We start from the raw sequence: 41,538 nt of genomic DNA on the forward strand, positions 1-41,538 counted from the left end.
TGCCCCACCAGCTCCCGCCCCTCAACGCCTTGCGCATCTTCGAAGTGACGGCACGCGCCGGCAGCTACACCGAGGCCGCGAAAGAACTGAACCTCACCCACGGCGCGGTGAGCCGGCAGATCCAGCTGCTGGAGCACTCGCTGGGCCAGCCCCTGTTCCGCAAGGAAGGCCAGCGCATGGTGGCGACGGGACATGCCAAAGCCTTCGCGCGCGAGATCAGCGCCGCGTTCGACCACATCAGCGACGCGTCCCGGCGCTATGGCAAGAACGCCGCGAGCAAGGTGATCCGCGTCAACGCCCCGGCCACGCTGGCGATGCGCTGGCTGATCCCGCAGCTGGCGGAGTTCCGCGCGCGCCATCCCGCCACCGAAGTGCGCATTTCCACGGCCTTCAGCCACGACCCGGTGCTCAAGGGCAGCTTCGATGTGGCCATTCGCCGGGCGCCCGGCGACCAGACGCAGTTCGAGGTGGCGCCGCTGTTCACCGAAAACACGACCGTCATTGCCAGCGCAACGCTGCTCCGGGGGCGCGCGCTGAAAACGCCGCGGCAGCTGGAGAAGGCGGTGCTGCTGTCCACCGAGTCCCGGCCTGGCGACTGGGAGAACTGGCTCGGCGCGGCGGGCTGCGCGGACCTGCGCCCGATGCAGACGCTGCGCTTCGACCACTTCTTCGTCACGCTGCAGGCCGTGGTCGACGGCATGGGGTTCGGCATCGGCACCTTCCCCACACTGGCGGCCGACGTGGAGCTCGGCCGGCTGGTCACGCCGTTCCCGCGGTGGCAGGTGCCGGGCAGCGCCTACTTCGTGCTGGTGCCACTGGACTCCGACAAACCCAAGCACCTGCGCGAGTTCCTCGCATGGCTGCACGCCGCCAGCGAGCGTGCCGCGCAGTAGCCGCGGCCTAGTGGCTGGCCACGGCGCTCCAGAGCATGGTGCCGCCCGCCACCAGCAACAGGCCATCCATGAGCAGCCGGAATCTCTCCGCGTCGAGCTGGCGCACGTAGCGCTTCGCGATGAACGCGCCGGCCATCAACGACGATCCGATCACCAGGCCCTTCACCACCGACGCCAGGGGCAGCCCGCCCAGCGTGCCAAAGGCCAGCGTCTTGGCGGCATAGACACCCAGTGAGCTCATCGCCTCCGTGCCCAGGTACGCCCCTTTGACCAGTCCGTGCGCGAGAAAGAAGGGCGCGTTGATGGGGCCGGTGCTGACGACGATGCCTGTCAGGAAGCCGATGCCCAGGCCGACCAGGGCCAGATGCCAGAGCCGGAGCACCAGGGCCTGGCGCGCCATCCAGCGGCGCAAGGGGATCATGGCGAGGAAAAACAGGCCCATCACCGCCTCCACGATCCGGCCTGGCAGGACCAGCAGCGTCGCCGCGCCGAGTGCCGCGGCGGGCATGCCGGTCGCGCTGTAGACGCCGACCACGCGCCAGTCCACCTCCCGCCACCAGGCGGCGACCCGCGAGGCATTCGCCATCATCGAAGCGATTGCCATGATGGGCACGGCCTCGCGCGGTCCGAACACCAGCACCAGGGCCGGCATCAACATGATGGAGGTGCCGAAGCCGACGACGCCGCCCACCGTGCCGGCCACCAACCCGAGCACGAGCACCAGCGTGAAGTCCATGGACATGGGATCTGAATGAATGAGGGTTGTCGGGCTGGGCAGAACTGTAACCAGCTTCCGCGCGCCGCATGGTGGCCCGACCCCGGCGAGCCCTGGAAGCATCGGCGGGCGCTGCTCAGGTTCGCGCCACGCGTTCCAGTGGCGCGGGCCCGAAGCTCACGCGCTGCGGCCGCTTGTAGCGCGCCAGCCGCTGTTCCACGAAACCGATCAGCTCGGCTTCGGTGGCTGCCGCGCCGGGCTTGAGCGCGCAGGCCGCGTGCACGGCCTCGCCCCATTTCTCATCCGCCCGGCCGAACACGAAGGCCTCGGCCACGGCCGGGTGTTCGAGCAGCACCTGTTCCACCTCGGCCGGGTAGACGTTTTCACCGCCGCTCTTGATGAGTTGCTTGTGCGCCGCGCGGCCGGTGAACCACAGCCAGCCGTCCCCATCGAGGCGGCCCAGGTCGCCGGTGCGGTGCCAGGGGTCGGCGGGCTTGAAGGGGCGTTGCTGCGCCACGTCCCAGTAGCCCAGGAACACCGTGGGGCCGCGCACCGCGATCTCGCCTTCCACGCCGGCGGCGACGGGCTGGCCGGCCGCGTCCTGGATGCGGATCTGCGAAGGCGGCACGGCGCGGCCGGCGGCGCCGGGGCGCTCGCTCTGCAGACCCAGGCACACCATGCTCGACACCTCGGCCTGGCCATAGGCCGACCAGAAGCCGGCGCCCGGGCACAGCGCGGCCAGGCGCTCCAGCGTGGCCGGGGGTTCCAGGCCCATGCCGATGCGCAGGCTGGCCAGCGAAGCGCCGCTGGCCTGGGCCGCGTCGAGCATGGCGCCGAGCATGGGCGCGAAGGTGGCACTCACGGTGACCTGGTGTTGTTCCACCGCCGCCACGGCGGCGGTCGGGTCGAAGCGCGGCAGCAGCACGCAGGTGCCACCCGCGGCCAGCAACGCAAGCGAGAGGCCGATGCCGGCCGCGTGGAACAGCGGCAGCACACCGAGCCAGCGGTCGTTCACGCCGAGTGACCACACCTCGCCGATCTGCCGGGCCGAGGCGGTGAGCTGCGACTGCGCCAGCACCGCGCCGCGCGCGTGGCCTTCCACGGCGGCGGTGAACAGCATGACCGCGCCGAGTTCCGGCGCGTCCCGCCGTGCCACCGGGGGCGCGGTGGGCGGGCCGGCGACGGCGAGCGAAGGCCAGTTGGCCGCGCCGAGCACCACCGTGGGCACGCCGGGCATGCCCTCGGGCCAGGCCGCCTGCCACAGGGGCGCGCAGGCGGCGTCCACCACGGCCAGCACCGGCGCGGCGTCGCGCGCCTGCTGGGCCATTTCGGCCGGCGAGAGCCGCAGGTTCAGCGGCACCAGCATCGCGCCCAGCCAGGCCAGCGCGCCCAGCATCACCAGCACCTCGGCGCGGTTGCCGGCGATCAGCACCACGCGGTCGCCCTGGCCGACTCCCAGGGCCGACAGCGCGGCGGCCTGCCGCTGCACGGCCTCGTAGAGCATGGTGTGGGACTGCGGCGCGCCGTCGTCGATCACGGCGGGGCGGTCGGCGTGGGCCACGGCGTTGTGCGCGAGCAGGTCGATCAGCGTGGGCAGGGCGGAGGTCATGGGGTCATCCTAATCACGGGAGGGGCCGGCGGGCGCGAAGCCCAGGCCGCGCTGGCGCGCGGCATCGTATTGGCCGGCGAGTTCGTCCACCAGCGCGGCGACGGGCAACACGCCGTGCACGCCGGCCACCGAGTGGCCGGCGCTGAAGAGTTCGGTCCAGCGCCGGGGGCGTTGCTGGGTGTCGCGGGTGCCGTACAGCTCGGCGGCGTCGGCTTTCAAGGCGCTGGCATCGAGCGCATCGGGGTCGAGGCCCGCATCGACGAGGGAGGCGCGCAGCCAGTTCACCGGCAGCCCGGTGAACGCGCTGGACGGCACGATGTCGTCCCAGCCCGCGTCCACCAGCATGCGCCGGTGGGCCTCGCTGGCCAGGCTCTCGGGCGTGGCGATGAAGCGCGTGCCCATGTAGCCGAGGTCGGCGCCCAGGGCCTGCGCGGCCCACAGCGCGTGGCCGTCGGACAGGCCGCCGGCGATCACCAGCGGGCCGTCGAACAGCGCGCGCAGCGAGCGCACGCCGGCGAAGGGGCTGACCCAGCCGGTCTGCCCGCCCGCGCCCGCGCACAGCAGCACCAGGCCGTCCACGCCGGCGGCCAGCGCCTTCTCGGCGTGCGCCAGCGTGGCCACGTCGGCGAACACGCGGCAGCCCGCACCGTGCAGCGGCTCCACCAGCGCGGCCGGCGAGCCCACGCTGGTGATCACGAGTTCCACCTTCTCGCGCAGCACGCAGGCCAGGTCGTCGGCGAGCGTGGCGCTGCGCACGATGAGGTTGACGGCGAAGGGCGCGGCCTTCGCGGTGTCGCCGATGGCCTCGCGGATGCTGGCGATCCACGCCGCCAGTTCACCGTGCCGGCGGCAGTTGGCGGCCGGGAAGGCGCCGATCACGCCCGCGCGGCAGGCGGCCGCCACCAGCGCCGGCCCGGACACGTGCAGCATGGGCGCCGCGATCAACGGCAGCCGCAGGCGCGTGCGCCATTCGGCGGGCAGGGCCATGGCGACTCAGCGGCCGGTGAACGTGGGCGCGCGCTTGGCCACGAAGGCCGAGGTGCCTTCGCGCGCGTCGGCGGTGCGGGCACAGGCCTTGAGCAGTTGCTGCTCCAGCGAGAGGTAGGCCTGCAGCGAGAGCGCGGGGCCTTCGAGCGAGAGCCGCTTCATGGCCGCGAGCGAGGCCGGCGCCGAGGCGCACAGGCGCTGCACCAAAGCCTGCGCGGCGGCCTCCAGTTCGGCGGCGGGAAACACCTGGTCCACCGCCCCGGCGGCCAGGCATTGCGCGGCGTCGATGGGGTCGCTGAGCATCAGCCATTGCTGCGCGCGCACCGGGCCCACGCGTCGCGCCAGGAAGTAGGAGGCGCCCACGTCGGGTGAGAGACCGATCGCCGCGTACCCCGTGCGCAGCTTCATGGTGTCGCTGGCGAGCACGAAGTCGCCGCACAGCGCCAGGCCCACGCCCGCGCCGCCCACCGGGCCGCCCACCACCGTGACGATGGGGCAGGTGGCCTGCGCGAGCTTGAGGTAACCCGGCAGCAGCTCGTCGAGGATCTCGTCCACCAGCTCATCGAGCCGGTCGCCCGCCTTCACGAATTCGCGGATGTCGCCACCCGCGCAGAAGATCGGCCCGCGCGCCTCGATCACCACGGCGCGCGGTTGCCCCGCGAGCACCTCGTCGATGGCGCGCACCAGCGCGGGCGCGTTCGACGGGCCCAGCGCGTTGTTGTGTTCGGGCCGGTTGAGCACGATGCGCCCCACGCCCTGGCCGTCCACGTTCCACTCGATGCCATTCATTTCATTCATGATTTTTTCTCGGTTGCGCAGCGCATGCAGTGATCCCATCCCGGATGCCGCCGATCTGGCTCCGCCAGTCGGCCAGCATCGCCCCCTGGGGGGTGACGCCGCAGGCGGCGCGGGGGGTGTCTACCCCAGCCATCTCTTTCTCCGGCGGTAGTGTTTGACTTCGCGGTAATTGCGCCGCTCGCCGCTGGCCTGGTGGCCCAGGTAGAACTCCTGGATGTCCTCGTTGGCGCGCAGCTCGGCGGCCGTGCCTTCGAGCACCACGCGGCCGTTTTCCAGGATGTAGCCGTGGTCGGCCAGCGCCAGCGCGGCCTGGGCGTGCTGCTCCACGATCAGCAGCGACACGCCTTCGCCGCGCAGCTTGGCGAGCAGGTCGAAGATCTCTTTCACCATCAGCGGTGCCAGGCCCAGCGACGGCTCGTCGATCATCAGCAGCCGGGGCCTGGCCATCATGGCGCGGCCGATCAGCAGCAGCTGCTGTTCGCCGCCCGAGAGGTAACCGGCGGTGCGCGTGCGCAGCTCGGCCAGGCGCGGGATCAGGCCGTAGACCCGCTCCAGCCCTTGCTTCACATCGGCCATGCGCGTGAGCCGGTGCCCGCCCACCACCAGGTTCTGCTCGGCGGTCATGTGGCGCAGCACCTTGCGGCCTTCGACCACGTGCACCACGCCGTCGGCCACCATCCGCTCGGCGGACGCGCCGGTGATGTCCTGGCCCAGCATGCGCACGTTGCCCGAGGCGACGCGGCCTTCCTCCACGTCCAGCATGCCGGAGATGGTCTTGAGGGTGGTGCTCTTGCCGGCTCCGTTGGGGCCGAGCAGCACGGTGCAACCCCCGGCGGCCACTTCCAGCGTGATGCCTTTCAGCGAAAGGATCACGTCGGCGTAGAGCACCTCGACGTTGTTCAGGGCGATCAGCGGTTCCGACACGGCGCTGCTCTCGCTCACCACTTCGCCAGCTTGGGCACCGGCACGCCCCGGGCCACGGTGGTCAGCTTGCCACCCACCACCTGGCCGATGTTGACGCGCGGGTCCTTGATGGGGAAGGGGGCTTCGACGGAGAAGTCGATGTCGCCGCCGCCGGTGAAGCCGAAGAAGTCCTTGGCCGGGAAGTGGGTCTCGATCAGCGTGTTGTAGAGCAACTCGCCGGTGAGCTTGTCGCCGCCGTGCTTCTTCGCCGCCGCCTCCACCGCGCGCACCAGCACCAGGGTCTGGTTGATGCCGATGGTGGTGATCGAGTGCCAGGGCGCCTTCACGCCGTACTTGGCCACCAGCATGTCGTAGAACTTCTTCGCCTCGGTGTCCTCATCGGTGGCGATCACGCCGGCATGCACCTCGTAGTCCCCGTCCATGGCCGACAAGCTGCCCAGCAGCTTCTGCAGCATGGCGGGCGAGTTCTGCAGGCTGTAGACGATGGGCACGTTCTTGCCCAGGGTCTGCATGGCGCGCTTCACCGCCACCGCCTGCTGGATGTTGGAGGGCACCAGCACCACCTCGGCACCGGCGTTGAGCACGCGGCGCAGTTGCAGCGTCACGTCGGCCGGCTGGGGCTCCACGTACACCATCTCGACCAGGGTCACGACGTTGGGGTTGGCCTTGGCGTAGGCGATGATGCCCTTGCCCATGTCGGCGAAGGTGGGCGAGGCCTCGGTGGTGAACATCGCCACCTTCACCGGGCGGCCCGGGGTCTTGGTTTTCTGGAACCAGTCGATGAAGCCGGAGACCTCGTGCACGAAGGTCGGCCGCGTGGCCAGCACCCACTGGTTGGGGCGCCAGCCGAAGCCGTTGGCCGCCGAGCCCAGGATCATGGGCACCTTGTCGGTGGGCAGGCGCTGCTGCAGGGCCGAGGTGTCGGGGCCGCCGAGCGACAGGCCGATCACCGGCTTGGTGGCCAGCACGCCGGGCCACAGGCTGGCGGTCTGCGCGGTGTCGTAGCGCGTGTCGTAGGTCTTGAGCTCGAGCTTCACGCCCAGCTTGTTGCCCACCTCCGCGTTCCACCAGTTCACCACCCCTTCGCGGCCCGGGCCCACCATGGGCATGATGGCCGCGAACGGGCCCGAGTAGTCGGACAGCGCGGGGATCTGGTACACGGTCTGCGCGCTCGCGGGCGCGATGGCCGAGGCGGTGATGCCCGCCAGCAGGGCGGCTTGCGCGGCCCAGTGTTTCAGTGCTTTCATGACGTCTCCTGGTTGGAATGAAGGTTGGCGGAAAAGGGGCTCACCACTTGCCCAGCCTGGGCACGGGCACGCCCTTGGCCACGGTGGTCAACTTGCCACCCACCACCTGGCCGATGTTGATGCGCGGGTCCTTGGTGGGGAAGGGCGCCTCCACCGAGAAGTCGAGGTCGCCGCCGGTGAGGCCGAAGAAGTCCTTGGCAGGGAAGGTGGTCTCGAGCAGCGTGGTGTAGATCAGTTCACCGCTGAGCTTGTCGGGGCCGTGTTTCTTCGCGGCCACCTCGATGGCGCGCACGGCCAGCAGCGTCTGCGTCATGCCGAGCGAGGTGATGGCGTGCCACGGCACCTTCATGCCGTGCCTGGCCACCAGCAGGTCGTAGAAGCGCTTGGCTTCGGTGTCCTCCTCGCTGGTGATCACGCCGCCGTGCACCTCGTAGTCGCCTTCCATGGCGGCCATGCTGCCCACCAGCTTCTGCAGCATGCCGGGTGAGTTCTGCAGGCCGTGCACGATGGGCACGTTCTTGCCCAGGGCCTGCATGGCGCGCTTCACCGCCACCGCCTGCTGGATGTTGGTCGGCACCAGGATCACCTCGGCGCCGGCGTTGAGCACGCGGCGCAGCTGCAGCGTCACGTCGGTGGGCTGCACGTCCACGAAGACCATCTCCACCAGGTTCACCACGTTGGGGCTGGCCTTGGCGTAGGCCGACACGCCCTTGGCCATGTCGGCGAAGCTGGGCGAGGCCTCGGTGGTGAACATCGCCACCTTCACCGGGCGGCCCGGGGTCTTGGTCTTCTGGTACCACTCGATGAAGCCGGTGATCTCGTGCACGAAGGTGGGCCGGGGCGTGAGCACCCACTGGTTGGGGCGCCAGCCCGAGCCGTTGGCCGCCGAGCCCGAGATCATCACCACCTTGTCGGTGGGCAGGCGCTGCTGCAGCGCGGCGGTGTCGGGCCCGCCGGCCGAGAGGCCCACCAGCGGTTTGGTGGCCAGCACGCCGGGCCACAGGCTGGCGGTCTGCGCCGCGTCGTAGCGCGTGTCGTAGCTCTTCACCTCGATCTTCACGCCCATCTTCGCGCCCACCTCGGCGTTCCACCAGGTCGCCACCGCCTCGCGGCCGCCGGCCATCATCGGCATGATGGACGAGAACGGCCCGGAGAAATCGGACATCGCGGGCACCTGGTACACGGTCTGCGCCGTGGCCGGCAGGGCCGCCGACAGACACAGCCCGGCCACGGTGGCGGTGCGGGCCGCCCAGCTCTTGAGTGTTTGCATGTTGTCTCCTGTTGTCGTGATGGGTGCCGCCCCCCGGCGGTCAGTACGGGAACGGCCAGAGTCGGTACGCCTGCTTGGTGATCTGCACGCGGTGCATCACGCCCTTGGGCTCGAAGAGCAGGAACAGAATGATCACGGTGCCCAGCAGCACGTTCATGGCGGCGAAGACGAAGTCCTGCCCCACGGCGGGCACCCACTGGATGACGCTCGGGCCCAGGCTGGTCACGCCCTCGCGCGCCAGCTGGATCAGCACGGTGCCGATCAGCGCGCCGACGATGGAGCCCAGGCCGCCGACGATCATCATGGCGATCATCCAGATGGCGTTGAACAGCGTGAACTGCTCCACCGACACGTGGCGCAGCGCCACCACCCACAGGCCGCCGGCCACGCCGGCGTAGAAGGCGCTGACCAGGAAGGCGCGCGCCTTGGTGGCGGCCACGGGGATGCCCATCATGCCGGCGGCCACGTCGTCGTCGCGCACCGCCTCGAAGCTGCGGCCGTGGCGCGAGCGCACGATGCCGAAGGCCCCGATGGTCATGACCACCAGCACGATGAACGAGAAGCCGTAGATCGCGCGGTCGTTGTTCAGCGAGATGCCCAGGGCGGTGGCCGACTCCACGTGCAGGCCACCCGCGCCACCCAGCCAGGCCTGCGGCAGGTTGAGCACCAGGAAGTGGAACAGCGCCTGCGCCGCGATGGTGGTGAGCGCGAGGTAGAAGCCCTTGATGCGCGCCGCCGTCAGGCCGAACATCACGCCGAAGAGGGCCGCGCCCGCGCCGCCGATGAGCAGCGCCGCGAGCGCGTCCCAACCGGCCGACATGGCCAGCGCCGCGCCGTAGGCGCCCACGCCCATGAAGGCCGACTGCCCCAGGTTGATCTGCCCCGCGTAGCCGGTGCAGATCTGCAGGCCGATCACGGCCACGGCGGTGATGAAGGTGGTGTAGCCGATGCTGACCCAGCGGTCCGAGGCCCACCAGGGCAGCGTGGCCAGCACGAGCAGCAGGGCCAGCAGGCAGGCCCACTGCGCGCGCGTGCGGATCAGGGAGCGGTCGCCCGCGTGGCTGGTAAAGAAAATGCCGGACGGGTCCATCACACACGCTCCACATGGCGCCAGCCGAACAGGCCGGTGGGACGCACCAGCAGGATCAGCAGCATGAAAACAAAGGGCACGATGGACGAGGCCGAGCCGCCGATCGCAGGGTCCACATAGGCCGCCACCAGGGCCTGCACGATGCCGACGATGGCACCGGCCAGGATCAGCCCACCGATGGATTCCAGGCCGGCCAGCAGCGCCACCGGCAGCGCGGCCAGGGCCACGTCGGCCGTGCCCACCGTGAGCGAGCGGCCGCTGAGCAGCACGATGGCGCCGGCCGTGGCGATCACCGAGCCCATCATCCAGGCCAGGGTGACGGCGCGCTTGACCGAGATGCCGAGCGAGATGGCCGTGGTCGGCTCTTCCGCCACGGCGGTCAGCGTGAGGCCGGCGCGGGTGCGGTTGAAGAACCACGACATGCCCACCGTGACCACCAGCGTGAGCACCGCGCCGATCACCAGCGACGACGGGAAGATCATGTCGCCGACGATGAAGGGCGTGGGCGGCAGCAGCACGGGGAACTGGCGGTCCGCCGCGCCCCACACCACCAGCACGATGCCGCGGATCAGGATCACCAGGCCGATGGTCACCATCACCATGGAGAACACCGACTCGCCCACCAGCCGCTCGAAGAACAGCCGCTCGATCAGCCAGCCGTAGACCAGCGCGCAGACGAAGGCCAGCGGAATCGCCAGCCAGGGCGGGAGGTTGGCGCCCAGCGTGAGCGTCCACACCGCGTAGGCACCGAGCATCATCAGCTCGCCCTGCGCGAAGTTGAACACCTTGCTGGCGCGGTAGATCACCATGAAGCCCAGCGCCAGCAGGGCGTAGATCTGGCCTTGCAGGAAGCCGTTGAAGAGGTAGTTGAAGAAGTCGATCATGGGGTCAGGTCTCCTGGGCGCGCGAGGCCGGCACATGGCCGGTGGTCACGTCGGCGCGCAGCACGCCGGCGCGGCCGTCCTGGTAGCGCACGGGGATTTCGATGGTCGTGCCGGGCCGGTTGTCGTACATCGCGTCGATCAGCGCGCCGTAGCGCTGCTCGATGAAGTCGCGCTTGAGCTTGCGGGTGCGGGTGAGCTCGCCCTCGTCGGCGTCCAGCTCCTTGGGCAGGTTCACGAAGTGCTTCAGGCGTGCGGCCTCCGGCAGGGCCTGGTTCACGCCCGCGATCTCCTTCGCCACCTGCGCCAGCACCTCGGGGCGCTGCGACAGGTCGGTGAAGGTGGTGAACGACACGCCGTTGCGCTCGGCCCAGCGGCCGAACACGTCGCCGTCGATGTTCACCAGCGCGGTCACGTGCGAGCGCGTCGGGTCGCCCACCACCATCACCTCGCGGATGTAGGGTGAGAAGCGCAGCCGCACCTCGATGAACTGCTTGGAGAACAGGTGGCCGCCCTGCAGGCGGTTCATGTGCTCCACGCGGTCGTAGTAGATGAGCTCGGTGCCGCTGGGGCCCTGGCCCACCGCGTCGCCGGTCTGGAACCAGCCTTCGTTCATCTTCTCGGCGCTCTTCTCGGGCTTGCCCCAGTAGCCCGAGAAGCCCGCGCCGCCGCGCACTTCGAGCCCGCCGCCGTCGGTCACGCGCCACTCCATGGGCACGCCCCAGGGGCTGGCCATGGCCACGGTCTCGCCGATGGTCTCGGCGTTGACGCGCTCGCCCTGGTGCACCGTGATCAGGCCGAACTCGCTGCAGCCGTACACGTTGCGCAGCATCACGCCCATGGCCGCGAACAGGCGGAAGATGTCGGGCGCCACCGCCGCGCCGCCGGTGAAGGCGATGCGCGCGCGTTTCAGGCCCAGCTGCTCGCGCAGCGGGCGCAGCACCAGCGCGTCGGCCAGCGGCAGCTGGGCGCGCACCCACCACGAGCGCGCGCGGGTGTCCATCTGGTCCGCGCGCGCCAGCTTGCCGATGCGCAGGCCCCAGTCCACCACCTTCTGGCGCCAAGGCGCGGCGTCGAGCATGCGGGCGTGCACGCGCGCGGCCAGGCTTTCCCACTGGCGCGGGCCGAAGAACACCATCTCGCAGGCCAGCTCGCGGATCGCTTCCTGGATCTGGTCCGGCCGCTCGGCGAAGTTCACGCGCAGCGGGCGCATCAGGCCCATGGTCACGCCCACCCACTGCTCGGTGGCCCACGAGAGCGGGATGTACGACAGGTACTCGCCGCCTTCGGGCACCTGCATGGTCTGGCCGATCAGCTCGGCGTTGTGCATCAGCGAGGCGTGCGTGGTGATCACACCCTTGGGCGCGCCGGTGGTGCCCGAGGTGTAGGACAACACGGCGATATCGCTGGCCTGGCCCTGCATCACCGACTGCTCGAACCAGGCCGCGTCCTCGGCCGGCGCGCGGAACGCGTCCCAGCCCAGCAGGCCTTCGTGCCGGTACGACCACAGGCCGCCCGACTCCCACCACACCACGGTGTGCAGGCCGCCGTGGCGCGCCATCACGGGCAGCACCTTGTCCACCTGCTCCTGGTCTTCGGCGAACACGCAGACCGCCTGCGCGTCGGCCACGATGTAGTCCACCTCGGCTTCCGCCGCGTCGGGGTACAGCGCCACCACCTTGGCGCCCACCGCCATCGCGGCCCACTCGGCCCAGTACAGCTCGGGCCGGTTCTCGCTCAGCAGCACCACGGTCTGGCCGCGCTGAACACCACGGGCGCGAAGGCCCAGGGCCAGGGCGCGCACTTCGTCGCGCACGTCGGCCCAGCTGAATTCGTGCCACACGCCGTCGTGCTTGTGGCGTTGAGCCACCTCGCTGCCGCGCGTGGCGGCGTTGTGCAGCAGCCATTGCGGCAGGGTCTGCGGGGTCTTGTTGGGGGTGGTGCTCATGCGTGGGCCCCCAGGTAGGCCGAGATCACGTTTTCGTCCTTTTGCACGGCGGCGGGCGAGGCGTCGGCGATCTTGCGGCCGAAGTTCAGCACGATCACGCGGTCGGCGATGTCCATCACCACACCCATGTCGTGCTCCACCAGCACCACCGGGATCTGCCGCGATTCGCGGATGTCCAGGATGAAGCGCGCCAGGTCTTCCTTCTCTTCGCTGTTCATGCCGGCCATGGGCTCGTCCAGCAGCAGCATGCGCGGCTCCATGGCCAGCGCGCGGCCCAGGTCCACGCGCTTGCGCATGCCGTAGCCCAGCGTGCCCACCGTGTGGTGGCGCAGGTGCTCAAGTTCGAGAAAGCCCAGGATCTCCTCGGCCACGGCGCGGTGCGCCACCTCTTCGCGGTGCGCGAAGGGGTAGTAGAGGAAGGCCGTGGTCAGCGTGCTCTTCATGTGCATGTAGCGGCCGACCAGGATGTTGTCGAGCACGCTCATGTGCGGCAGCAGGTGCGTGCCCTGGAAGGTGCGCGCCAGGCCGGCCTGGGCCACGCGGTGCACCGGCCAGCGGCCGATGTCCTGGCCCTCGAACCGCACCGTGCCCGTGCTCGGGCGGTAAAAGCCCGAGAGCACGTTGAGCAGCGAACTCTTGCCCGCGCCGTTGGGGCCGATGAGGGCCACCAGCTCCTGGTGGCCGATGTCCACCGAAATCTCGGACAGCGCGGTGACGCCGCCGAATTTCAGCGTGAGGTCGCGCGCCTCCAGCATGGCGGCGTGGGAACGCCGGGCTTCAGTCATGGGTAGGGACCTCTTGCAAGGGGGTGAAGCGGGGAGCGGCGCCGGTGCGGCGTTCGCCCGAAGGCGTCTGCGCGTACAGGCCGCGCACCACGTTGTGCGGGTGGCGGGCGGCCTCGTCCAGCGTGAGCACCGGGGCGAAGCAGGCGTCCGTGCCTTCGAGCAGCTCGCACCAGTGCTGGCGCGGTTGCGTGAGGAAGAGGGCGCGCACGCGCTCTTTCAGGGCCGGCCAGGCGGCGGTGTCGAACTGGGCGGCCGGGTCCACGTCGGCGAGGCCGAGCTTGTGCACGAGCAGCGCGTAGAACTGCGGCTCGATCGCGCCCAGCGTGACGAAGCCGCCGTCCGCGCAGCGGTAGACGTCGTAGAACGGCGAGTCGTGGAACACGCTGGGCCGGTCGTTGCCTTGGCCGCCCAGGCCGCCGGTGCCGGCGATCCATTGCGCCAGGCCGCCCAGCATGGCGACCACGTCCACGATGGCGGCGTCCACCACGCAGCCCTGGCCGCTCTGGCGCGCCTGCAGCACGCCGCTGACGATGCCCAGCGCCAGGCCGAGTGCGCCGCCGGCATCGCCCAGCACCGTGGGCGGCGACACGGGCAGCTGGCCGTGCACCGCCGAGAGCGAGAGCATGCCGCTGAGCGCGACGTAGTTGATGTCGTGCCCGGCCGCCTGGGCCAGCGGGCCCTGCTGGCCCCAGCCCGTCATGCGGCCGTAGACCAGCCTGGGGTTCACCGCCGCGCAGGCCGCGGGGCCCAGGCCCAGGCGCTCCATCACGCCCGGGCGGTTGCCTTCGATCAGCGCGTCGGCGCTGGCCACCAGGCCCAAGGCCTGGGCCACGTCGTTGGCGTGCTTGAGGTTGAGTTCGACCACGGTCTTGCCTTCGCGCAGCGGCGGTTGCCCGCCGCCCGAGAGCTTGTCGACCACGGACGAGGTGCCGGGCCGCGCGATCACCGTGACGCGCGCGCCCAGGTCGGCCAGCACCCGGCCGCACAGCGGGCCGGGGCCGATGCCCTCGAACTCGATCACATGGAGGTGGTTCAGCGGTTTCATCGGCCGAGCACCTTGCGCGCGATCAGGTCTTTCATGATCTCGTTGGCGCCGCCGTAGATGCGCTGCACGCGCGAGTCGGCGTAGAGGCGCGCGATCGGGTACTCGGCCATGTAGCCGTAGCCGCCGAAGAGCTGCAGGCATTCGTCCGTCACCTTGCCTTGCTGCTCCGAGCACCACCACTTGGCCATGTAGGCGGCCTCGTTGTCCAGCGTGCCGTCCAGCTGGCGCTGGATGCAGTCGTTCACGAAGGTGCGCACCACGTGCGCCATCGTGGCGCACTCCGCCAGCTTGAAGCGGGTGTTCTGGAAGTCGGCCAGCGCCTGGCCGAAGGCCTTGCGCTGTTGGGTGTAGTCCACCGTGAGTTCCACCGCGCGCTCGATCACCGCCGCCGCGTTCACCGCGAGCAGCAGGCGCTCGTAGGTGAGCTGGCTCATCAGCTGCTTGAAGCCTTCGCCTTCCTGGCCGCCGAGCAGTTGCGAAGCCGGCACGCGCACGCCGTCGAACGAGAGTTCGGCGGTGTCCGAGGCGTGCTGGCCCAGCTTCTCCAGCCGCCGGCCCACGCTGAAGCCGGGCAGGTTCTCGGTTTCCATCACGATCAGGGACACACCCTTGGCACCGGCCTCACCCGTGCGCACCACCACCACCAGCAGGTTGGCGGTGAAGCCGTTGGTGATGAAGGTCTTGGCGCCGTCCACCACGTAGTGGTCGCCATCGAGCCGGGCCTTGGTGCGGATGGCCTTCAGGTCCGAGCCCGCGCCGGGCTCGGTCATGGCGATGCCGGCCAGCATCTCGCCGCTGACGAGCCTGGGCAGCCAGCGCTGCTTCTGTGCTTCGGTGCCGTAGTCCAGGATGTAGTGCGAAGCGATGGAGTGCACGCCGGTGTTGGCCGGGATCTCCTGCTTGGAGAGCTCGTCCTGCACCACCAGCTGGTAGGCGATGCTCGCGCCCGGGCCGCCATAGGCCTCGGGCATTTCGGGCAACAGGAAGCCCAGCTCGCCCAGGGCGCGCCAGGACTCGCGGGGGATGAAGCCCTGGCGGCGCCAGGCATCGAGCTTGGGTGCGAGCTTGTCCGCCACGCAGCGGCGGACTTGCTCACGGAACGCTTCGATGTCGGCGTCCATCCAGGCGTGCTGGTGCAGGCGCGGCAGCATGCTCACATGCCCGTGAGGCCGCCGGAGCAGATCAGCGTCTGGCCGCTGACGTAGTCCGACTCGGGGATGCAGAACAGGTACACCGAGCCCGCGGCCTCTTCCGGTGTGCCGCCCCGGCCCAGGGGAATGGTCTGTTCCATCATCGACAGCAGGCCGGGGTTCACGCCCACCTTGATGTCGCGCCCGTCGATGTTCGTGGTGGCGCCGTCGGCGGTGCTGCCGGTCAGCCGCGTCTTGATGAGGCCGAAGGCCACGCAGTTCACCGTCACGTTCATGCGGCCCCATTCCTTGGCCAGCGCCTGCGTCACGCCCATGATGCCGGCCTTGGCCGCCGAGTAGTTGGTCTGGCCCACGTTGCCGAACACACCGGCCATGGACGAGATGTTCACCACCTTGCGCACCTTGCGCACGCCGCTGTCCGTCTCGGCCTTGGAGAGGGCGCGGATCACCGGCTGCGCCGCGCGCAGGATGCGGAAGGGCGCGGTGAGGTGGCAGTCCATGATGGCGTACCACTGCTCGTCGGTCATCTTCTGGATCACGTTGTCCCAGGTGTAGCCGGCGTTGTTGACGATGATGTCCAGGCCCTTGAAGTTCTCCACGGCGGTGCCGATGAAGCGCTCCGAAAAATCGGGCGCGGTCACGCTGCCCACGCAGGCCACGGCCTCGCCGCCCAGGGCCTTGATGGCCTCCACGGTCTCCTGCGCCGGATCGGCGTCGAGGTCGTTGATCACCAGGCGCGCGCCGTCCTGGGCGAGCTTGAGGGCGATTTCACGGCCGATGCCGCGCCCCGAGCCCGTGATCAGGGCCACCTTGCCGTCGAGTTTCTTCGTCATTGCGTTGTTTCCTCTTGCTGTCTTGAATGCGTTGTTCAGGCGAGCGCGACGATGGCCTCGCCGACGATCTTGTTCTGGCCGTATTGGTTGGAAGAGCTCACGGCCACGCGCGCGCAGGCCTCGCCGTCGAGGTCCATCAGCTCCACCACCTCGCCGCTGCAGGTGATGGCGTTGCCCAGGTGGGTGATGCCGGCGAAGCGCGCGTCGTACCGGCGCAGGCGCGACTGCGGCGCCCATTGCGTGATGAGCCGGCCCACCCAGGCCATGCCCAACATGCCCTGCGCGAACACGTCGGGCATGCCCGAGCGGCGCGCGAAGTCCAGGTCGATGTGGATGGGGTTGTGGTCGCCCGAGGCGCCGCCGAAGAGCGCGAGCGTGGCGCGGTCCACCGGCGGGAGTTGCAGGGCGGGCAGGCGGTCGCCGACCTTGATCGATGCGGTCATGGTGTTCTCTTCCCTTTCAGTGGCGGACCACGAGCACGGTGCGCAGCTCGGCGACGAGTTCCTCGCGCTGGTTGGTCACCCTGGAGTCCTTGACGGCGAATTCCAGCTTGCCGCCCTTCTTGTCGTAGATGTCGGTGATGGTCGATTGCACGGTCACCGTGTCGCCCGCGCACACCGGCCGGAGGTAGCGGAACGACTGCTCGCCGTGCAGCAGCTTGGCCAGCGGAATGTCCAGGTCGGCCAGCAGCTGGTCGTTGGCCCCGCTGTCCAGCTCGGCCGCGAACAGGAAGGTGGGCGGTGCCGGCACGTCGGCGTAGCCGGCGGCCTTCGCGGCGGCCGGGTCCACGTAGACCGGGTTCTTCTCGCCAATCGCCTTGGCGAAGAACTGCAGGCGCGTGCGGTCCACCGTGAGCACCGAAGGCTTGAGCTGATAGCCGATGAATTTCTTGTCGATCATGCGGCCACCTTTTCGTACATCGTCACCACGCAGGCGCCACCCAGGCCCAGGTTGTGCTGCAGCGCGATGCGCGCGCCTTCCACCTGGCGCTTCTCGGCCTGGCCGCGCAGCTGCTGCACGAGCTCGGTGCACTGCGCCAGACCGGTCGCACCCAGTGGATGGCCCTTGGAGAGCAGACCGCCCGAGGGGTTGGTGACCACCTGGCCGCTGTAGGTGTTGTCGCCGTCTTCCACGAACTTCTGCGCGCCGCCGCGTTCGCACAGGCCCAGGGCCTCGTAGCTCAGCAGCTCGTTGTGCGCGAAGCAGTCGTGCAGTTCCACCACCTGCACGTCGCGCGGGCCCAGGCCGGCTTCGGCGTACACCTGCTCGGCGCAGGCCTTGGCCATGCTGAAGCCCACCACTTCGCGCATGTCCTTCGCGCCGAAAGTGGCGGGGCCGTCCGTCGTCATGGCCTGAGCGCGGATGCGCACGGCCGTGTTCAGGCCATGCTTCTTTGCGAAGGCCTCCGAGCAGACGATGGCCGCCGCCGAACCGCAGGTGGGCGGGCAGGCCATCAGGCGCGTCATCACACCCGGCCACATCACCGGCGCGTTCATCACCTCTTCTTCCGTCACCACGGTGCGGAACAGCGCCAGCGGGTTGTTCGACGCGTGGCGGCTCGCCTTGGCGCGGATCTTGGCGAAGGTGTTCAGCGGCGTGCCGAACTCCTGCATGTGGGCCAGGCCCGCGCCGCCGAAGTAGCGCAGCGCCAGCGGAATCTCGCCATGGCCCACCAGTTCTTCCGTGGCGTCGTCGAAACGCTCGAAGGCGCTCGCGCGGTCCTTGAACACCGAGCCGAGGGCGCCTGGGTTCATCTGCTCGAAGCCCAGCGCCAGCACGCAGTCGGCCGCGCCGCTCATCACCGCCTGGCGCGCGAGAAAGAGCGCGGTGGAACCGGTGGAGCAGTTGTTGTTCACGTTCACGACGGGAATGCCCGTCATGCCCACCTCGTACAGCGCGCGCTGGCCGGCGGTGGAGTCGCCGTACACATAGCCCACATAGGCCTGCTGCACCTTGGCGTAGTCCAGGCCCGCGTCGCGCAGCGCCGCGTTCACCGCCTTGGCCGCCATCTGCGGATAGGGCTCGCTCGCCCCGGGTTTGGTGAACGGCACCATGCCGACCCCCACGACATACACGTCTTGCTTCATGAACGGTCCTTTGTGCGGCGGGGCGGCGGCCCCGAAAAATTGGTTGGAAGACGGGGCGGATGCTAGGCTTCGACCCATTTCCTAGCGATAGCCGAACACCCTGAAACCATGGCAAAAGACCTCAAACAGCGAAAACCTCGGGAAAACCCGGGGGCCTTCATTGCCCCTGTTTTCGTGTTCGGCATGCTCTCCGGGCCGGAAAGCCGGGGCATGAACATGGATGGCTATCTACGTCAAGTCGGGGTGGACCCGCATGCCCTGCGCCAACCCGGCCACCAAGGCGTCACGCCCATGCAGTACGTCGCGCTTTTTTATGCGCTGCTCAACGACATGAAGGACGAATGCATGGGCCTGTTCTCGCGCCCGTTCAAGCCTGGCAGCTTCGCGCTGACGGCGCGCGAAGGCCTGTCCGCGCACGACCTGCGGCGCGCGCTCAAGCGCATGAGCGCGGCGCTCAACCTGCTGCAGGACGACATCTTTTTCTCGCTGCAGGTCAACGGCGACGAAGCCGGCCTGCACATGCAGACCATCGCCCCCGACCACCCCACGCCCGTGTTCGCGCAGGAGACCATGGTGCGCGTGCTCTGGCGCCTGGCCGCCTGGCTGCTGAACGCGCCGCTGCCCATCACGCACTTCGACTTCAGCTACCCCGAGCCCGACGGCCAGGAGGGCTACAACCTCGTGTTCCCCGCGCCCCGGCGCTACGGGCAGGCGGCTTTCGGTTTCTGGTTCAAGGCCAAGGAACTGGACACCCCGGTGAGCCGCGACGAGCCGGCCCTGCGCGTGTTCCTCACCGACGCGTACACGCAAGTCATCTCGCCGCCGCGCGACTTCGGCGCCGTGGCGCAGCGGGTGCGCAACCACCTCATGCGCAGCTACCCGCAATGGCCCTCGCTGGAGGCCGTGGCCGAACACCTGCACACCTCACCATCGAGCCTGCAGCGGCACCTCTCGGCCGAACACACCTCGCTGCAATGGCTCAAGGACGACCTGCGGCGCGACCTCGCGATCTCGCGCCTGTCGTCATCGCGCGTGTCGCTGGTGCAGCTGGCGAGCGAGCTCGGCTTCAGCGACAGCCCGACCTTTCAGCGCGCGTTCAAGAAGTGGACGGGGAAACACTGCGGGGCGTATCGGCGGCGCTGAACGCCGAAGCTATACTTCTTTCGTCGTACAAAAGTGCGATCAGGATTGGCGTCCTGCTGACAGCTTGCGTTTTGAGATGGCTGCAATGTTTCGGCGTTGCGGCCATCATCTTCTTCGTCTGTGCTTTCCTGTTTATGGTGGCCCGGATGGGGAGACGCAAGTCTCGCCGATGGTGCAAGCTGTCTCGGTACGCCAACCTGTTCGGGCCACCGCCACCTCAAAAGGGTGGTGGTGGAACTCATCGCAACAGGAAGGCCCATGAAGCAAGCACCGTTCTTTTTCCCCCGACCGCTCCGACTCGCGTTGCTGATCGACGCCGAGAACATGAGCTGGACATGCTGCGAACCCGTGATGAAGCTGGCGGCCGAACGCGGCCACCTGCTCATCCGCCGCGCGTACGCCGACTGGACCAACCCGCACGTCGCTTCCTGGCGCAAGGTGCTGGAGGCCAACGTGATCCGGCCGGTGCAACAGTTCCACTACCGCCACGGCAAGAACGCCAGCGACTCCGCGTTGATCATGGACATGATGGAAATGCTGCTCGCCCCACAACGCAAGGTGGATGGTTTCTGCATCGTGTCATCGGACAGCGACTACACGGGCGTGGTCACCCGCGCCCGTGAAGCCGATGTGCCGGTCTATGGCTTTGGCCGGCAAGATGCCGCGAAGAGTTTTGTGGCGGCTTGCAATGGGTTTGCGTTTCTGGATCACGGGGCCGATGACAGACACGATGCCGCTCGCTCGCCCAGTGCGAGCTACAGCGACCCGCCCGCCCAGTTCTCCTGAAGAAATTCCAGCAGCGCCTTCACCCGCGCCGTGCCCATCTTGCGGCGCGGCACATAGGCCTTGAACCAGTTTTCCTGCGGCTCGTGTTTGGGCAACAAGGGCACCAGCGTGCCTTTGGCCAGCTCGGCCCCCGCGATGTAGCGCGGCAGCAGCGCCACGCCCAGGCCTTGCAGCGTGGCGCGCAGCACGGTGCGGTTGTCGTCGGCGAGCAGGCGCGGGTGCACGTCGACCGTCACCACGCCGCGCGCGCTCTGAAAGGCCCAGCTGGTGCCGGTAGGCGCGAAGGCGATGCAGGCATGGTCTGCGAGGTCGCGCGGGTGCGTGGGGGTGCCGCGTTCTTTCAGGTACGCCGGCGCCGCGCACAGCACTGGTTGCACGGGGCACAGCGGCACGTCCACCACGCCTTCGTAGCTGGCGGCGCGCCCGCTGATGGCGAGGTCGAAGCCGGCTTCGGCCGGGTTGGTGGAGCGGTCGACCAGCGACAGCTCCAGCGTGATGCGCGGGTGCGTGGCGAGGAAGGCGCAGAACACGTCGCCGAGCTGCTCCATGGTGAGTGTGGTGGGGGCCATCACGCGCAGGTGGCCTTCGGGTTTGCCTTCGTCGCGCCGCACGGCGTGCAGCAGGTCCTCGAACTCGGCCACCACGCCGGCCGCGCGCAGGTGCAGCCTTTCGCCGGCTTCGGTCAGCGTCACCTTGCGCGTGGTGCGCTCGAACAGCCGGGCCTGCAGTTCGGCCTCCAGCTGGGCGATGCGTTTGGCCACCACCGAGGGCACCACACCGAGCTGCCGCGCGGCTTCGGAGAAGCCGCCGCAGCGCACGACCTCGACGAAGGTGCGGATGTGGGTGGTGGTGTCCATTTGTTCTTAAAACAGTCAAGTGATAACCAATATTGAGTTCAATTATCTTTGATTCAGATCAATAAAATTCGCCTGCCCCATTCGAATCCCTGGAGACCAACATGAAGAGACACCAGTTCCTCGGCGCCTTGCTGGCGGGCGCTGCCGTCCACCTGCTGCCCGGTGCCGCGCTGGCACAGAGCAGCTACCCGGCCCGGCCGATCCGGATCGTCACGCCGTTCCCGGCGGGCCAGGGGCCGGACGTGCTCTTGCGCAACCTGGCCGAGAAGCTGGGCCCGGCGCTGGGCCAGCCCGTGCTGATCGAGAACAAGCCGGGGGCAAGCGGTTTCGTGGCCTTCCAGGCGGCGCGCCTGGCGCCGGCCGACGGCTACACGCTGGTGCACATGGACAGCTTTCACATCGGCACGCAGCCGCACCTGTTCAGCAAGCTGCCCTACAGCGCCACGCAAGACTTCGATCCCGTCACGCCGCTGGTGCGCAACTACTTCTTCGTGGTGGTGCCCACCGCGTCCAAATGGCAGACCATGGGCGACCTGATCGCCAGCGCCAAGGCCAAGCCCGATGGGGTGACATATGGCTCCTGGGGCGTGGCCAGCCCGGCGCACCTGGGCGGCCTGATGCTGGAGTCGGCCACGGGCACGCGCATGACGCACGTGCCGTACAAGGAGTCTTCGCAGCTCTACACCGGCGTGGCCAATGGCGAGCTGGACTGGGCGATCGGCTCGGCCGCCTCGGCCGGCGCGATGCTGCAGGCGGGCAAGGTGCGGCTCCTGGCCGCCGCCGCGCCCACGCGCATCCCGGGTTATGACAAGGTGCCGACCGCCGCCGAGACCGGCGCGCCCGCGCCATGGGCGGTGGGCGGCTGGAACGGCCTGCTCGCGCCCAAGGGCACGCCCCGGGAGATCGTGGTCAAGCTCAACGAGGCCATCGCCAAGGTGATGCAGTCACCCGACATGCGCAGCAAGCTGACGCTGTTCACCTACGAGCCTTACACCATGTCGCCCGCCGAGATGGGCAAGCTGATGGAGCAGGAGGTGGCGGCCTGGGGCCCGTTGATCCAGAAGTCCGGCATCAAGCTCGACTGAGGTTCTGACCATGGCACGGCCCAACTTCGACGTGCAGGTCAGCGCCGTGCGGCAGCTGACCGACCGGGTGCGCGAGTTCCAGTTGACCCGGGTGGACGGCAGCCCGCTGCCGTCGTATGCCGCCGGGTCGCACATCGCGCTGCACACGGTCTCGCCCGAGCGCGGGCTGATCGTGCGCCACTACTCGCTGGTGGGCGGCGCGACGCTGGACGACGATGCGCGCCACACCTACCGCATCGCGGTGCAGCGCGAGGACCATGCCCGGGGCTCGGCGCACATCCATGCCACGTTCGAGGTGGGCACGCGCCTGCGGGTCGGGCCGCCGGTGAACAACTTCCCGCTCGACCGGCGCGACCAGAACGTGTTGCTGATCGCGGGCGGCATCGGCATCACGCCCATCTTCTCGATGGTGCGCAGCCTGGCCCGCCGCCGCTGCGACTACCGCGTGTTCTACGCCGGCCGCGAGGCCGCCGGCATGGCCTACCGCGGCGAACTGGCGCAACTCGCGGGCGAGCGCGTGCGCTTCCACCACAGCGACGCGCAGGGCACGCCAGACCTGCAGGCGCTGCTGCGGGCCCAGCCGGCGGGCACCGCCGTGTACGTGTGCGGCCCCAAGCCGATGATCGATGCCACACATGAAGCGGCTGCCGCGCTCGGCTGGGCACCGGAGCGGGTGCGCAGCGAGCGCTTCACCGCCGCGATCTCGGGCGACGCCCGGCCCTTCAGCGTGCACCTGCAGCGCACGGGCAAGACCGTGCAGGTGGGCAGCGACGTGAGCATCCTCGATGCCCTGCTGGCCGAGGGCGTGCCCGTGTTGTGGGACTGCCGGCGCGGCGAATGTGGCCTGTGCCCCTTGCCGGTGCTGAAGGCCGAGGGCGGCATCGAACACCACGACCACTACCTCACCCCCGAAGAGAAGGCCGCCGACGAATCGCTGTGCATCTGCGTGTCGCGCGCGCGCGGCCCGTCGCTCGTGCTGGACGCCTGAACGCTGGAAAGACATCCCATGGACATGATCGTTGAACGCCCCGCCGAGTTCGAAGTGGAACCCTCGCGCGAGTTCGTGCCGGGCGGCTTCGCCGACCACACCACGCCGCTGGTGCGCAACTGCTGGTACGTGGCCGCGCTGGCCAGCGAGGTGACGCGCGAGATCATCAGCCGCCGCCTGCTGGGGGTGGACGTGGCGCTGTACCGCACGCTGGCCGGTGAGCCGGTGGCGGTGCGCAACCGCTGCCCGCACCGCTCGTTTCCGCTGGCCAAGGGCCAGCTGGTGGGCGACGTGCTCATGTGCGGCTACCACGGCATGCGGTTCGACCCCTCGGGCCGCTGCGTGCACATGCCGGCCATGCCCATCGTGCCGACGAACGCCAACGTGCGCAGTTTTCCCACGGTGGAGCGCGGCACGCTGATCTGGATCTGGATGGGCGACGCCGACCACGCGGACGAGTCCCTGGTGCCCGACACCGGCTGGCTGGGCAGTCCCGAGTGGAAGACGGTCAGCGGCGGTTTCCATCTGAAATCCGACTACGTGGCCATGCACGAGAACCTGCTGGACCAGACGCATTTCCCGTTCCTGCACCCGGGCGCCATCGGCACGCCGGAGTACGCGCGCTCGCGGCTGAAGGTGCGCGAGGAGGGCGGCATGGTGATCATCGACCGCGAGCTGCGCGACTCACCGCCGCCCGGCGTGTACGCGATGCCCACGGGCCTGACGGGCCAGCCGGTGGACCGGTTCTCGGACGCGCGCTTCGTCTCGCCCGCGCTGCACACGGCGTACGCGCGCATCGTGGACAACCGCGACCCGAGCGGGCAGCCGCGCACCTACCGCTTCAACATCAGCCACATCTTCACGCCCGAGACGAACCACTCGATCCACTACTGGTGGTTCTGCAGCCGCAACTTCCAGCTGGACGACACCGCCATCGACGAACACCTGCACAGCGCGTCGACCAAGGCCTACCAGGAAGACGTGGACGCGCTGGAGTGGATCATGGATGTGGTGCGCAACGACAGCGAGCCGCAGTTCGACCTGAACTTCGCGCCGGACAAACCGGGGCTGATGATGCGGCAGATCCTGTACCGCCTGGCCGCGGCCGAAGCGGGCGCGAAGGCGTGAGGGACGCGTTTCAGAGGTCGGTGCGCAAACGCCATATTTCCGGGAACAGCACCACGTCGAGCATCTTGCGCAGGTAGCTCACGCCGCCGGTGCCACCGGTGCCGCGCTTGAAACCGATCACGCGTTCCACCGTGGTCACGTGCCGGAAGCGCCAGAGGCGGAAGGCGTCTTCCAGGTCGGTGAGTTTTTCGCCGAGCTGGTACAGGTCCCAATGGTCCTTGGGGTTGCGGTACACCTGCAACCAGGCCTGCTCGACGGCGTCGCTGGCTTCGTAGGGCTGGGTCCAGTCGCGCTGCGTGTGGCTGGCGGGCACGGCCAGGCCGCGCCGCGCGAGCAGGCGCAGGGCTTCGTCGTAGAGCGATGGCGCTTCGTAGGCGGCCTGCACGACGGCCATGCGCTCGGGGCTGTGGGCGTGCGGCTTGAGCATGGCCGCGTTCTTGTTGCCCATGGCGAATTCGATGCAGCGGTACTGGTGGCTCTGGAAGCCGCTGGACTGCGCGAGGTAGGGCCGCAGCGCGCTGTATTCGGGCGGGGTCATGGTGGCGAGCACGTCCCAGGCGTGCACCAGCTGTTCCATGATCTTCGAGGTGCGCGCGAGCATCTTGAAAGCAGGTTGCAGCTCGTCTTTCGCGATGCTGTGAATGGCGGCGCGCAGCTCGTGCAGCATGAGCTTCATCCAGAGTTCGCTGGTCTGGTGCTGCACGATGAAGAGCATTTCGTCGTGCGCGGGCGAGAGCGGTTTCTGCGCGTTGAGGATGGCGTCGAGCTGCAGGTAGTCGCCGTAGCTCATGTCGCGGCTGAAGTCGAGTTGCGCGCCTTCCTCGTGCACGATGTCTTCGGGCTTCGAGGCCGGATCGGTGTGGTGCGGGCACATGCTCAGGTCACCGCGTGTTTGGTGTTGAATTCGGCGCGCCGCCACTCGCCGGTCTCCAGCACCTGGCGCAGCTCGTCGGCGGCGTTCCACACGTCTTCGAAGCCGATGTAGAGGGGCGTGAAGCCGAAGCGCAGGATGTCTTTGTGGCGCTGGCCATCGCCCGCGCGGAAGTCGCCCACCACGCCGCGCGCGATGAGGGCCTGCACGATGGCGTAGGCGCCTTCGTCCTTCGTGAGGCAGACCTGCGAGCCGCGCTCGGCCGGGTCGAGCGGCGTGGCCAGGCCGATGCCGTGGCCCTGGCAGCGTTCGTCCACGAGTTCGATGAAGAGGTCGGTGAGCGCGAGCGACTTGGTGCGCAGCGCGGCCATGCCGCCATGGGCTTCGGCGGCGAGCAGGGTGTCCACGCCGCATTCGAGCGCGGCCAGGCTGATCATGGGCTGGGTGCCGCACTGGTAGCGCGTGATGCCGGGCGCGGGCCGGTAGTCGGGCGTGAACTCGAAGGGCGTGGCGTGGCCCCACCAGCCGGCCAGGGGCTGCCAGAAGCGGTCGGCGTGGCGCGGGTTGACCCACACGAAGGCCGGCGCGCCCGGGCCGCCGTTGAGGTACTTGTAGCCGCAACCCACGGCGTAGTCGGCGCCCGCGCCGGTCAGGTCCACTGGCACGGCGCCCGCGCTGTGCGCGAGGTCCCACAGCATGAGCGCGCCGGTGGCGTGCGCGGCGGCGGTGATGGCGGGCATGTCGTGCATGACGCCGGTGCGGTAGTTCACGTGGGTGAGCATGAGCACGGCCACCTCGGGCGTGAGGGCGGCGGGGATTTCTTCGGGCTCCACCAGCATCAGCTCGAAACCGTGCTGCTGGCACAGGGCTTCGGCGATGTAGAGGTCGGTGGGGAAGTTGCTGCGCTCGCTCACGATGCGCCGGCGCTTGGGGTGGTCGACGCTGGCGAGGTCCATCGCGGCCGAGAGCACCTTGAAGAGGTTGACCGAGGTGCTGTCGGTGGCGACCACGGTGCCGGGCTCGGCGCCGATGAGGCGCGCGATCTTGTCGCCCACCTTCTTCGGCTGGGCGAACCAGCCGTGCTTGTTCCAGCTCTGGATGAGGTCGGTGCCCCATTCCTGCGTCACCACCTCGGCCACGCGCGCGGGGGCGCTGCGCGGCATCACGCCGAGCGAGTTGCCGTCGAGGTAGATGGTGCCCTCGGGAATGAAGAAGAGGTCGCGCAGGGCGCGCAGCGGGTCTTGCGCGTCGAGCGCGCGGCAGTCGGCGAGGGTGGGGGCGTTGTTCATGGCAGTTGGCGCAGCACGGCGCGCACGGGGCTGGCGTCGGCGGTGGTGAGTTTGAGGGGCAGGGCGATGAGTTCGTAGTCGCCTTCGGGCACGCCGTCGAGCAGCAGGTTTTCCAGCACGCGCAGGCCGCGCCGGCGGATGGTCTGGTGGCTGTCGAGCGTCTTGCTGCTGGCGGGGTCGATGCTGGCGCTGTCGATGCCGATGAGCAGCACGCCGAGGTCGGCGAGTTGTTCCACGGTGTCGGGCGCGAAGGCGGGCAGGGCGTCGTCGAAGCGGTCCTGCGGCTGGTGTTCGTACACGCGCACGAGCACGCGCTGGGGAAGGTCGGTGAGCGCGTGCGCGATGTGTTCGGGCCTGACCAGCGGGCCGCAGCCGATGGCATGGATCACGCGGCAAGGGCCGAGGAAGGCGTCGAGCGGCACATGGCCGATGGCGGCGCCGTCGGCGTCGTAGTGCAGCGGCGCGTCGGCGTGCGCGCCCACGTGGGGCGAGAGCGTGATGGCGCTGACGTTGACCGGGCAGCCCGGGCCGATGGTGGCGGCCCACTCCTGGGTGTAGGCGGTGTCACCCGGAAAAACCGGGGCGCCGGCGTGCACCGGCGGAGAGATGTCCCAGAGCTGTTTCATGGTGCATGGAAGGTAGCACCCTGAAAAATTCCGTGGTGTCGGTTATTGCCAACAGACCCGGAAAATAGTTGAGGCTTGAATCAAATAAGCGCCGGCAGGCCGTGGCGCTGGCGGGCGCGCGCGCAGGCGTCGCTGCCTTCCTCGAACTCGCGGCAAGGCGAAGGCCGCCATTCGTAGATGCCGCAGACCGCCTTCTGGCCCACCTTGCCGGTGAGGGCGGCGCAGCGGGGCGGCGAATGGTCGGTGCCGCGCAGGCGGGCGGTGTGCTCGGTGACCTCGACCGCCAGCCCGCCAGGCACGCAGCCGCCCATCTCGTCCAGCTCGTGAACGGAGAAATCGACCCGGAAACAGGCGCAGCAGGCGCCGCAACTGGTGCAGGCGCTCATGGAACCCGAGGCGCGAGCGCCGGCGCGCGGTAGACCAGCACCTTGAGCGCGCGCTCGGGCGAGGCGTCGGCAAAGGCCTCGGGGTTGGGCAGGCGCTGTTCGAACACCAGCTCGGGCGCGGCTTCCTGCATCTGCTGCCGCAGGAAGGCGGTGTCGAGCTCGGGCGCGTTGAGGCAGAGCAGCACCCGGCCGCCGGGCAGCAGCAGGTCGGGCAGGCGGCGCATCAGGCGCTGGTAGTCCTTGGTGGCGACGAAGCTGCCCTTCTGGAAGCTCGGCGGGTCGACGATGACCAGGCCGTAGGGGCCGCCGCGGGTGATCTTGCCCCAGGTCTTGAAGATGTCGTGCGCGAGGAAGCTGGCGCCGCCCGCGAGGCCGTTGAGCGGGTGGTTCTGCTGGCCGATGGCCATGGCGCCGCCGCTCATGTCCACGTTGACCACCTGTTTCGCGCCGCCCTGCAGCGCCACCACCGAGAAGGCGCAGGTGTAGGCGAACAGGTTCAGCACCTTTTGTTTGTCGGCATGCTCGCGCACCCATTGGCGGCCTTCGGCCATGTCCAGGAACAGGCCGTGGTTCTGGCCCTTGAGCACGTGCACCAGGAAGCGCGCGCCGCGCTCGCTCACCACGTGGGGTTCGGGCACGGCGCCGGCCATCAGGCGGGTTTCGGTCTGGCTGTCGTGCCGGCACTGGAAGACCCAGTTCAGCGGTTCGCCGGGCGCCACCTGGGTCCAACGTTCGGTCAGCGCGGTGTGCAACACGGCCAGCGTGGCCTCGTTCACGGGTTGGAAGCTGGTCAGCACCCAGACCGGGGGAAAGGCGTCCAGCGCCCACTGCTCGCAGCCCGGGTGCAGGCCGCCCCGGCCGTGGAAGACCCGCCGCGCCTCGGCGGCGGGTTCGAGGCGCGCGATGGCGTCGAGCAGGGCTTGCATCAGGCCAGGCGGCCGAGCAGCAGGTACTCCATCAGGGCCTTCTGGACGTGCATGCGGTTCTCGGCCTCGTCCCAGACGACGGACTGCGGGCCGTCGATCACCTCGGCGCTGACCTCTTCGCCCCGGTGCGCGGGCAGGCAGTGCATGAAGAGGGCGTCGGGCTGGGCGGTGCGCATCATGGCTTCGTCCACGCACCAGCGCTTGAAGGCGGCGCGCCGCACCTCGTTTTCGGCCTCGAAGCCCATGCTGGTCCACACGTCGGTGGTGACGAGGTGGGCGCCCGCGCAGGCTTCGAGCGGGTCCTTGAAAACCTTGTAGCAGTCCGGGTTGCGGATGCCGGCGAGCACCGGGTCCACCTCGTAGCCGCTGGGGGTGCTCACGTGCACCGTGAAGCCCAGCAATTCGGCGGCCTGCAGCCAGGTGTTGGCCATGTTGTTGCCGTCACCGACCCAGGCCACGACCTTGCCCTGGATGGAGCCGCGCCGCTCGATGAACGTGAAGATGTCGGCCAGGATCTGGCAGGGGTGGAACTCGTTGGTCAGGCCGTTGATGACCGGCACGCGCGAGTGCGCCGCGAAGGCTTCGATCTTGCTCTGCTCGAAGGTGCGGATCATCACGATGTCGACCATGCGGCTGATCACGCGCGCGCTGTCCTCGATGGGCTCGGCGCGGCCGAGCTGGCTGTCGCCGGTGGTCAGGTGCACCACCGAGCCGCCCATCTGGTACATGCCGGCCTCGAAGCTCACGCGGGTGCGCGTGCTGGCCTTCTCGAAGATCATGGCCAGGGTGCGGTCGGGGTCGGCGAAGGGCTGGTACTTCTCGACCGCCTTGAACTTGCGCTTGATGAAGGCCGCGCGCTCGAACAGGTAGGCGTAGGTGGCGGCGTCGAGGTCCTTGAACTGCAGGTAGTGCGGGATCGTCATGGCGGGGGCGGCGCTCATTCGGCCAGGAAGGCGTGGATCAGCGGCAGCAGGATGGCGGCCACCTCGTCGGCCTCGGCCGTGGTCATGATCAGCGGGGGCACCATGCGGATCACGCTGTCGGCCGTGACCGAGAGCAGCAGGCCGGCGTCGGCGGCGCGCTGGGTGATCACGCCGCAGGGCTTGGTGAGCTCGATGCCGATCATCAGGCCCTGGCCGCGGATCTCCTTCACGCCGGCCTTGCCGATCAGGTCCTTTTCCAGCACGGTGCGCAGGTGCTGGCCCACGCGGGCGGCGTTCTCCAGCAGGCCTTCCTCTTCCATGATGCGGATGGTCTCGACCCCGGCGCGCATGGCCAGCGGGTTGCCACCGAAGGTGGTGCCGTGGTTGCCGGGCTGGAAGATGTTGGCGGCCTTGGGGCCGGCCACGACCGCGCCGATCGGCACGCCCGAGCCCAGGCCCTTGGCCAGCGGCATCACGTCGGGCACGATGCCGGCCCACTGGTGGGCGAACCACTTGCCGGTGCGGCCCATGCCGCACTGCACTTCGTCGATCATCAGCAGCCAGTCGTTGGCGTCGCACAGGGCGCGCACGTCCTTCAGGTACTGCGAGCGCATCGGGTTCACGCCGCCTTCGCCCTGGATGGTCTCGAAGAACACGGCGACCACGTTGGGGTTGCCGGCGGTGGCCTTCTTCAGCGACTCGATGTCGTTGAGCGGCACGCGGATGAAGCCTTCGACCAGCGGGCCGAAGCCGGCCTGCACCTTGGGGTTGCCGGTGGCCGAGAGGGTGGCGATGGAACGGCCGTGGAAGGCTTTCTCGTAGACCACGATCTCGGGGCGCTCGATGCCCTTGTCGTGGCCGTACTTGCGCGCCAGCTTGAGCGCGGCCTCGTTGGCTTCCAGGCCGGTGCTGCAGAAGAACACGTTGGTCATGCCCGAGCGCTCCACCAGCATCTGCGCGAGCCGTTCCTGGTCGGGCACGTGGTAGTAGTTGCTGGAGTGGATCAGCTTGGCGATCTGGTCCTGCAGAGCGGGCACCAGTTTGGGGTGGCCGTGGCCCAGGGTGTTGACGGCGATGCCGCCCAGCGCGTCCAGGTACTCCTTGCCGTTGGTGTCCCACAGGCGCACGCCTCGGCCGTGTGACATCGCGATCGGCAGGCGGCCGTAGGTGTTCATCACGTGGGGCGAGGCGACGGGCTTGAGGGCGGCGTTCATGCAGGGACTCCGGTGGGAAGGGCCAAAAAGAAAGCGGCTCAACGAAGGTTGAGCCGTTGAAGCGCGATTTTAGGGGCAGCGGGCGGGCATCATCATTGCTTGTTGGGCATCGCTGAAATGCGCCCGGTGTACGCTAGCGGGTCCGGGTTATCCCTCGTTCCAAGTCTTATATAAGATAGAATACCTGCCTCCTGCCCCGGCGAGCGATCCTCGGTCCGGCGGCGGCATTCTTCCAGTCGAGCCCTCCATCCGAAGGCCTCTCCCCCCGATGGTTTCACCGACAGCCAAACAAGTTTTCATCCAGGGTGTCACGAAGGACGGCCGCACGTTCCGACCCAGTGACTGGGCCGAGCGCCTGGCCGGGGTGATGAGCTCGTTCCGCCCCGGGGGCGCCACCCCCGGCAGCCACCTGAGCTACTCCCCCTGGTGCGTGCCCAACAACATCAACGGCATCAAGTGCGTGGTGGTGCATGCGGACCTGCGCGAGGCCGAGCCCATGGCCTGGGACTTCTGCATGAACTTCGCGCGCGACAACGGCCTGCAGGTGGTCGAGGCCTGCCTCCTCCCCGATCCCCCGTCCAAGACCTGATCCCCCCGCTTTTGGCGCGGGCAACAAAAAAGCCGTCTTGCGACGGCTTTTTTGCTTTTGCTGGCAGCGCACCCGTTTCAAACGGCAGGCCTTGGGGGCCCGGGCTGGTGGTCTGGCGGGGCCTGACCGGGGCGGGTTCAGGCAGCGGCTGCTGCGAGACCCTTGACTTTGGCCGACAGGCGGCTCTTGTCGCGCGCGGCCTTGTTCTTGTGGAAGATGCCCTTGTCGGCGACGATGTCGACGACTTTCTGCATCTTGGCGAACAGTTCGGTCGCCTTGGCTTTGTCACCGGTCAGAACGGCTTTTTCAACGTTCTTGACGGCGGTGCGGTATTTGGAGCGCAGCGAGGTGTTGGCTGCATTGATCTTGACGTCCTGGCGCACGCGTTTGCGGCCAGACGCCAGGCGGGGGTTCTTTTTCTTCGGCTTGGTTGCCATGGTGAGTTCCTTCGGTGTTTGGGGATGATGCCAGCAAAGCCCGCGATTTTAGCACGGCCCGCCGGGCTGGCAAGGGTGGCCGGCCGGGCGGGGCGAGGGGGCGATCCCGGTCGTTACACTCGCCGCGTGACCCTTTTCAAGTCCGCCTCCCTCGTTTCGCTGCTCACGTTGGCGTCCCGCATCACCGGCCTGGTGCGCGAACTGCTGATGGCGGCGACCTTCGGCGCCAGCGCGCTGACCGACGCCTTCAACGTCGCTTTCCGCATCCCCAACCTGCTGCGCCGGCTGTTCGCCGAGGGCGCGTTCAGCCAGGCGTTCGTGCCGGTGCTGGCCGGCGTGCGGGAAAAAGAGGGCGACGACGCCACCCGGGTGCTGGTGAACCAGATCGCCACCGTGCTGGCCTGGGCGCTCACCGCCACCTGCGTGCTGGGCGTGGTGGGCGCGCCGGTGCTGGTCTGGGCCATGGCCAGCGGCCTGGACGACCCCGGCTTCGACGCCGCCGTGTTCATGACGCGCTGGATGTTCCCCTACATCGCCTTCATGTCCTTCGTGGCGCTGTCGGCCGGCATTCTGAACACCTGGAAACGTTTCGCGGTGCCGGCGGCCACGCCGGTGCTGCTCAACGTGGCCATGATCGCCGCCGCCGGCTGGGGCGCGCCCTGGTTCGCTTCGCTGGGCATCGAGCCCATCTACGCCATGGCCGGGGGCGTGCTGCTGGGCGGCACCCTGCAGCTGGGCGCGCAGATCCCCGCGTTGCGCCGGCTGGGCCTGCTGCCGCGCGTGAGCCTGCGCTGGTCGGCGCTGAAAACCGCCTGGCACCACCCCGGCACCCGCCGGGTGACCACCCTCATGCTGCCGGCGCTGCTGGGCGTGAGCGTGGCGCAGATCTCCCTGCTGATCAACACCCAGATCGCCTCGCACCTGGGCGCCGGCAGCGTGAGCTGGCTGACCTATGCCGACCGCCTGATGGAATTCCCCACCGCCATGCTGGGCGTGGCGCTGGGCGTGGTGCTGCTGCCGCAGCTGGCGGCGGCCAAGGCGTCCGACGACGCGGACCGCTACAGCGGCCTGCTCGACTGGGGCCTGCGCCTGGTGGTGCTGCTGGCCGTGCCCTGCGCGGTGGCGCTGCTCACCTTCGCCCACCCCCTGGTGGCCGTGCTGTACCACTACGGGGCGTTCACCGACGCCGACGTGCAGCGCACCGCCACCGCCCTGATGGGCTACGGCGCCGGCCTGATCGGCCTGGTCGCGATCAAGGTGCTGGCGCCGGGCTTCTACGCGCGGCAGGACATCCGCACGCCGGTGAAGATCGCCATTGGCGTGCTGGTGCTCACCCAGGTGCTCAACGTCCTGCTGGTGCCCCGGCTGGCCCACGCCGGGCTGGCGCTGGCGATCGGCATCGGCGCCATGGTCAATGCCCTGTTCCTGCTGGTGGGGCTGATCCGCCGGGGCGCTTACAAACCGTCACCGGGCTGGGCCCGCTTCGGCATGCAGGTGCTGGCGGCCAGCGCCTTGCTGGCGGTGTTCCTGATGTGGGTGGCGGCGCGCTTCAACTGGCTGGGCTTCGAAGGCCAGGCCCTGCAGCGCGTGGGCCTGCTCACGCTGTGCGTGCTGGGCGGGATGTTGGTCTATTTCCTCACGCTGCTGCTGGCGGGGTTGAACCTGAGGCAGTTCGTCAGAAAATGACGTAATCTGCGGAAACCGGATTCCCCACCATGCCGACCGCGTACGAATACCCCGCGCCGACCCCCCTGGGCTACTTTGCCGCCCTGGTGGGCGACGACGAGGCTTTGCCCCTGTTCGAGGCGGCCACGGCCGTGGCCCAGGACGAATACCCCGACCTCGACGTGCAGCAGGTGCTGGGCGATGTGGATCAGATGCTCGCGCGCGTGCGCCGGCGCTGCGCCGCCGACGCCGGGCCGCTGCAGCGGCTGCGCACGCTCAACCAGTTCTTCTTCCGCGACATGGGGTTCGGCGGTAACGTCAACAACTACTACGACCCCGACAACAGCTTTCTCAACGCCGTGCTGCGCACGCGCCGGGGCATTCCCATCACGCTGGCCGTGCTCTGGCTGGAGCTGGCCCAGGGCCTGGGCCTGAAGGCGCGTGGCGTCAACTTTCCCGGCCACTTCATGGTCAAGGTCAACCTGCCCAATGGCCAGGTGGTGATCGACCCCTTCACCGGCCAGTCGCTCAGCCGCGAGGACCTCTCGGAACGGCTGGAGCCCTACAAGCGCCGCAACGGCCTGGTGGACGACTTCGACGTGCCGGTGGGCCTGTACCTGCAGGCCGCCACGCCGCGCGAGATCCTGGCGCGCCTGCTGCGCAACCTCAAGGAAATCCACCGCACGCAGGAAGACTGGCTGCGCCTGATCGCCGTGCTGGACCGCCTGCTCATCCTGCTGCCCGACGCCTGGATCGAGTACCGCGACCGGGGCCTGGCCTGGGCCGAGATGGGCGACGTGCGCCTGGCCGTGGGCGACCTGGAAACCTACGTGGAACACGCCGACGACACGCTGGACCGCGACGCCATCGCCCAGCGCCTGCAGGAACTGCGCCGCGCGCTCAACTGAGCCGCCGCCCGCCCGCGGGGGCGGGGATGTGTCGCCATGTAATTCCGTTTGACGCGAGCCGGCCGCGCAGGGACCATGCGCGCCAACCCCCGCCAATCCGGCGACAAGAAAAACGACGGTATGAAACAACTGATGCTGGTGGGCGCCACCGGTCTGGTGGGCAGCCATGTGCTGCGACAGGCCCTGGCCGACCCCGCCGTGGAACGCGTGGTCGCGCCGACCCGCCAGCCGCTGGCCCCACACCCCAAACTGCTCAACCCCGTGGTGGACTTCGAGCGCCTGCCCGAAGACGCCGATTGGTGGCGGGTGGATGCGGTGATCTGCACCCTGGGCACCACCATCCGCGCGGCGGGCTCGCAGGCCGCTTTCTACAAGGTGGACCACGACCACCCGCTGGAGGTGGCCTACCTCGCGCGCCGCCATGGCGCGCGGGCCTTCGCCCTGAACTCCGCGCTGGGGGCCGATGCGCGTTCGCGCGTGTTCTATTCGCGCACCAAGGGCGAGGTCGAGCGCGACCTGCAGGCCGTGGGCTACCCCTCGCTCACGCTGGTGCGCCCGGGCCTGATCGACGGCCTGCGGCCGCAGAGCCGGCCCCTGGAACGGCTGGCGGTGCTGGTCTCGCGAGGCGTGCAGCCCCTGCTGCCGCGGCGCTACCGCGTGGTGCCGGCCGAGCGCATCGCGCACCACCTGCTGCAGGCCGCGCTGGCGGCGGCGCCGGGCGTGCACGTGCTGCCGTCCGAAGCGCTGATCTGAGCGGCGGCCGCGGCGCGGCTGCTTTTTTTCGCATATGGAAACTCGGAATCGATCGTTGTTGATGCGCTGACCCGTTCCTAGACTGCCTCCTCTGAACACATTTGTTGGAGAGCAGACGATGGCGCAACGTGGCCTTTCTTCCCCGCTGTTGAGCGATGCCGCCGGGCAGCAGCAGATCGAGACCGATGTCCTGGTGATCGGGGGCGGGCCGGCGGGCGCCTGGGCGGCCATCGCGGCCGCCGCGCGCGGCGCCAGCGTGACCCTGGTGGAGAAGGGCTTCTGCGGCACCTCCGGCGCCACCGCGCCCTCGGGCACCGGCCTGTGGCACGTGCCGCGCGACGCGGCCGCGCGCGAGAAGGCCAAGGCCAGCCGCTACGCCATGGGCGGTGAACTGGCCGAGCACGCGTGGATGGACCGCGTGCTCGAACAGACCTGGCTCAACACCGAGACACTCACGGAATGGGGCTACCCCTTCCCGATCGACACCGAAGGCCAGCTGCAGCGCACCTCGCTGCAGGGGCCGGAGTACATGCGCCTGATGCGCAAGAAGGTGAAGGAGTCGGGTGCCCGCATCCTCGACCACAGCCCGGCGCTGGAGCTGCTGACCGACGAGAACGGCGATGTGGCCGGCGCCACCGGCCTCACGCGCACCACCGGCGAGACCTGGGTGGCGCGGGCCGGCGCGGTGGTGATCACCACCGGCGGCTGCGCCTTCCTGAGCCGGGCGCTGGGCTGCAACGTGCTCACCGGCGACGGTTACCTGATGGGCGCCGAAGTCGGCGCCGAGCTCTCGGGCATGGAGTTCTCCAACGCCTACGGCCTGGGGCCTTCGTTCTCGTCCGTCACCAAGTCCCTGTTCTACAACTGGGCCACCTTCTACGACCGCGACGGCGTGGCCATCGAGGGCGCGGGCTCGTCTCGCGGCCGCAGCGTGATCGCGCGCACGCTGCAGACGCAGCCGGTGTTCGCCTGCCTGGACCGGGCCGACGCCGAGATCCGCGCCTGGATGCGCCACGCGCAGCCCAATTTCTTCGTGTCCTTCGACCGCCAGGGCATCGACCCCTTCAAGGACCACTTCCCGGTGGCCCTGCGGCTGGAAGGCACGGTGCGCGGCACCGGCGGCCTGCACGTGATCGGCGACGACTGCGCGACCTCGGTGCCCGGTCTGTACGCGGCCGGCGACGCGGCCACGCGCGAGCTGATCTGCGGCGCCTTCACCGGCGGCGGCAGCCACAACGCGGCCTGGGCCATGTCGTCCGGTTTCTGGGCCGGCGCGGGCGCGGCCGACTTCAGCCATGGCGCGCGCAGCCTGGCCAGGCGCCGCCTGCACCGCGCGGGCACCGCCGGCATCCAGGAAGGCGGGGCCCCGGCCTGGGACCCGGAAGAACTGGTGCGCGCGGTGCAGGCCGAGGTGTTCCCCTACGAACGCAACTGGACGCGCCGTGCCGACCTGCTGGAGGACTCGCTGCAGCGGCTCGACGCGCAGTGGGCGCGTGTGCGCCACGCCAGCGCGCCCAGCCTGCAGCAGGCGGTGCGCGCGCGCGAGGCCGTGGCCATGCTGGCCACCTCGCGCTGGATGTACCGCAGCGCCCTGCAGCGCACCGAGACGCGCGGCATGGCCCGCCGGCAGGACCACGCCGGCCTGGACCTGGGCCAGCGGCACCGCCTCGTCAGCGGCGGCCTGGACGAGGTCTGGGTGCGCTCGCAAACCGTTCGCCAACCGGTCAACCTGGACCTTGAAAGGCTCGCCGCATGATCGAAATCGTCAGCCCCGAACGCTGCACCGGCTGCAACATCTGCGTGAGCGCCTGCCCCACGCAGGTGTTCGAGGCGGTGCCCGGCGGCATCCCGCGGATCGCGCGCCAGTCGGATTGCCAGACCTGCTTCATGTGCGAGCTGTATTGCCCGACCGATGCGCTGTACGTCGCGCCGGTGGCGGACCACGCCGTCACCGTGGCCGAGGAGGGCACCGAGGTGCGGCAATGGATCGGCAGCTACCGCCGCGCCGTCGGCTGGGGCAAGGACCGCCAGCCCACCGCCGCGCTCGATGCGAGTTTTGAACTGCTGCGGCGCGCGCACTAGATGGCCCACCCCCGCCGCGCTTCGCGCGACCCCCTCACGGGGGCAACACCTGCGGCCCCGGCAAAGCCGGTTCCGCGGTGTTCTGGACTGAAACCCTTCAATCTCCACGGAAACTTCCCATGACCGCTTCTTTCTGGAAACACCTGACGGCCTTCGCGCTCGCCGCCACCGCCGCTTTCGGCGCCCACGCGCAGGCCCAGCCCGAGACCATCCGCTTCGGCGGTTTCGGCCAGGGCTTCGGCCAGCCCCACGGCGTGGCCTTGCTCGCCATCGCGCAGGGCAAGGGCTTCATCGCCGACGAGTTCAAGGGCACGCCCGTGAAGCTCAGCTTCGAGTATTTCACCGGCACCGGTCCTGCGATCAACGAGGCCATCGCCAACAACCGGCTCGACGTGGCGCAGTACGGCTCGCTGCCCAACATCATCGGCAAGGCCGGCGGCCTGCCCACGCGCATCCTCGCGTCCTACGGCTACACCACCGTCTTCGGGCTGGCCCGCAAGGACCTGGAGGTGAACTCGTTCAAGGACCTCAAGGGCCGCAAGGTGGCGGTGGCCAAGGGCACGGTGCTGCACTGGGCGCTGCTCAAGGCGCTGCAGGACAACGGCCTCACGCTGCGCGACATCCAGCTGGTCGACCTTAAGACCGCCGACCAGCTCGCGGCCCTGACCGCCGGCAGCGTGGACGCGGCGGTGGGCTCCAGCAGCCTGCTGACCTTGCGCGACAAGGGCGTGGGCAAGGTGTTCTATTCGTCCAAGGACCAGGGCGCGAAGCCTCGGGCTTCGGCGGCATCCTGGTGAGCGAGACTTTCGAGAAGCAGTACCCCGACGCCACGCAGCGCATCGCCAACGGCCTGGTGAAAGCCGCCCACTGGCTGGGCCAGGAGGCCAACCGCGACGAGGCCTACCGCATCTGGACGCTCTCGGGCATGCCTTACCAGGCCTTCAAGGACGACTACGACGGCGTCTCACTCAAGGAAGCCTTCAACCCGCGCGTGGACGCCTTCCTGCTCAGCCAGTACGACGACGCGATCGACTTCACCAAGGACAACAAGCTGATCCGCAACGACATCGACGTGGCGAAGTGGGCCGCACCGCAGTACGTGGAGAACGCGCTGCGCGCCCAGGGCCTGCAGACCTACTGGACGAACCGCGCTGCCCTCGTGGCGCGCCGCTGAGGCCGATCCATGGCGGCCCTCGAACACCTGGCCGACGGGGTCGGCGCCTCGCCGCTGCCGCGCACCGCGGCTTGGCCCTGGCGCACCGCGTTGCCGGCCCCGCTGCGGCGCCTGCTGCTGGCGCTGGCCCTGCCGGCCGCCATCGTCGCGCTCTGGCAGTGGGCGGCGGTGCGGGGCTGGGTGCCGCCACAGATCCTGCCGGCGCCCGCGCTGGTCTGGGACACCTTCCTGGAACTGGCGCGCGGCGGTGAACTGCTCGACGGCTTCCTCATCAGCCTGCAGCGCATCGGCTCGGGCCTGGCCCTCGGCGGGCCGCTGGGGCTGGCGCTGGGCATCTGGCTGGGCGTGTCGGCGCGCGCGCGCAGCCACCTGGAGCCCACGCTGCGCGCGCTGTTCGCCGTGCCCACGCTGGGCTGGATTCCCATCCTCATCCTGATCTTCGGCATCGACGAGGCGCTCAAGGTCATCGTGATCGCCAAGGCCGTGATGGTGCCCGTGGTGCTCAACACCTCGCGCGGCATCCGGAACATTCCGGTGGCCTACCTCGAAGCCGCGCGCGTGCTGCGCCTGCGGCCCTGGACGCGCCTGACCCGCCTCACGCTGCCGGCCTGCCTGCCCACCGTGTTCAGCGGTTTCCGCTTGGGCCTGAGCCATGCCTTCATCGCGCTCATCGTGGTGGAGATGCTCGCGGCCACCGAAGGCATCGGCTACATGATGGTCTGGGGCCGCAAGCTGTTCCAGCTCGACATCGTGATCGTCGGCATCGTGGTCGTGGGGGTGGCGGGCTATGCGCTGGACCTGCTGCTGCGCCGGCTCGAACGTGGCCTGAGCCGCTGGGCGCCCGGCCATGGCTGAGACCCGCATCCCCCCGGGCGCCTGGCTGCCGCTGGCCATCGGCGCGGCCTGGCTGCTGCTGGTCGACACCGGTGCCATTGCCCACCCGCTGATGGTGCCGCTGCACGAGGTGCTGGCCGCGCCGTTTTTCGACGAACAGGGCCGCCAGATCTGGTCGGCCGCCGCCAGCAGCCTGGTGCGCGTGGCACTGGGCTTTCTCATCGGCGCCAGCCTGGGCATCGCCGTGGGCGTGGCCGTCGGTCTGTCGCGACCGGCGCAACTGGCCGTCGCGCCCACCGTGCACGGCCTGCGCCAGGTCGCGCTGTTCGCCTGGATTCCCTTGCTCACCGCCTGGTTCGGCAACGGCGATCTGGTGAAGATCGTGTTCATCTCGATCTCCACCTTCTTCCCGGTCTTCCTCAACACCGAGCAGGGCGTGCGCGGCATCGCGCCGGCCTACCGCGAGGTGGCCGCGATCGTGCGGCTCGGGCCCTGGCTGCGGCTGCGCCGGCTGGTGCTGCCCGCGATCCTGCCCTCGGTGCTGACCGGCGTGGAGCTCGCGCTGCTGACGGCCTGGATCGGCACCGTGGGTTCCGAATACGCGATCGGCACCGGCCGGGGCATCGGCGCCTACCTCGCCACCGCGCGCGACGTGTTCCGCATGGACCTGGTGCTGATCGGTGTGCTGGTGATGGCCCTGGTGGGCTACGGCCTGAGCCGCGTCGCGCAGCTTCTTTTCCTGCGCCTCATTCCCTGGAGAACCCGCTGATGAGCACCCCCACCCTGGAGGCGGTCGCCCCCACCGCCCTGAGCCTGCGCAACGTGGGCAAGACCTACCGGATCGAGGGGCAGGACCTGCCGGTGCTGCAGCGCATCGGCCTGGAGATCGCGCGCGGCGAGTTCCTGGGCATCGTCGGTGCCTCGGGCTGTGGCAAGTCCACGCTGCTGCGACTGATCGCGGGGCTGGACGACCGCTTCGATGGCGACATCCTGATCGATGGCGAACCGGTGGCCGGGCCGGGCGTGGAGCGCAGCCTGGTGTTCCAGGACCACCGCCTGTTTCCCTGGCTCAACGTCACGGACAACATCGGCCTGGGGCTCGACAGCCTGGACCTGAGCCGGCGCGAGCGCGAGGCGCGCATCCGCGAACAGCTCGAACTCGTGGGCCTCACGGGGTTCGCGCAAGCCTGGCCGCACCAGCTCTCGGGCGGCATGGCGCAGCGCGCGGCCATCGCTCGCGCGCTGGTCTCGCGGCCGGACATCCTGCTGATGGACGAGCCCTTCGGTGCGCTCGATTCGATCACCCGGGCCCACATGCAGGAAGAGCTGCTGCGCATCTGGCGCGAGCGGCGCATCACCGTGGTGATCGTCACGCACGACGTGGACGAGGCCGTGTTCCTGGGTGACCGCGTGGCGGTGATGGAGCCCCGGCCGGGCCGGGTGCAGAGCGTGATCGATGTGGACCTGCCACGCCCGCGCGAGCGCACGGGCACGGCCTTCAATCAGATCAAGCAGCGCGTGCTCGGGCAGCTCAAGCGCTGAGCGCGCGGTCGCCTCAGGCGACGACGACGGCCGCGCCTTCGCCGCGTGCCGCGATCTTGCCGATCTCGTGCACGGTTTCACCGAGGCCGCGCAGCGTGGCGGCGCAGGCGGCGGCCTGGTCGGCGGCGATCACCACCACCATGCCGATGCCGTTGTTGAAGGTGCGGTTCATCTCGATGTCGTCGATGCCGGCGGTCTTCTGCAGCCAGGCGAACAGCTCGGTCTGCGGCCAGCTGCCCTTCACCAGGTGGGCGGCCGTGCCTTCGGGCAACACGCGGGGGATGTTCTCCAGCAGGCCGCCGCCGGTGATGTGGGCCAGCGCCTTGATGGGGTGCGCGGCCAGCGCGGCCAGCACGTTCTTCACGTAGAGCCGGGTCGGCTTCATGATCGCTTCGCGGAACGGCTGGCCGTCCAGCGTGGCGGGCAGGTTCGCGCCCGCGCGCTCCAGGCACTTGCGCACCAGCGAGAAGCCGTTGGAATGCACGCCGTGCGAGGCCAGGCCGAGCACCACGTCGCCGGCTTGCACGCTCTGGCCGGTGAGGATCTTGGATTTTTCGACCGCGCCCACGCAGAAGCCGGCCAGGTCGTACTCGCCGGCCGGGTACATGCCGGGCATTTCGGCGGTTTCACCGCCGATCAGCGCGCAGCCGCTGAGCTCGCAGCCCTTGGCGATGCCACCGACCACGGCCGCGGCCGTGTCCACGTCGAGCTTGCCGCAGGCGAAGTAGTCCAGGAAGAACAGGGGTTCGGCGCCTTGCACCAGCACGTCGTTCACGCTCATGCCGACCAGGTCGATGCCCACGGTGTCGTGCATGTTCCATTCGAACGCCAGCTTGAGCTTGGTGCCCACGCCGTCGGTGCCGGAGACCAGCACCGGTTCCTTGTAACGCTTGGGCACCTCGAACAGGGCGCCGAAACCGCCGATGCCGGCCAGCACGCCTTCGCGCATGGTCTTCTTGGCCAGCGGCTTGATGCGCTCGACCAGGGCGTCGCCCGCGTCGATGTCAACGCCGGCGTCTTTGTACGAAAGAGGGGTGGAGGGGGTGGTCATGGGCGGTCGGCCCCGGCG

44 protein-coding genes are annotated in these 41,538 nt (G+C 69.3%); 17 read left to right on the plus strand and 27 right to left on the minus strand.

Annotation, left to right across the window (positions count from 1 at the left end; genetic code table 11):
• Positions 1-893, plus strand: an 893-nt coding sequence (locus AC3WPZ_RS17690; RefSeq protein WP_492440787.1) for a LysR substrate-binding domain-containing protein, incomplete at its 5' end; no start/stop codon positions are given.
• Between the two features lie 7 nt (positions 894-900).
• On the opposite strand, the gene AC3WPZ_RS17695 is transcribed toward AC3WPZ_RS17690, so the two are convergent.
• The 17 genes from AC3WPZ_RS17695 to AC3WPZ_RS17775 form a co-directional block, all read right to left on the minus strand.
• Positions 901-1,629, minus strand: a complete 729-nt coding sequence (locus AC3WPZ_RS17695) for a sulfite exporter TauE/SafE family protein (RefSeq protein ID WP_492440816.1) — start codon at positions 1,627-1,629, stop codon at positions 901-903.
• A gap of 115 nt (positions 1,630-1,744) precedes the next feature.
• Positions 1,745-3,217 carry an AMP-binding protein gene (locus AC3WPZ_RS17700; RefSeq protein ID WP_444687152.1) on the minus strand — a complete coding sequence of 491 codons (1,473 nt, stop codon included), beginning with the start codon at positions 3,215-3,217 and terminating at the stop codon, positions 1,745-1,747.
• Positions 3,218-3,226: 9 nt separating this feature from the next.
• Complete coding sequence (locus AC3WPZ_RS17705; protein ID WP_444687151.1) at positions 3,227-4,204, minus strand: NAD(P)H-dependent flavin oxidoreductase; 978 nt, start codon at positions 4,202-4,204, stop codon at positions 3,227-3,229.
• A gap of 6 nt (positions 4,205-4,210) precedes the next feature.
• On the minus strand, positions 4,211-5,002 hold the full coding sequence (locus tag AC3WPZ_RS17710) for an enoyl-CoA hydratase-related protein (RefSeq protein ID WP_444687150.1): 792 nt from the start codon (positions 5,000-5,002) through the stop codon (positions 4,211-4,213).
• 120 nt (positions 5,003-5,122) lie between these two features.
• Entirely contained in the window at positions 5,123-5,944 is an 822-nt protein-coding gene (locus AC3WPZ_RS17715) for an ABC transporter ATP-binding protein (RefSeq protein ID WP_444687149.1), read from the minus strand.
• Complete coding sequence (locus AC3WPZ_RS17720) at positions 5,941-7,173, minus strand: ABC transporter substrate-binding protein (RefSeq protein ID WP_444687148.1); 1,233 nt, start codon at positions 7,171-7,173, stop codon at positions 5,941-5,943. Before AC3WPZ_RS17720 ends, AC3WPZ_RS17715 begins: the two co-directional genes overlap by 4 nt.
• A gap of 40 nt (positions 7,174-7,213) precedes the next feature.
• Positions 7,214-8,443, minus strand: coding sequence for an ABC transporter substrate-binding protein (locus AC3WPZ_RS17725; RefSeq protein ID WP_444687147.1), 1,230 nt, complete (start codon positions 8,441-8,443; stop codon positions 7,214-7,216).
• A 40-nt stretch (positions 8,444-8,483) separates the two neighbouring features.
• Entirely contained in the window at positions 8,484-9,533 is a 1,050-nt protein-coding gene (locus tag AC3WPZ_RS17730) for a branched-chain amino acid ABC transporter permease (RefSeq protein WP_444687146.1), read from the minus strand.
• Positions 9,533-10,417 carry a branched-chain amino acid ABC transporter permease gene (locus AC3WPZ_RS17735; RefSeq protein WP_444687145.1) on the minus strand — a complete coding sequence of 295 codons (885 nt, stop codon included), beginning with the start codon at positions 10,415-10,417 and terminating at the stop codon, positions 9,533-9,535. The genes AC3WPZ_RS17730 and AC3WPZ_RS17735 overlap by 1 nt, the downstream gene beginning before the upstream one ends.
• Before the next feature lie 4 nt (positions 10,418-10,421).
• Positions 10,422-12,362 carry an AMP-dependent synthetase/ligase gene (locus AC3WPZ_RS17740; protein ID WP_492440792.1) on the minus strand — a complete coding sequence of 647 codons (1,941 nt, stop codon included), beginning with the start codon at positions 12,360-12,362 and terminating at the stop codon, positions 10,422-10,424.
• Complete coding sequence (locus AC3WPZ_RS17745) at positions 12,359-13,147, minus strand: ABC transporter ATP-binding protein (protein ID WP_492435823.1); 789 nt, start codon at positions 13,145-13,147, stop codon at positions 12,359-12,361. The genes AC3WPZ_RS17740 and AC3WPZ_RS17745 overlap by 4 nt, the downstream gene beginning before the upstream one ends.
• Positions 13,140-14,192 carry a CaiB/BaiF CoA transferase family protein gene (locus AC3WPZ_RS17750; RefSeq protein ID WP_492435825.1) on the minus strand — a complete coding sequence of 351 codons (1,053 nt, stop codon included), beginning with the start codon at positions 14,190-14,192 and terminating at the stop codon, positions 13,140-13,142. Before AC3WPZ_RS17750 ends, AC3WPZ_RS17745 begins: the two co-directional genes overlap by 8 nt.
• The gene (locus AC3WPZ_RS17755) at positions 14,189-15,343 is read right to left on the minus strand and encodes an acyl-CoA dehydrogenase family protein (RefSeq protein WP_492440794.1); all 1,155 of its coding nucleotides are present in this window, start codon (positions 15,341-15,343) and stop codon (positions 14,189-14,191) included. Before AC3WPZ_RS17755 ends, AC3WPZ_RS17750 begins: the two co-directional genes overlap by 4 nt.
• A gap of 2 nt (positions 15,344-15,345) precedes the next feature.
• A complete protein-coding gene (locus AC3WPZ_RS17760; RefSeq protein ID WP_492435829.1) occupies positions 15,346-16,176 on the minus strand; it encodes an SDR family NAD(P)-dependent oxidoreductase in 831 nt (276 codons plus the stop codon).
• Positions 16,177-16,211: 35 nt separating this feature from the next.
• Entirely contained in the window at positions 16,212-16,619 is a 408-nt protein-coding gene (locus AC3WPZ_RS17765) for a MaoC family dehydratase (protein ID WP_297397169.1), read from the minus strand.
• A 16-nt stretch (positions 16,620-16,635) separates the two neighbouring features.
• Positions 16,636-17,076, minus strand: coding sequence for a MaoC family dehydratase N-terminal domain-containing protein (locus tag AC3WPZ_RS17770; RefSeq protein WP_382321106.1), 441 nt, complete (start codon positions 17,074-17,076; stop codon positions 16,636-16,638).
• Complete coding sequence (locus tag AC3WPZ_RS17775; RefSeq protein ID WP_492440797.1) at positions 17,073-18,263, minus strand: lipid-transfer protein; 1,191 nt, start codon at positions 18,261-18,263, stop codon at positions 17,073-17,075. The genes AC3WPZ_RS17770 and AC3WPZ_RS17775 overlap by 4 nt, the downstream gene beginning before the upstream one ends.
• A 210-nt stretch (positions 18,264-18,473) precedes the next feature.
• Here AC3WPZ_RS17775 and AC3WPZ_RS17780 point away from each other — a divergent pair, with 210 nt between their 5' ends.
• Positions 18,474-19,406, plus strand: a complete 933-nt coding sequence (locus AC3WPZ_RS17780; RefSeq protein ID WP_492440799.1) for an AraC family transcriptional regulator ligand-binding domain-containing protein — start codon at positions 18,474-18,476, stop codon at positions 19,404-19,406.
• 258 nt (positions 19,407-19,664) lie between these two features.
• Positions 19,665-20,192, plus strand: a complete 528-nt coding sequence (locus AC3WPZ_RS17785) for an NYN domain-containing protein (protein WP_492435837.1) — start codon at positions 19,665-19,667, stop codon at positions 20,190-20,192.
• On the opposite strand, the gene AC3WPZ_RS17790 is transcribed toward AC3WPZ_RS17785, so the two are convergent.
• A complete protein-coding gene (locus AC3WPZ_RS17790; RefSeq protein ID WP_492435839.1) occupies positions 20,162-21,049 on the minus strand; it encodes a LysR family transcriptional regulator in 888 nt (295 codons plus the stop codon). The genes AC3WPZ_RS17785 and AC3WPZ_RS17790 overlap by 31 nt on opposite strands.
• A gap of 101 nt (positions 21,050-21,150) precedes the next feature.
• On the opposite strand from AC3WPZ_RS17790, the gene AC3WPZ_RS17795 reads away from it, so the two are divergent.
• From AC3WPZ_RS17795 to AC3WPZ_RS17805, 3 genes are read left to right on the plus strand one after another with little or no spacing between them, the layout of a single operon-like run.
• Positions 21,151-22,134, plus strand: a complete 984-nt coding sequence (locus tag AC3WPZ_RS17795; RefSeq protein ID WP_492440801.1) for a Bug family tripartite tricarboxylate transporter substrate binding protein — start codon at positions 21,151-21,153, stop codon at positions 22,132-22,134.
• A 10-nt stretch (positions 22,135-22,144) separates the two neighbouring features.
• Entirely contained in the window at positions 22,145-23,122 is a 978-nt protein-coding gene (locus AC3WPZ_RS17800) for a PDR/VanB family oxidoreductase (RefSeq protein WP_492440803.1), read from the plus strand.
• 18 nt (positions 23,123-23,140) lie between these two features.
• A complete protein-coding gene (locus AC3WPZ_RS17805) occupies positions 23,141-24,250 on the plus strand; it encodes a Rieske 2Fe-2S domain-containing protein (RefSeq protein WP_382321095.1) in 1,110 nt (369 codons plus the stop codon).
• 10 nt (positions 24,251-24,260) lie between these two features.
• Here the strand turns inward: AC3WPZ_RS17805 and kynA are convergent, their stop codons facing one another.
• The 7 genes from kynA to AC3WPZ_RS17840 form a co-directional block, all read right to left on the minus strand.
• Entirely contained in the window at positions 24,261-25,124 is an 864-nt protein-coding gene (gene kynA, locus AC3WPZ_RS17810) for a tryptophan 2,3-dioxygenase (protein ID WP_382321093.1), read from the minus strand.
• 2 nt (positions 25,125-25,126) lie between these two features.
• On the minus strand, positions 25,127-26,410 hold the full coding sequence (gene kynU / locus AC3WPZ_RS17815) for a kynureninase (RefSeq protein ID WP_492440805.1): 1,284 nt from the start codon (positions 26,408-26,410) through the stop codon (positions 25,127-25,129).
• A complete protein-coding gene (kynB, locus tag AC3WPZ_RS17820; RefSeq protein WP_382321091.1) occupies positions 26,407-27,036 on the minus strand; it encodes an arylformamidase in 630 nt (209 codons plus the stop codon). Before kynB ends, kynU begins: the two co-directional genes overlap by 4 nt.
• A gap of 80 nt (positions 27,037-27,116) precedes the next feature.
• Positions 27,117-27,422: a YkgJ family cysteine cluster protein gene (locus AC3WPZ_RS17825; protein ID WP_382321089.1), complete on the minus strand. Its 306-nt coding sequence runs from the start codon at positions 27,420-27,422 to the stop codon at positions 27,117-27,119.
• Complete coding sequence (locus AC3WPZ_RS17830; RefSeq protein ID WP_382321087.1) at positions 27,419-28,348, minus strand: class I SAM-dependent methyltransferase; 930 nt, start codon at positions 28,346-28,348, stop codon at positions 27,419-27,421. Before AC3WPZ_RS17830 ends, AC3WPZ_RS17825 begins: the two co-directional genes overlap by 4 nt.
• A complete protein-coding gene (gene argF / locus AC3WPZ_RS17835) occupies positions 28,348-29,289 on the minus strand; it encodes an ornithine carbamoyltransferase (protein WP_382321085.1) in 942 nt (313 codons plus the stop codon). Before argF ends, AC3WPZ_RS17830 begins: the two co-directional genes overlap by 1 nt.
• Entirely contained in the window at positions 29,286-30,485 is a 1,200-nt protein-coding gene (locus AC3WPZ_RS17840; protein ID WP_492440807.1) for an aspartate aminotransferase family protein, read from the minus strand. The genes argF and AC3WPZ_RS17840 overlap by 4 nt, the downstream gene beginning before the upstream one ends.
• A gap of 268 nt (positions 30,486-30,753) precedes the next feature.
• Between AC3WPZ_RS17840 and AC3WPZ_RS17845 the strand changes: the two genes are divergently transcribed.
• Positions 30,754-31,074, plus strand: a complete 321-nt coding sequence (locus tag AC3WPZ_RS17845; protein ID WP_382156119.1) for a DUF3579 domain-containing protein — start codon at positions 30,754-30,756, stop codon at positions 31,072-31,074.
• Positions 31,075-31,211: 137 nt separating this feature from the next.
• Here AC3WPZ_RS17845 and rpsT read toward each other — a convergent pair whose 3' ends face one another.
• Positions 31,212-31,511: a 30S ribosomal protein S20 gene (rpsT, locus tag AC3WPZ_RS17850; RefSeq protein WP_291120948.1), complete on the minus strand. Its 300-nt coding sequence runs from the start codon at positions 31,509-31,511 to the stop codon at positions 31,212-31,214.
• Between the two features lie 126 nt (positions 31,512-31,637).
• On the opposite strand from rpsT, the gene murJ reads away from it, so the two are divergent.
• The 10 genes from murJ to AC3WPZ_RS17900 all read left to right on the plus strand — a co-directional run bounded on the left by murJ (position 31,638) and on the right by AC3WPZ_RS17900 (position 40,469).
• Positions 31,638-33,197: a murein biosynthesis integral membrane protein MurJ gene (murJ, locus tag AC3WPZ_RS17855; RefSeq protein WP_382156121.1), complete on the plus strand. Its 1,560-nt coding sequence runs from the start codon at positions 31,638-31,640 to the stop codon at positions 33,195-33,197.
• Positions 33,198-33,226: 29 nt separating this feature from the next.
• The gene (locus AC3WPZ_RS17860) at positions 33,227-34,084 is read left to right on the plus strand and encodes a SirB1 family protein (RefSeq protein WP_291120952.1); all 858 of its coding nucleotides are present in this window, start codon (positions 33,227-33,229) and stop codon (positions 34,082-34,084) included.
• Positions 34,085-34,204: 120 nt separating this feature from the next.
• On the plus strand, positions 34,205-34,837 hold the full coding sequence (locus AC3WPZ_RS17865; protein WP_444687133.1) for an NAD-dependent epimerase/dehydratase family protein: 633 nt from the start codon (positions 34,205-34,207) through the stop codon (positions 34,835-34,837).
• Positions 34,838-34,955: 118 nt separating this feature from the next.
• Complete coding sequence (locus tag AC3WPZ_RS17870; protein ID WP_492440809.1) at positions 34,956-36,593, plus strand: FAD-dependent oxidoreductase; 1,638 nt, start codon at positions 34,956-34,958, stop codon at positions 36,591-36,593.
• Positions 36,590-36,919 carry a 4Fe-4S binding protein gene (locus tag AC3WPZ_RS17875; protein ID WP_382156127.1) on the plus strand — a complete coding sequence of 110 codons (330 nt, stop codon included), beginning with the start codon at positions 36,590-36,592 and terminating at the stop codon, positions 36,917-36,919. Before AC3WPZ_RS17870 ends, AC3WPZ_RS17875 begins: the two co-directional genes overlap by 4 nt.
• A gap of 119 nt (positions 36,920-37,038) precedes the next feature.
• Positions 37,039-37,716 (plus strand): ABC transporter substrate-binding protein, encoded by a 678-nt coding sequence (locus tag AC3WPZ_RS17880; RefSeq protein ID WP_492440811.1) that lies wholly within the window; start codon positions 37,039-37,041, stop codon positions 37,714-37,716.
• Complete coding sequence (locus tag AC3WPZ_RS17885) at positions 37,713-38,093, plus strand: hypothetical protein (protein WP_492440813.1); 381 nt, start codon at positions 37,713-37,715, stop codon at positions 38,091-38,093. Before AC3WPZ_RS17880 ends, AC3WPZ_RS17885 begins: the two co-directional genes overlap by 4 nt.
• Before the next feature lie 9 nt (positions 38,094-38,102).
• Positions 38,103-38,948: an ABC transporter permease gene (locus tag AC3WPZ_RS17890; protein WP_382321077.1), complete on the plus strand. Its 846-nt coding sequence runs from the start codon at positions 38,103-38,105 to the stop codon at positions 38,946-38,948.
• The gene (locus AC3WPZ_RS17895) at positions 38,941-39,696 is read left to right on the plus strand and encodes an ABC transporter permease (RefSeq protein WP_382321075.1); all 756 of its coding nucleotides are present in this window, start codon (positions 38,941-38,943) and stop codon (positions 39,694-39,696) included. The genes AC3WPZ_RS17890 and AC3WPZ_RS17895 overlap by 8 nt, the downstream gene beginning before the upstream one ends.
• Positions 39,696-40,469 (plus strand): ABC transporter ATP-binding protein, encoded by a 774-nt coding sequence (locus tag AC3WPZ_RS17900; RefSeq protein ID WP_444687128.1) that lies wholly within the window; start codon positions 39,696-39,698, stop codon positions 40,467-40,469. Before AC3WPZ_RS17895 ends, AC3WPZ_RS17900 begins: the two co-directional genes overlap by 1 nt.
• Positions 40,470-40,482: 13 nt before the next feature.
• Here the strand turns inward: AC3WPZ_RS17900 and purM are convergent, their stop codons facing one another.
• A complete protein-coding gene (purM, locus tag AC3WPZ_RS17905) occupies positions 40,483-41,520 on the minus strand; it encodes a phosphoribosylformylglycinamidine cyclo-ligase (protein ID WP_382321071.1) in 1,038 nt (345 codons plus the stop codon).
• Positions 41,521-41,538: the final 18 nt, after the last annotated feature.

This window comes from Hydrogenophaga sp. FW305-3-2-15-A-LB1 (genome assembly GCF_058787875.1).

Bases quoted from the DNA above. Each gene is read 5' to 3' on its own strand.
- AC3WPZ_RS17695 (WP_492440816.1), bottom strand. From the start codon at position 1,629: ATGGACTTCACGCTGGTGCTCGTGCTCGGGTTGGTGGCCGGCACGGTG.
- AC3WPZ_RS17700 (WP_444687152.1), bottom strand. From the start codon at position 3,217: ATGACCTCCGCCCTGCCCACGCTGATCGACCTGCTCGCGCACAACGCC.
- AC3WPZ_RS17705 (WP_444687151.1), bottom strand. From the start codon at position 4,204: ATGGCCCTGCCCGCCGAATGGCGCACGCGCCTGCGGCTGCCGTTGATC.
- AC3WPZ_RS17710 (WP_444687150.1), bottom strand. From the start codon at position 5,002: ATGAATGAAATGAATGGCATCGAGTGGAACGTGGACGGCCAGGGCGTG.
- AC3WPZ_RS17720 (WP_444687148.1), bottom strand. From the start codon at position 7,173: ATGAAAGCACTGAAACACTGGGCCGCGCAAGCCGCCCTGCTGGCGGGC.
- AC3WPZ_RS17725 (WP_444687147.1), bottom strand. From the start codon at position 8,443: ATGCAAACACTCAAGAGCTGGGCGGCCCGCACCGCCACCGTGGCCGGG.
- AC3WPZ_RS17730 (WP_444687146.1), bottom strand. From the start codon at position 9,533: ATGGACCCGTCCGGCATTTTCTTTACCAGCCACGCGGGCGACCGCTCC.
- AC3WPZ_RS17735 (WP_444687145.1), bottom strand. From the start codon at position 10,417: ATGATCGACTTCTTCAACTACCTCTTCAACGGCTTCCTGCAAGGCCAG.
- AC3WPZ_RS17740 (WP_492440792.1), bottom strand. From the start codon at position 12,362: ATGAGCACCACCCCCAACAAGACCCCGCAGACCCTGCCGCAATGGCTG.
- AC3WPZ_RS17745 (WP_492435823.1), bottom strand. From the start codon at position 13,147: ATGACTGAAGCCCGGCGTTCCCACGCCGCCATGCTGGAGGCGCGCGAC.
- AC3WPZ_RS17750 (WP_492435825.1), bottom strand. From the start codon at position 14,192: ATGAAACCGCTGAACCACCTCCATGTGATCGAGTTCGAGGGCATCGGC.
- AC3WPZ_RS17755 (WP_492440794.1), bottom strand. From the start codon at position 15,343: ATGCTGCCGCGCCTGCACCAGCACGCCTGGATGGACGCCGACATCGAA.
- AC3WPZ_RS17760 (WP_492435829.1), bottom strand. From the start codon at position 16,176: ATGACGAAGAAACTCGACGGCAAGGTGGCCCTGATCACGGGCTCGGGG.
- AC3WPZ_RS17765 (WP_297397169.1), bottom strand. From the start codon at position 16,619: ATGACCGCATCGATCAAGGTCGGCGACCGCCTGCCCGCCCTGCAACTC.
- AC3WPZ_RS17770 (WP_382321106.1), bottom strand. From the start codon at position 17,076: ATGATCGACAAGAAATTCATCGGCTATCAGCTCAAGCCTTCGGTGCTC.
- AC3WPZ_RS17775 (WP_492440797.1), bottom strand. From the start codon at position 18,263: ATGAAGCAAGACGTGTATGTCGTGGGGGTCGGCATGGTGCCGTTCACC.
- AC3WPZ_RS17780 (WP_492440799.1), top strand. From the start codon at position 18,474: ATGAACATGGATGGCTATCTACGTCAAGTCGGGGTGGACCCGCATGCC.
- AC3WPZ_RS17785 (WP_492435837.1), top strand. From the start codon at position 19,665: ATGAAGCAAGCACCGTTCTTTTTCCCCCGACCGCTCCGACTCGCGTTG.
- AC3WPZ_RS17790 (WP_492435839.1), bottom strand. From the start codon at position 21,049: ATGGACACCACCACCCACATCCGCACCTTCGTCGAGGTCGTGCGCTGC.
- AC3WPZ_RS17795 (WP_492440801.1), top strand. From the start codon at position 21,151: ATGAAGAGACACCAGTTCCTCGGCGCCTTGCTGGCGGGCGCTGCCGTC.
- AC3WPZ_RS17800 (WP_492440803.1), top strand. From the start codon at position 22,145: ATGGCACGGCCCAACTTCGACGTGCAGGTCAGCGCCGTGCGGCAGCTG.
- AC3WPZ_RS17805 (WP_382321095.1), top strand. From the start codon at position 23,141: ATGGACATGATCGTTGAACGCCCCGCCGAGTTCGAAGTGGAACCCTCG.
- kynA (WP_382321093.1), bottom strand. From the start codon at position 25,124: ATGTGCCCGCACCACACCGATCCGGCCTCGAAGCCCGAAGACATCGTG.
- kynU (WP_492440805.1), bottom strand. From the start codon at position 26,410: ATGAACAACGCCCCCACCCTCGCCGACTGCCGCGCGCTCGACGCGCAA.
- kynB (WP_382321091.1), bottom strand. From the start codon at position 27,036: ATGAAACAGCTCTGGGACATCTCTCCGCCGGTGCACGCCGGCGCCCCG.
- AC3WPZ_RS17825 (WP_382321089.1), bottom strand. From the start codon at position 27,422: ATGAGCGCCTGCACCAGTTGCGGCGCCTGCTGCGCCTGTTTCCGGGTC.
- AC3WPZ_RS17830 (WP_382321087.1), bottom strand. From the start codon at position 28,348: ATGCAAGCCCTGCTCGACGCCATCGCGCGCCTCGAACCCGCCGCCGAG.
- argF (WP_382321085.1), bottom strand. From the start codon at position 29,289: ATGAGCGCCGCCCCCGCCATGACGATCCCGCACTACCTGCAGTTCAAG.
- AC3WPZ_RS17840 (WP_492440807.1), bottom strand. From the start codon at position 30,485: ATGAACGCCGCCCTCAAGCCCGTCGCCTCGCCCCACGTGATGAACACC.
- AC3WPZ_RS17845 (WP_382156119.1), top strand. From the start codon at position 30,754: ATGGTTTCACCGACAGCCAAACAAGTTTTCATCCAGGGTGTCACGAAG.
- rpsT (WP_291120948.1), bottom strand. From the start codon at position 31,511: ATGGCAACCAAGCCGAAGAAAAAGAACCCCCGCCTGGCGTCTGGCCGC.
- AC3WPZ_RS17860 (WP_291120952.1), top strand. From the start codon at position 33,227: ATGCCGACCGCGTACGAATACCCCGCGCCGACCCCCCTGGGCTACTTT.
- AC3WPZ_RS17865 (WP_444687133.1), top strand. From the start codon at position 34,205: ATGAAACAACTGATGCTGGTGGGCGCCACCGGTCTGGTGGGCAGCCAT.
- AC3WPZ_RS17870 (WP_492440809.1), top strand. From the start codon at position 34,956: ATGGCGCAACGTGGCCTTTCTTCCCCGCTGTTGAGCGATGCCGCCGGG.
- AC3WPZ_RS17875 (WP_382156127.1), top strand. From the start codon at position 36,590: ATGATCGAAATCGTCAGCCCCGAACGCTGCACCGGCTGCAACATCTGC.
- AC3WPZ_RS17880 (WP_492440811.1), top strand. From the start codon at position 37,039: ATGACCGCTTCTTTCTGGAAACACCTGACGGCCTTCGCGCTCGCCGCC.
- AC3WPZ_RS17890 (WP_382321077.1), top strand. From the start codon at position 38,103: ATGGCGGCCCTCGAACACCTGGCCGACGGGGTCGGCGCCTCGCCGCTG.
- AC3WPZ_RS17895 (WP_382321075.1), top strand. From the start codon at position 38,941: ATGGCTGAGACCCGCATCCCCCCGGGCGCCTGGCTGCCGCTGGCCATC.
- AC3WPZ_RS17900 (WP_444687128.1), top strand. From the start codon at position 39,696: ATGAGCACCCCCACCCTGGAGGCGGTCGCCCCCACCGCCCTGAGCCTG.
- purM (WP_382321071.1), bottom strand. From the start codon at position 41,520: ATGACCACCCCCTCCACCCCTCTTTCGTACAAAGACGCCGGCGTTGAC.